At 56.2% G+C, this 57,083-nt stretch carries 52 protein-coding genes and 7 tRNA genes (2 of these 59 only partly in view); 40 read left to right on the top strand and 19 right to left on the bottom strand.

What is annotated here, in order from left to right; translation table 11 throughout:
- Window positions 1-238: the 5' portion of a succinate dehydrogenase cytochrome b556 subunit gene (gene sdhC / locus PGR09_RS02450; protein WP_020079340.1), read on the bottom strand. The gene continues 167 nt to the left of window position 1, outside the view; only the first 238 of its 405 coding nucleotides appear in the window; the start codon lies at window positions 236-238; its stop codon lies beyond the left edge, outside the window.
- Between the two features lie 324 nt (window positions 239-562).
- On the opposite strand from sdhC, the gene PGR09_RS02445 reads away from it, so the two are divergent.
- Together PGR09_RS02445 and gltA are read left to right on the top strand one after the other, a co-directional pair.
- Window positions 563-694, top strand: coding sequence for a hypothetical protein (locus PGR09_RS02445; protein WP_418268990.1), 132 nt, complete (start codon window positions 563-565; stop codon window positions 692-694).
- A gap of 183 nt (window positions 695-877) precedes the next feature.
- On the top strand, window positions 878-2,161 hold the full coding sequence (gene gltA, locus PGR09_RS02440; RefSeq protein WP_015367676.1) for a citrate synthase: 1,284 nt from the start codon (window positions 878-880) through the stop codon (window positions 2,159-2,161).
- 98 nt (window positions 2,162-2,259) lie between these two features.
- Here gltA and nei read toward each other — a convergent pair whose 3' ends face one another.
- From nei to ybgI, 8 genes are all read right to left on the bottom strand, one after another.
- Window positions 2,260-3,051 (bottom strand): endonuclease VIII, encoded by a 792-nt coding sequence (nei, locus tag PGR09_RS02435; RefSeq protein ID WP_430915769.1) that lies wholly within the window; start codon window positions 3,049-3,051, stop codon window positions 2,260-2,262.
- Between the two features lie 15 nt (window positions 3,052-3,066).
- Entirely contained in the window at window positions 3,067-3,711 is a 645-nt protein-coding gene (gene pcp, locus PGR09_RS02430) for a pyroglutamyl-peptidase I (protein ID WP_348876997.1), read from the bottom strand.
- 9 nt (window positions 3,712-3,720) lie between these two features.
- Complete coding sequence (locus PGR09_RS02425) at window positions 3,721-4,716, bottom strand: DUF979 domain-containing protein (RefSeq protein ID WP_047049226.1); 996 nt, start codon at window positions 4,714-4,716, stop codon at window positions 3,721-3,723.
- Window positions 4,713-5,438: a DUF969 domain-containing protein gene (locus PGR09_RS02420; RefSeq protein WP_045393033.1), complete on the bottom strand. Its 726-nt coding sequence runs from the start codon at window positions 5,436-5,438 to the stop codon at window positions 4,713-4,715. The genes PGR09_RS02425 and PGR09_RS02420 overlap by 4 nt, the downstream gene beginning before the upstream one ends.
- 74 nt (window positions 5,439-5,512) lie before the next feature.
- A complete protein-coding gene (gene pxpA / locus PGR09_RS02415; protein WP_015367681.1) occupies window positions 5,513-6,256 on the bottom strand; it encodes a 5-oxoprolinase subunit PxpA in 744 nt (247 codons plus the stop codon).
- A complete protein-coding gene (gene pxpC, locus PGR09_RS02410; RefSeq protein ID WP_213797409.1) occupies window positions 6,246-7,178 on the bottom strand; it encodes a 5-oxoprolinase subunit PxpC in 933 nt (310 codons plus the stop codon). The genes pxpA and pxpC overlap by 11 nt, the downstream gene beginning before the upstream one ends.
- A complete protein-coding gene (pxpB, locus tag PGR09_RS02405; protein ID WP_004176857.1) occupies window positions 7,172-7,828 on the bottom strand; it encodes a 5-oxoprolinase subunit PxpB in 657 nt (218 codons plus the stop codon). The genes pxpC and pxpB overlap by 7 nt, the downstream gene beginning before the upstream one ends.
- 14 nt (window positions 7,829-7,842) lie before the next feature.
- A complete protein-coding gene (ybgI, locus tag PGR09_RS02400; RefSeq protein WP_032707631.1) occupies window positions 7,843-8,586 on the bottom strand; it encodes a radiation resistance protein YbgI in 744 nt (247 codons plus the stop codon).
- Window positions 8,587-8,854: 268 nt separating this feature from the next.
- Between ybgI and dtpD the strand changes: the two genes are divergently transcribed.
- Window positions 8,855-10,333 (top strand): dipeptide permease DtpD, encoded by a 1,479-nt coding sequence (gene dtpD / locus PGR09_RS02395; RefSeq protein WP_430915768.1) that lies wholly within the window; start codon window positions 8,855-8,857, stop codon window positions 10,331-10,333.
- Window positions 10,334-10,336: 3 nt separating this feature from the next.
- On the opposite strand, the gene phrB is transcribed toward dtpD, so the two are convergent.
- The gene (phrB, locus tag PGR09_RS02390) at window positions 10,337-11,746 is read right to left on the bottom strand and encodes a deoxyribodipyrimidine photo-lyase (protein ID WP_320482277.1); all 1,410 of its coding nucleotides are present in this window, start codon (window positions 11,744-11,746) and stop codon (window positions 10,337-10,339) included.
- 178 nt (window positions 11,747-11,924) lie between these two features.
- Window positions 11,925-12,131: a DUF2517 family protein gene (locus tag PGR09_RS02385; protein WP_015367687.1), complete on the bottom strand. Its 207-nt coding sequence runs from the start codon at window positions 12,129-12,131 to the stop codon at window positions 11,925-11,927.
- A 313-nt stretch (window positions 12,132-12,444) separates the two neighbouring features.
- Here PGR09_RS02385 and kdpF point away from each other — a divergent pair, with 313 nt between their 5' ends.
- Genes kdpF through kdpE form a run of 6 tightly spaced genes read left to right on the top strand, consistent with a single transcriptional unit; the run spans window position 12,445 to window position 20,230 of the window.
- The gene (gene kdpF / locus PGR09_RS02380; protein ID WP_020079348.1) at window positions 12,445-12,534 is read left to right on the top strand and encodes a K(+)-transporting ATPase subunit F; all 90 of its coding nucleotides are present in this window, start codon (window positions 12,445-12,447) and stop codon (window positions 12,532-12,534) included.
- Window positions 12,534-14,213: a potassium-transporting ATPase subunit KdpA gene (gene kdpA / locus PGR09_RS02375; protein ID WP_063414724.1), complete on the top strand. Its 1,680-nt coding sequence runs from the start codon at window positions 12,534-12,536 to the stop codon at window positions 14,211-14,213. Before kdpF ends, kdpA begins: the two co-directional genes overlap by 1 nt.
- A 20-nt stretch (window positions 14,214-14,233) precedes the next feature.
- Complete coding sequence (kdpB, locus tag PGR09_RS02370) at window positions 14,234-16,282, top strand: potassium-transporting ATPase subunit KdpB (RefSeq protein ID WP_045381543.1); 2,049 nt, start codon at window positions 14,234-14,236, stop codon at window positions 16,280-16,282.
- A gap of 10 nt (window positions 16,283-16,292) precedes the next feature.
- On the top strand, window positions 16,293-16,865 hold the full coding sequence (kdpC, locus tag PGR09_RS02365) for a potassium-transporting ATPase subunit KdpC (protein ID WP_045393015.1): 573 nt from the start codon (window positions 16,293-16,295) through the stop codon (window positions 16,863-16,865).
- A 3-nt stretch (window positions 16,866-16,868) separates the two neighbouring features.
- Window positions 16,869-19,556 carry a two-component system sensor histidine kinase KdpD gene (kdpD, locus tag PGR09_RS02360; protein ID WP_063447456.1) on the top strand — a complete coding sequence of 896 codons (2,688 nt, stop codon included), beginning with the start codon at window positions 16,869-16,871 and terminating at the stop codon, window positions 19,554-19,556.
- The gene (kdpE, locus tag PGR09_RS02355; RefSeq protein ID WP_047049246.1) at window positions 19,553-20,230 is read left to right on the top strand and encodes a two-component system response regulator KdpE; all 678 of its coding nucleotides are present in this window, start codon (window positions 19,553-19,555) and stop codon (window positions 20,228-20,230) included. The genes kdpD and kdpE overlap by 4 nt, the downstream gene beginning before the upstream one ends.
- Here the strand turns inward: kdpE and PGR09_RS02350 are convergent.
- The 3 genes from PGR09_RS02350 to seqA are packed head-to-tail and all read right to left on the bottom strand — an operon-like array spanning window position 20,212 to window position 22,938.
- Window positions 20,212-20,649 carry a hypothetical protein gene (locus PGR09_RS02350; protein ID WP_049059929.1) on the bottom strand — a complete coding sequence of 146 codons (438 nt, stop codon included), beginning with the start codon at window positions 20,647-20,649 and terminating at the stop codon, window positions 20,212-20,214. The genes kdpE and PGR09_RS02350 overlap by 19 nt on opposite strands.
- A gap of 55 nt (window positions 20,650-20,704) precedes the next feature.
- Window positions 20,705-22,345, bottom strand: a complete 1,641-nt coding sequence (gene pgm, locus PGR09_RS02345; RefSeq protein WP_047049249.1) for a phosphoglucomutase (alpha-D-glucose-1,6-bisphosphate-dependent) — start codon at window positions 22,343-22,345, stop codon at window positions 20,705-20,707.
- Window positions 22,346-22,377: 32 nt separating this feature from the next.
- Window positions 22,378-22,938, bottom strand: a complete 561-nt coding sequence (seqA, locus tag PGR09_RS02340) for a replication initiation negative regulator SeqA (protein ID WP_045393006.1) — start codon at window positions 22,936-22,938, stop codon at window positions 22,378-22,380.
- A gap of 229 nt (window positions 22,939-23,167) precedes the next feature.
- Here seqA and ybfF point away from each other — a divergent pair, with 229 nt between their 5' ends.
- From ybfF to PGR09_RS02300, 8 genes are all read left to right on the top strand, one after another.
- Complete coding sequence (ybfF, locus tag PGR09_RS02335; protein ID WP_045393004.1) at window positions 23,168-23,941, top strand: esterase; 774 nt, start codon at window positions 23,168-23,170, stop codon at window positions 23,939-23,941.
- A gap of 133 nt (window positions 23,942-24,074) precedes the next feature.
- Complete coding sequence (ybfE, locus tag PGR09_RS02330; RefSeq protein WP_015367696.1) at window positions 24,075-24,368, top strand: LexA regulated protein; 294 nt, start codon at window positions 24,075-24,077, stop codon at window positions 24,366-24,368.
- 149 nt (window positions 24,369-24,517) lie between these two features.
- Window positions 24,518-25,048, top strand: a complete 531-nt coding sequence (fldA, locus tag PGR09_RS02325; RefSeq protein WP_015367697.1) for a flavodoxin FldA — start codon at window positions 24,518-24,520, stop codon at window positions 25,046-25,048.
- 292 nt (window positions 25,049-25,340) lie between these two features.
- Complete coding sequence (fur, locus tag PGR09_RS02320; RefSeq protein ID WP_015367698.1) at window positions 25,341-25,793, top strand: ferric iron uptake transcriptional regulator; 453 nt, start codon at window positions 25,341-25,343, stop codon at window positions 25,791-25,793.
- Window positions 25,794-25,905: 112 nt separating this feature from the next.
- Window positions 25,906-26,832 carry a tricarballylate utilization LysR family transcriptional regulator TcuR gene (gene tcuR / locus PGR09_RS02315; RefSeq protein ID WP_045393001.1) on the top strand — a complete coding sequence of 309 codons (927 nt, stop codon included), beginning with the start codon at window positions 25,906-25,908 and terminating at the stop codon, window positions 26,830-26,832.
- A 96-nt stretch (window positions 26,833-26,928) separates the two neighbouring features.
- Complete coding sequence (tcuA, locus tag PGR09_RS02310) at window positions 26,929-28,332, top strand: FAD-dependent tricarballylate dehydrogenase TcuA (RefSeq protein WP_430915767.1); 1,404 nt, start codon at window positions 26,929-26,931, stop codon at window positions 28,330-28,332.
- Complete coding sequence (gene tcuB, locus PGR09_RS02305) at window positions 28,319-29,458, top strand: tricarballylate utilization 4Fe-4S protein TcuB (protein ID WP_047049259.1); 1,140 nt, start codon at window positions 28,319-28,321, stop codon at window positions 29,456-29,458. The genes tcuA and tcuB overlap by 14 nt, the downstream gene beginning before the upstream one ends.
- A 55-nt stretch (window positions 29,459-29,513) precedes the next feature.
- Window positions 29,514-30,809 (top strand): MFS transporter, encoded by a 1,296-nt coding sequence (locus PGR09_RS02300; protein ID WP_047049261.1) that lies wholly within the window; start codon window positions 29,514-29,516, stop codon window positions 30,807-30,809.
- Window positions 30,810-30,861: 52 nt separating this feature from the next.
- Here the strand turns inward: PGR09_RS02300 and chiQ are convergent, their stop codons facing one another.
- From chiQ to nagE, 4 genes are all read right to left on the bottom strand, one after another.
- A complete protein-coding gene (chiQ, locus tag PGR09_RS02295; RefSeq protein ID WP_045392989.1) occupies window positions 30,862-31,194 on the bottom strand; it encodes a ChiQ/YbfN family lipoprotein in 333 nt (110 codons plus the stop codon).
- Window positions 31,195-31,241: 47 nt separating this feature from the next.
- Complete coding sequence (gene chiP, locus PGR09_RS02290; protein ID WP_047077883.1) at window positions 31,242-32,642, bottom strand: chitoporin ChiP; 1,401 nt, start codon at window positions 32,640-32,642, stop codon at window positions 31,242-31,244.
- 434 nt (window positions 32,643-33,076) lie between these two features.
- Window positions 33,077-34,744, bottom strand: coding sequence for a glutamine--tRNA ligase (gene glnS / locus PGR09_RS02285; protein WP_045381516.1), 1,668 nt, complete (start codon window positions 34,742-34,744; stop codon window positions 33,077-33,079).
- Window positions 34,745-34,921: 177 nt separating this feature from the next.
- Window positions 34,922-36,874: a PTS N-acetyl glucosamine transporter subunit IIABC gene (gene nagE, locus PGR09_RS02280; protein WP_047049264.1), complete on the bottom strand. Its 1,953-nt coding sequence runs from the start codon at window positions 36,872-36,874 to the stop codon at window positions 34,922-34,924.
- A gap of 314 nt (window positions 36,875-37,188) precedes the next feature.
- Between nagE and nagB the strand changes: the two genes are divergently transcribed.
- The 12 genes from nagB to PGR09_RS02220 all read left to right on the top strand — a co-directional run bounded on the left by nagB (window position 37,189) and on the right by PGR09_RS02220 (window position 44,209).
- Window positions 37,189-37,989: a glucosamine-6-phosphate deaminase gene (gene nagB / locus PGR09_RS02275; protein WP_015367707.1), complete on the top strand. Its 801-nt coding sequence runs from the start codon at window positions 37,189-37,191 to the stop codon at window positions 37,987-37,989.
- A 102-nt stretch (window positions 37,990-38,091) separates the two neighbouring features.
- Window positions 38,092-39,240, top strand: coding sequence for an N-acetylglucosamine-6-phosphate deacetylase (gene nagA / locus PGR09_RS02270; RefSeq protein WP_015367708.1), 1,149 nt, complete (start codon window positions 38,092-38,094; stop codon window positions 39,238-39,240).
- An 8-nt stretch (window positions 39,241-39,248) separates the two neighbouring features.
- Complete coding sequence (gene nagC, locus PGR09_RS02265; protein WP_015367709.1) at window positions 39,249-40,469, top strand: DNA-binding transcriptional regulator NagC; 1,221 nt, start codon at window positions 39,249-39,251, stop codon at window positions 40,467-40,469.
- A gap of 45 nt (window positions 40,470-40,514) precedes the next feature.
- Complete coding sequence (locus PGR09_RS02260) at window positions 40,515-41,267, top strand: HAD-IIA family hydrolase (RefSeq protein WP_430915766.1); 753 nt, start codon at window positions 40,515-40,517, stop codon at window positions 41,265-41,267.
- Window positions 41,268-41,546: 279 nt separating this feature from the next.
- Window positions 41,547-43,211 (top strand): asparagine synthase B, encoded by a 1,665-nt coding sequence (asnB, locus tag PGR09_RS02255; RefSeq protein WP_015367711.1) that lies wholly within the window; start codon window positions 41,547-41,549, stop codon window positions 43,209-43,211.
- 225 nt (window positions 43,212-43,436) lie between these two features.
- Window positions 43,437-43,513, top strand: a tRNA-Met gene (locus PGR09_RS02250).
- Between the two features lie 8 nt (window positions 43,514-43,521).
- Window positions 43,522-43,606: transfer RNA gene (locus PGR09_RS02245), tRNA-Leu, on the top strand.
- A gap of 23 nt (window positions 43,607-43,629) precedes the next feature.
- A tRNA-Gln gene (locus PGR09_RS02240) sits at window positions 43,630-43,704 on the top strand.
- 36 nt (window positions 43,705-43,740) lie between these two features.
- Window positions 43,741-43,815 (top strand) — tRNA-Gln (locus tag PGR09_RS02235).
- A 23-nt stretch (window positions 43,816-43,838) separates the two neighbouring features.
- Window positions 43,839-43,915, top strand: a tRNA-Met gene (locus tag PGR09_RS02230).
- Window positions 43,916-43,960: 45 nt separating this feature from the next.
- A tRNA-Gln gene (locus PGR09_RS02225) sits at window positions 43,961-44,035 on the top strand.
- A 99-nt stretch (window positions 44,036-44,134) separates the two neighbouring features.
- A tRNA-Gln gene (locus tag PGR09_RS02220) sits at window positions 44,135-44,209 on the top strand.
- Between the two features lie 108 nt (window positions 44,210-44,317).
- Here PGR09_RS02220 and ubiF read toward each other — a convergent pair.
- On the bottom strand, window positions 44,318-45,493 hold the full coding sequence (ubiF, locus tag PGR09_RS02215; protein WP_047049269.1) for a 3-demethoxyubiquinol 3-hydroxylase: 1,176 nt from the start codon (window positions 45,491-45,493) through the stop codon (window positions 44,318-44,320).
- 169 nt (window positions 45,494-45,662) lie between these two features.
- Here ubiF and miaB point away from each other — a divergent pair, with 169 nt between their 5' ends.
- The 11 genes from miaB to PGR09_RS02160 form a co-directional block, all read left to right on the top strand.
- Window positions 45,663-47,087 (top strand): tRNA (N6-isopentenyl adenosine(37)-C2)-methylthiotransferase MiaB, encoded by a 1,425-nt coding sequence (gene miaB, locus PGR09_RS02210; RefSeq protein WP_045381508.1) that lies wholly within the window; start codon window positions 45,663-45,665, stop codon window positions 47,085-47,087.
- Window positions 47,088-47,243: 156 nt separating this feature from the next.
- Entirely contained in the window at window positions 47,244-48,290 is a 1,047-nt protein-coding gene (locus PGR09_RS02205; RefSeq protein WP_045392978.1) for a PhoH family protein, read from the top strand.
- Entirely contained in the window at window positions 48,287-48,760 is a 474-nt protein-coding gene (gene ybeY / locus PGR09_RS02200) for an rRNA maturation RNase YbeY (protein ID WP_042893289.1), read from the top strand. The genes PGR09_RS02205 and ybeY overlap by 4 nt, the downstream gene beginning before the upstream one ends.
- Before the next feature lie 158 nt (window positions 48,761-48,918).
- Complete coding sequence (gene corC / locus PGR09_RS02195) at window positions 48,919-49,797, top strand: CNNM family magnesium/cobalt transport protein CorC (RefSeq protein ID WP_015704743.1); 879 nt, start codon at window positions 48,919-48,921, stop codon at window positions 49,795-49,797.
- 22 nt (window positions 49,798-49,819) lie between these two features.
- Window positions 49,820-51,358 (top strand): apolipoprotein N-acyltransferase, encoded by a 1,539-nt coding sequence (gene lnt / locus PGR09_RS02190; RefSeq protein ID WP_430915765.1) that lies wholly within the window; start codon window positions 49,820-49,822, stop codon window positions 51,356-51,358.
- Between the two features lie 427 nt (window positions 51,359-51,785).
- On the top strand, window positions 51,786-52,697 hold the full coding sequence (locus tag PGR09_RS02185; RefSeq protein WP_015367719.1) for an amino acid ABC transporter substrate-binding protein: 912 nt from the start codon (window positions 51,786-51,788) through the stop codon (window positions 52,695-52,697).
- A 163-nt stretch (window positions 52,698-52,860) separates the two neighbouring features.
- Window positions 52,861-53,601, top strand: coding sequence for an amino acid ABC transporter permease (locus PGR09_RS02180; RefSeq protein WP_045392974.1), 741 nt, complete (start codon window positions 52,861-52,863; stop codon window positions 53,599-53,601).
- Window positions 53,601-54,275, top strand: a complete 675-nt coding sequence (gene gltK / locus PGR09_RS02175) for a glutamate/aspartate ABC transporter permease GltK (protein ID WP_047077889.1) — start codon at window positions 53,601-53,603, stop codon at window positions 54,273-54,275. The genes PGR09_RS02180 and gltK overlap by 1 nt, the downstream gene beginning before the upstream one ends.
- Entirely contained in the window at window positions 54,275-55,000 is a 726-nt protein-coding gene (locus tag PGR09_RS02170) for an amino acid ABC transporter ATP-binding protein (RefSeq protein WP_015367722.1), read from the top strand. The genes gltK and PGR09_RS02170 overlap by 1 nt, the downstream gene beginning before the upstream one ends.
- A gap of 340 nt (window positions 55,001-55,340) precedes the next feature.
- Complete coding sequence (locus PGR09_RS02165) at window positions 55,341-57,014, top strand: ShlB/FhaC/HecB family hemolysin secretion/activation protein (RefSeq protein ID WP_047077890.1); 1,674 nt, start codon at window positions 55,341-55,343, stop codon at window positions 57,012-57,014.
- Window positions 57,015-57,053: 39 nt separating this feature from the next.
- A protein-coding gene (locus PGR09_RS02160; RefSeq protein ID WP_047077891.1) for a filamentous hemagglutinin N-terminal domain-containing protein crosses the window boundary here: on the top strand, window positions 57,054-57,083 show its 5' portion. 1,764 nt of this gene lie beyond the right edge of the window; the window shows 30 of its 1,794 coding nt (coding positions 1-30); it begins with the start codon at window positions 57,054-57,056; its stop codon lies beyond the right edge, outside the window.

The following is a 57,083-nucleotide window of genomic DNA, read 5'->3' as shown; positions in this document are numbered from 1 at the left end:
ACATGATGAACTTCACGAAGAAGCTATTCATGATGGAAGCGGCCGTCAGGAAGCCCTCCGGAGAGGAAAGGCTGGTGCCCAGCAACCAAAGCAGAATACCGACCGCCACAAAAGTGATCACACCGGATACGCGATGGAGAATGGACGCTATCGCCGTGATTGGGAATCGAATCGTTTGTAGATCCAGATTGACAGGTCTTTGTTTTTTCACATTTCTTACCATGAATAACGCCCACATGCTGTTCTTATTGTTTCCTTCCTCCGGTCTGCTTGCGGGTCAGACAGCGTCCTTTCTATAACCAGAAGTCATGTTAAAACCCCTTTCCAGGAGTAAAAGCGTGACCAAACAACGCTGGGTGGCTCGGGATTGCAGGGTGTTCCGGAGACCTGGCGGCAGTATAGGCCGTTCACAAAATCATTACAATTAACCTACATATAGTTTGTCGGGTTTTGTCCGGAACAGTGATCAAGGTCACGATTACAACATTATTTTAAATTTTAATCACCTGATTTGACAAATATTAAACATTCTTGTTACAACCATTACTAGATTAATGCAATAATGCCCAAAAGTTATGGGGTCACTCTTTCACCTGAGAATAAGTTATGTAACAGTGTGATGGTATTGACCGATGTAATCAGGACAGTTATTAGTGGTATACAGGTTTTAATATTCGGGCTGCTAAAACGCTGATTTGCTGCCGTTTCACTCCCGGGCTGAAGACGTACCATCAAGCGCCTGCGCTCTGTACCCTGCAATTTTCGCGACACAGAGCTGTGAGCAACATAACAATCTGGTAACGTAGTCAGGTTCGGGCCGAATGCAAATCCACCACCCGGCAGTCTTAAGCAATAAAAGGCGCTAAGGAGACCATAAATGTCTGATGCTAAAGCAAAAATCACCCTGGGTGGTGACACTGCTATTGAACTTGATGTGCTAAAAGGCACGCTCGGTCAGGATGTTATTGATATTCGTAGTCTTGGTTCAAAAGGTGTCTTCACCTTCGACCCCGGTTTCACTTCAACAGCCTCGTGTGAATCTAAAATTACTTTTATCGACGGCGATGAGGGGATCCTGCTGCACCGCGGTTTCCCGATCGATCAGCTGGCTACCGAGTCAAATTATCTTGAAGTGTGCTACATCCTGTTGAACGGCGAAAAACCGACTCAACAGCAGTACGACGAATTCAAAACTACCGTTACCCGCCACACCATGATCCACGAACAGATTACCCGTCTGTTCCACGCGTTCCGCCGCGACTCTCACCCGATGGCGGTGATGTGCGGTATTACCGGCGCACTGGCGGCGTTCTATCACGACTCCCTGGACGTGAATAATCCGCGCCACCGGGAAATCGCCGCCTATCGTCTGCTGTCCAAAATGCCGACCATGGCAGCGATGTGTTACAAGTATTCTATCGGCCAGCCTTTCGTGTATCCGCGCAACGATCTCTCCTACGCGGGTAACTTCCTGAATATGATGTTCTCCACGCCGTGTGAAACCTACGAGGTTAACCCGGTGCTGGAACGCGCGATGGACCGTATCCTGATCCTGCACGCTGACCACGAACAGAACGCATCAACCTCTACCGTCCGTACCGCAGGCTCTTCCGGCGCTAACCCGTTCGCCTGTATCGCTGCGGGTATCGCCTCCCTGTGGGGACCGGCGCACGGCGGCGCCAACGAAGCCGCACTGAAAATGCTGGAAGAGATCAGCTCCGTTGAACACATTCCGGAATTCGTGCGCCGCGCGAAAGACAAGAATGACTCTTTCCGCCTGATGGGCTTCGGCCATCGCGTGTACAAGAACTACGATCCGCGCGCCACCGTTATGCGTGAAACCTGCCACGAAGTGCTGAAAGAGCTGGGCACCAAGGACGATCTGCTGGAAGTGGCGATGGAACTTGAGCATATCGCGCTCAACGACCCGTACTTCATCGAGAAGAAACTGTATCCGAACGTCGATTTCTACTCCGGCATCATCCTGAAAGCGATGGGTATTCCATCCTCGATGTTTACCGTCATCTTCGCGATGGCGCGCACCGTCGGCTGGATTGCCCACTGGAACGAAATGCACAGCGACGGTATGAAAATTGCCCGTCCGCGTCAGCTGTATACCGGCTACCAGAAGCGCGATTTCAAGTCCGATCTCAAGAAGTAATTTTAACCCTGTCGGGGTTAGCAATAAAAAAATCGGGGATCTTCCCCGATTTTTTTATTTAAACGTGCAAATAAATTTTAATCGCTCAACAACTGGCATTAGTGCTGGCAGCCGGGGCACCAGTAAAAGGGTCGCGATGACAGCATCGTTTTCTCAATGATGCTGCCGCAGCGTTCGCAGGCCTCACCCTCGCGATGAAAGACCTTAAAGCGGAACAGCGCGCCATGATGTTTGTTTTCATCCACCTGGCCGCGGGTACGGTAAGAAAGGCGCGGGATATCCAGCAGCGCGTGCGCCAGCGCATCGAGCTGCGTTTCATTGAGCTCGGCGGCTTTATGCTGCCCGGTCAGCCCCACCTGCCACAGGATCTCTACCCGCAAATAGTTACCAAGCCCGGCGAGAAACGCCTGGTCCAGCAACAGGCCGGAAAACTGGCGATTGCGAAATTTCGCCGATAACAGCCGCTCTCTGACCTGCCCGGCGGTTAACGTCATATCCAGCACATCCGGCCCGACCCGTTGTAAAAACGGATGATGGGCCAGCTGTTGCGCCGTCAATATCTCAATCTCCGAGGCGCTATAGAGCAAAATCGCCTTGCGTGCGGTCTGCAGTCTGACGCGCAGCACGCGGTTCGATTGCGGCTCAACGCCGGCATCCACCACGCGCCAGACGCCATATAGCTGGTTATGGCTATACAGCGTCAATCCGCCGGAGAAGTGGGTTAACAGGGCCTTGCCGCGGGTGGCGATATGGGTCACCCGCTGGCCAATCAACTGGCTTTGATAGGGTTGCAACTGTGGAAAGGCGAACCAGGCTTCGGTTAACGGTTCGCCTTTGATAGCCGCCTCCAGGTTATCCGCCGCACGGCGGATCTCCGGGCCTTCAGGCATAGTATCGTCCTTCTATTAGTGCGTGGCGCCGCCGCCAATTTTGACATCGTCATTCTGTTCAAGAGCGACGGCAATCGCCGTTTCCAGTGCCGCGCGTACCGTCGCGACCGACATACTCGGCTCGCCAGGGTGGGCCGCCGCCTGTTCAGGCAGATACGGAATATGGATAAAACCGCCCTTCTGCCCGCTTTTTCCCTGCAACTGATGCAGCAAACCATACATCACGTGATTGCAGACAAAAGTGCCCGCGGTTTGCGACACCGAGGCCGGGATCCCCTGCTGGCGCAGCGCGCTAACGATCGCTTTGATCGGTAGCGTGCTGAAGCAGGCCGCGGGGCCATCAACGACGATCGGCTCATCGATCGGCTGCTGCCCTTTATTGTCGGGGATCCGCGCATCATCGACGTTGATAGCCACACGTTCGACGGTAATATCGACACGGCCGCCGGCCTGCCCGACGGCAATCGTCAGCTGCGGTTGATAAGTCTCCAGCGCGGCCTTCAGCGCCGTCAGCGCCTCGCCGAACACGCAGGGTAACTGTTTAGCCACCACCTGCTGTCCGCGAATAATCGCGCCATCAAGCTGCTTAACCACTTCCCACGAAGGATTAACCGTTTCGCCGCCGAACGGCTCAAAACCGGTAATTAATACGCCAGCCATCATCCCTCCTTACAGGAACATCAGGAAATAGAGTAAGAATACGTTGACGATCAGCAGCAGGATACCGGTCGGCACCTGGGCTTTAATCACCGCGTTTTTATCCGGCAGTTCAAGCAGCGCCGCCGGTACGATATTAAAGTTCGCCGCCATCGGCGTCATCAGCGTACCGCAGTAGCCGGAAAACATACCAATCGCCGCCATTACCGCCGGATTGCCGCCATGCTGCAGGACTAAAATCGGAATGCCAACCCCGGCGGTCACGATCGGGAAAGCGGCAAAGGCGTTGCCCATCACCATCGTCAACACCGCCATGCCGATGGCGTACACGGCCACGGCGATAAAGCGGTTATCTACCGCCAGATAGTGCTCGGTCAGCCATGAAATGCTGGTTCCGACGCCCGCCGCGGTAAATAGCAGCCCCAGCACCGCGAGGATTTGCGGCAGGATAAAGGCCCAGCCGACGGAATCCAGCAAACGGCGCGCTTCCTGCATCGGCTGCGCCACCGTTTCATGGGTCATACGAATCGCCATCGCCAGGCCAATCAGCGTACCGACGGTCATCGAGAACAGGGTAATCAGCGTCGCGTGGTTGCCCGGCCCGAAGAGCGCCACCTGCCATGAAGGCAGATTGTTAAACAGCAGTACGCCAATGACGGTGACGACCGGGATCGCCAGCGCCGGATAGAAAAGTTTGTTGCCGAGGCGTTTCGCGCTGGCGGTTTTCTCTTCCTGGGTTCGCTGATGGTAGCTGCCGAGGCGCACACCGCCAAAGCCAGCGATCAGCGCCAGTACCACCACCACCCCGCCGACGGCGATATTCACCGTACGCTTATCGCCCACCAGTTGATACGTCCAGTCGCCGAGCAAGAACACCAGCCCGTACAGGCCCCAGAACAGGCCGGTTGTCAGGCGCCGCGGATTGCTTTTGTCGCGCCAGGACATGATAGCCACGACCAGCAGTACCGCGCCGGCCAGCCAATATAAATACGTTTGTTGGAAGTTCATGCCGCACCGCCTTTCGCCTGCCCGGCGTTAACCCGGTCCAGCTCGCGCTGGAGATGGCGATCGAGGCGCCACAGGCGCGCGGCGTGGATCAGGAAGGCGCAGATCGCCGTCGGGATCCCCCACAGGGCAATATGCAACGGCTCGGTCTGGATCCCGCCCGACTCCAGCATAAAGTTGTGCATGAAGATGATCGCGCCAAAGGCGACAAAAATATCTTCACCGAAGAACAGGCCAACGTTGTCGGTCGCCGCCGACATTGCGCGCAGCCGGTAGCGCACATTGCCCGGCAGCGGGCCAAAGCGCTTTTCCGCCGCCCCTTCCGCCATCGGCGCCAGCAGCGGGCGCACCATTTGCGGATGTCCGCCGAGGCTGGTCAAGCCCAGGGCGGCGGTGGCTTCGCGCACGAAAAGATAGACGATCAGCAGTCGTCCGGCAGTCGCGCTATGGATCTTCGCGATCCACGCCTGCGCCCGCTCTTTCAGACCATGGCGCTCCAGCAGCCCGATCACCGCCAGCGGCAACAGCAGAATAAACGGCAGATTACGGGTATTGAGGAAGCCCTCGCCCAGTTTCTCCAGAATAGTGGCTATTGGCATATGCGCCGCCACGCCGGTGACGATCCCGGAGATAATCACCACCAGCACCGGGTTAAAGCGTAATAGAAAACCGACCACAATCACGGCAATGCCGATCAGCGGCCAGAGGGATATCACCTCTTGCATAATAACGTCCTGTTGAGTTGTGAGTGTTGTTAGTTATTTGATTTAATTATTATTAATAATACTAAGGCGGACTATTAATCAATGTCCGCGCTGACGTCGATATTGCGCCCTGCGAAAGCAGCGCGCAAGCGTCGGGCGAAATCGAGCGCATGAGCGCCATCGCCATGCAGGCAGACCGTTTCCGCCTTCACATGCGCCCATTCGCCGCTCAGGCTGCGCACCCGGTTGTGCTGCACCATTTCCAGCGTTTGCGCCAACGCCTGTTCTTCGCTCTCAATCAGCGCGCCCGGCTGGCTGCGCGGCACCAGGCTACCGTCAGCGAGATAACCGCGATCGGCGAAGACTTCCTGGCGCGTCGTCAGCTGATAGCGCTGTCCGGCGCGGATAAGCTCGCTCCCCGCCAGCCCGACCAGTACCAGCCCGGCGTCGGCATCGCGCACCGCGCGAGCGATGGCATCGGCCAGCGGTGGCTCTTTCGCCGCCTGGTTGTACAACATGCCGTGCGGTTTGACGTGCCGCAGCTCGCCGCCCTGGGCATGTACAATCGCCGCCAGCGCGCCAATTTGGTACAGCACCTGGGCGTAGACCGTCTCTGGCGGTAACTGCATCGCGGTGCGGCCGAAATTTTCCCGGTCCGGGAAGCTTGGGTGCGCGCCAATAGCAACGCCGTTTTTCAGCGCCTCGCGCACGCACTGCTGCATGAGCAGCGCATCACCGGCGTGAAAGCCGCAGGCGATATTGGCGGAAGAGACCAGCTGCAGCAGCGCGCTATCGCTGGCGCAGCCTTCGCCGAGGTCGGCATTTAAATCAATTTTCATCGCTTAATCTCCAGGCCAGTTGTTCAAGGTAACGCTGCTGGTCGGCGCGCGCTTTCAGCGCTTCTTCCAGCGAACAGGGGACGAAATGGATCGGCTGACCCAGCGGAATTTGCGCCAGTTGGTACATATCGGCTTCAATAATGCAGGCTATACGCGGATAGCCGCCGGTGGTCTGCGCATCGTTCATCAACACAATCGGCTGGCCGTTATGCGGCACCTGTACCACCCCGGGCAGCAGGCCATGGGAGAGCATTTCCCGGTCGGTTGTGCGTTTGAGCGGCTGGCCCTGCAGGCGGTAGCCCATACGGTTGCTCTGCGGGCTAAGGCGCCACGGCGAACGCCAGAAAGACTCCTGCGACACGCTGTCGAATTCGTGATACTCCGGCCCCGGCAGCGCGCGAATGATATTACCGGTCGGTAGCTGTTTAACGCCGCGCGAGGCGCTAAAGCGGCGGGAGGATTTCCCAATCTTCAATTGATCGCCATCCTGCAACCGGCGCCCTTCGATTCCGCCGATACCGACTTTCAGATCGGTAGAGCGGGAACCTAAAACTTCAGGCACGTCGATACCGCCCGCCACCGCCAGGTAGCTGCGGATCCCATGCTGCGGAGTTTTCAACACCAGCCGCTGCCCGGCCTTCGCTTCCATTCGCCAGCCCAACCAGACCGGCGCGCCGTCGAGCGTCGCTTCACAGGCGGCTCCGGTCAACGCGAACCAGCAATGGCGGGTAAACTGTACATCGACCTGACCCAGCGTAATTTCCAGCGCCGCCGTCTCCGGCGCATTGCCCACCAGCAGATTGGCAATAGTCATTGCCGGTTTATCCAGCGCGCCGCAGCGGCTAATTCCCCACTGGCGCTGGCCTTCCCGGCCGCCATCCTGGACCGAGGTGTACATGCCGGCGCGGATAAATTTCAACATACCCCCTCCTTCTGCGGCACAAAGCGCACGCGATCGCCAGAACGCAGCAGCACCGGCTCTTCACGTTTTGGATCGAATAATGCCAGCGGCGTGCGACCCAGCAGCTGCCAGCCGCCCGGCGTCGCCAGCGGATAAATACCGGTTTGCGATCCGCCGATACCTACCGATCCCGCCGGTACCAGTACGCGCGGCTCGGCGCGACGCGGCATCGCCAGCTGCTCCGGCAGGCCGCCAAAGTACGGAAACCCCGGCTGGAAACCCAGAAACCACACCATGTACTCCACCGAAGAGTGCAGCTCCACCACCTGCTTTTCGCTCAACCCGCTATGGCGCGCGACGTCGCCAAGGTCTGGCCCCGCCTCGCCGCCGTAGATAACCGGGATACTTATCTCACGGGATTCCGGCTCCAGCGCATCGCTCTCTTCCCACCAGCGCTGCAGCTTGTCAATCGCCTCCCACGCCATCTCCTGCGGACGACGCAGCACAACGGTGATGTTGTTCATCCCCGGGATCACTTCAACCACCTCTTCGCGATCGGTCAACCGCTGCGTCAGGCCCCAGATACGTTTTTGGCTCTCCAGGGTCACCGGAGGCTCAAGCTCCAGGACCACCGCCGTTTCACCTAATAGATAACAACGCGCTCGCTGCACTTTTTTCTCTCTCATCAGGCCGGGTTAGGGATATCAATAAAGGTGACGTCCAGGTCGGTATTTTCCGTCAGCCACTCGCTCAGGGCGCGAATACCGCCGCGCTCGGTGGCATGATGGCCGGCGGCATAAAAATGCAACCCCTGCTCACGGGCGGAATGAATCGTCTGCTCAGACACTTCGCCGGTAATAAAGGCATCGACGCCAAAGCGGGCCGCGCTATCGATAAAGCTCTGGCCGCCGCCGGTACACCAGGCGACGCGGGTAACTTTGTCCGGCCCGGTATCGCCGCACCACAGCGGTTTACGCCCTAATCGCGCTTCAATCCACGATGCCAGTTCCAGCCCGGATACCGGCATAGACAGCTCGCCCCACGGCACCAATGGCTCGATTTCCCCCATTACATTAATCCCCAGCAGCTGCGCCAGCTGGGCGTTATTGCCCAGTTCCGGATGCGCATCCAGCGGTAAATGCCAGCCATAAAGGTTGATATCGTTGGCCAGCAGCGTTTTCAGCCGATTGCGCTTCATGCCGCGGATCACCGGCGACTCGCCTTTCCAGAAGTAACCGTGATGCACAATCACCGCATCCGCCTGCAGACGAACGGCTTCATCAAGTAGCGCCTGGCTGGCGGTCACGCCGGTGACGATTTTCCGCACCGTCTCCCGCCCTTCCACCTGCAGGCCGTTCGGGGCGTAATCACTGATGGCCGCGCTATTCAGTTTTTCGTTAATTAATTGTTCCAGTTCGCTATTTTTCATTGCCGCTCCATCAGAAAATCAGTTTGCACAAACCTATAACATAACCACATCCGCCCGAGTCGTCGATAGCGACGCCAAAGGGTCCATTTCAGCCATTCGCGTAATCGCCCAAATTGCCTCTTCCCCTCACCGCGCATTAGTGTATATTTATGCACTTATAAAGCATATTAAATAACCAGAAAGCCATTTAGGCCATGAATAACACCAGACAAACGCTATTCATGCAGAAAGATCGACTTTCGTTTTACGGCCAGGAAATGAACGTTACATGAACAGACAAACTTCACAGCCACGGGCGATTTATTACGTCGTTGCGCTGCAAATTTGGGAATACTTCAGTTTTTACGGCATGCGGGCGCTGTTAATCCTGTACCTCACCAACCAGCTCAAGTACGACGATAACCACGCTTATACCCTTTTTAGCGCCTACTGCTCCCTGGTCTATGTCACCCCTATTCTCGGCGGCTTCCTCGCCGACAAACTGCTCGGCAACCGCATGGCGGTGATGCTCGGGGCGCTACTCATGGCTATCGGTCACCTGGTGCTCGGCGCCAGCGAAGTCGCTCCCACCTTCCTGTATCTGTCGCTGGCGATTATCGTTTGCGGTTACGGACTGTTTAAATCCAACGTTAGCTGCCTGCTTGGCGAACTGTACGAGCCGACCGATCCGCGCCGCGATGGCGGCTTCTCGCTGATGTACGCCGCGGGGAATATTGGTTCGATCATCGCGCCTATCGCCTGCGGCTACGTGCAGGAAGAGTACAGCTGGGCGATGGGCTTTGCGCTGGCGGCAGTCGGTATGATTGCCGGTCTGGTGATCTTCCTCTGCGGCGGTCGCCACTTCCGCCATACCACCGGCGTTAACCGCGAGGCGCTGTGCGCGCGGACCTTCCTCCTGCCGAACTGGGGATGGCTGCTGGTATTGCTGGTGGCGACGCCGCTGTTGATTACCGTGCTGTTCTGGCAGGAGTGGTCGGTGTATGCGCTGATCGTCGCGACGGTGATTGGCCTGGCGGTACTGGCGCGTATTTACCTGCGCGCGGAGAACGACAAACAGCGTAAAGAGCTGCGTCTGATTATCGTCCTCACCGGTTTTAGCCTGCTGTTCTGGGCCTTTGCCCAGCAGGGCGGCAGCTCCATCAGCCTGTATATCGACCGTTTCGTGAACCGCCACGTCATGAGCTATGAAGTACCAACCGCGATGTTCCAGTCGGTTAACGCCTTCGCGGTAATGCTCTGCGGTATGGTGCTGGCATGGCTGGTCAAAGAGAACATCAAGGGCAACCGCACCGTGCGTATCTGGGGGAAATTCGCCCTCGGTCTGGGGCTAATGAGCGCCGGGTTCTGCATTCTGACCTTAAGCGCCCGCTGGTCGGCCGCGTATGGCCACTCCTCCATGCCGCTAATGGTACTGGGGCTGGCGGTGATGGGTTTCGCCGAACTGTTTATCGATCCGGTAGCGATGTCGCAAATCACCCGGATCGAAATCCCCGGCGTCACCGGAGTGCTGACCGGTATCTATATGCTGCTTTCCGGGGCGATCGCCAACTATCTGGCCGGCGTCATCGCCGACCAGACGTCGCAGGCGTCGTTTGATGCCGCCGGCGCGGTTAACTATTCGATTGAAGCCTATATCGACGTCTTCAGCCAGATCACCTGGGGCGCGCTGGCCTGCGTCGGCCTGGTGCTGGTCATCTGGCTGTATCACTCCGTGAAGGTCAAAACCCGCCAACTGGCGGTAGAATAAAAACTATCTGGCGGCTTCCCAGGCCGCCAGCGTCTCCAGCCGCGCCTGCTTATGGTCAACCAGCGGGCGCGGATACTTCAGCGCTACCCCCTGTTTATCCGCCCACAGCCACGGCTGATGCAGCGCTTTCTCTGGTACTTCCGCCAGTTCCGGCAGCCAGCGGCGAATAAACTCGCCCTGCTTATCAAATTTCTCCCCCTGGGTCGTCGGATTGAAAATACGAAAGTAAGGGGCTGCGTCGGTACCGGTCGAGGCCGCCCACTGCCAGCCGCCGTTGTTGGCCGCCAAATCGCCGTCGATCAGTTGGCTCATGAAATAGCGCTCGCCTTGCCGCCAGTCGAGGCGCAGGTCTTTCGCCAGGAAGCTGGCGACAATCATCCGCAGGCGGTTGTGCATCCAGCCGGTGGCGTTAAGCTGCCGCATGGCGGCATCGACGATGGGGAAACCGGTTTGCCCCTGTTGCCAGGCCCGCAGTTCATCCTCATTGCTGCGCCAGGCGACCTTGTCGGTCCAGGCGACAAAGGGCCGGCCTTTACACAGTTTCGGGTAGTAAACCATCAGATGACGATAGAACTCGCGCCAGATAAGCTCGTTCAGCCAGCTTGCGCCCGCTTCGCCATCCAGCGCGCCGGGCTGCTCCCGTAGCAAGCGATGCAGGCACTGGCGCGGCGACAGTACGCCTACCGCGAGACACGGCGATAGCCTGCTGGTTCCTTCTATTGCCGGGAAATCGCGCTGCTGATCGTAATCCGCCGCCGGCTGCTGGCAAAACGCGCGCAATCGAGCGAGCGCTGTTTTTTCATCCGCCGCGAACAGATCGGTGTCAAATGCCGTTTGCGGATAGTTGATTTCAGGCAGCGGCGGCGCCTGACGGGCGGCTGACGGGCGTGGTTTAGGCGCCGCCACGCACTCCGGCAGCCCTTCACGCAGGCGGCGGATAAAGGCATTTTTAAACGGCGTAAAGACTTTATACATCTCGCGGTTGCCGGTCATCACGCTGCCCGGCGGCAACAGCACGCTGTCGTCAAACCCCTGACAGGTAACTTCTGTCAGGCTTTTCTCAACACCGGCGTCGCGCCGGCGCTCATTAAACTCATACTGATAGTTATAAAATAGATGGCTCACCTGGTGCTGTTTACAGAAGCGCGTCAGCAGCTCGATGCTGGCGGCGAAATCGTCCGCTTCTTCTACCAGCAGCGGAATACCGCGTTCCGCTAATGCCGCGTGCAGGCTGCGTAAATGGCTGGCGATAAAGGCCGCCTGGCGCGGCGCCATATGATGCTGGCGCCACTGCTCTGGCGTGGCGATATACAGCGCCAGCACCTGCGCCTGCGGGTCTCGGCAGGCGGCGGCCAGCGCCAGATTATCGTGAAGGCGTAAATCCATGCGAAACCAGACCAGATGGGTGGCCATAAAACTCCTCACTCTCCGTAAGCAAAACTCATCACTCAGGCCGGCAAAATAGCGCGCTGCGGCAAAATAAGCACCTGCCAATTCTGCCACGGCGCGTGAAAGCTAAGTGTAGACAGCAGACGAAAAAAAACCGCCGGTCGTCAACCGGCGGTTTCTATATTCGTCGCAGCAGCGCGGATTAGTAGAAATCGTGCGCGGCTTTTTCCGCCTGCGCCATCCATACCGGCTGCTCACTGGTTTTCGCCCATACGCGATGCAGCCAGCTGTAGTAACGGGCACGATCTTTCCAGAACAGCATCACCGGCAGCGCAGCAACCCCGGCCACGACGGCGAAAGCGCGACGCATCAGGATAATGTGAGCAGGATAAGCTTTGTACAACGCCATAATTTCTCTCCCCTTTGTCAGGCCGGCAAGCAACGCCGGTAAATGTCACAATGTTTGTCTGCACAAATAGTACCGCGCTGGTTGTAATTTTACTACTCATCCGACCACTAAAAAGCACTTATTTATACTTAATTTACATTCATGGCGTAATTGAGTTACAAAAAAGTTAAATTAATACTAATCATTAGTTAAATTGTGCCTTTAGCCATTTTTATACTTTTTTTACACCGCCCGCGGCGATTTTTGCGAAATCTTTGCGCCGAAATTCCTACCCTCTCGGTATATCAATAAGAGACACACCCGGAGGTGGAAAGTGACTACAGGCATCATTGCCGGCGTAACGCTGGTGTTCCTGCTGCTGGCGTATCTGGTCTATGCCCTGATACATGCGGAGGCGTTCTGATGGCCGCGCAAGGGTTCTTACTTATCGCCAGCTTCCTGCTGGTACTGCTGGTGCTGGCGCGGCCACTCGGTTCGCTGCTGGCGAAAATGATCAACGACGTCCCGCTTCCAGGGCTTGCCGGCGTTGAGCGCGGTATCTGGCGGCTGGCGGGGATTCGCAGCCAGGAGATGGACTGGCGGCAGTACCTGATAGCCATTGTGCTGTTTAACGCTATTGGTCTCGCGGCGCTGATGGCGCTGCTAATGTGTCAGGGGTGGCTGCCGTTCAATCCGCAGCACTTCCCCAACCTGTCATGGGATTTAGCGTTGAATACCGCGGTAAGCTTCGTCAGCAACACTAACTGGCAGGCCTACGCCGGGGAAACCACCATGAGCTATCTCAGCCAGATGGCGGGCCTGGCGGTGCAAAACTTCCTGTCGGCCGCGACCGGTATTGCGGTGATCTTCGTACTGACCCGCGCCTGGGCGCGACAAAAAGTCAGCACCCTCGGCAACGCCTGGGTCGACCTGACCCGCATTACGCTATGGCTGCTACTGCCTGTCGCTCTGCTGATCGCGCTGTTCTTTGTGCAACAGGGCGTGCCGCAGAACCTGCAGGCTTATCAGCCATTCACCAGCCTGGAAGGGGTTCGCCAGTGGCTGCCGATGGGGCCAGTCGCCTCGCAGGAAGCAATCAAAATGCTCGGTACCAACGGCGGCGGTTTCTTTAATGCCAACTCATCGCATCCGTTTGAGAACCCGACGGCGTTAACCAACCTGGTGCAGATGCTGGCGATCTTCCTGATCCCGGCGGCGCTGTGTTTTGCCTTTGGCGAAGCGGTCGGCGATCGCCGTCAGGGGCGCGCCATCCTGTGGGCGATGGCGCTGATTTTCGTGGTCTGCGTGGCGGTGGTGATGTGGGCGGAAACCCGCGGAAATCCGCATCTGCTCAGCCTTGGCGCCGACAGCAGCCTGAATATGGAAGGGAAAGAGAGCCGCTTTGGCATTCTCGCCAGCAGCCTGTTTGCGGTAGTCACTACTGCGGCCTCCTGCGGCGCGGTCAACGCGATGCATGATTCCTTCACCGCGCTGGGCGGCATGGTGCCGATGTGGCTGATGCAGATTGGCGAGGTGGTCTTCGGCGGCGTGGGCTCCGGGCTGTACGGCATGCTGCTGTTCGTCATGCTGGCGGTATTTATCGCCGGGCTGATGATTGGCCGCACGCCGGAATATCTCGGCAAGAAAATCGACGTGCGCGAAATGAAAATGATCGCGCTGGCGATTCTGGTGACCCCGACGCTGGTACTGCTCGGCACCGCGCTGGCGATGATGACCGAAGCCGGACGCAGCGCCATGCTGAATCCTGGGCCGCACGGCTTTAGCGAAGTGTTGTACGCGGTCACCTCGGCGGCCAACAACAACGGCAGCGCCTTCGGCGGCTTAAGCGCCGGCACGACCTTCTGGAACCTGCTGCTGGCGTTCTGCATGCTGGTGGGCCGCTTCGGGGTGATCGTCCCGGTGATGGCGATTGCCGGGTCGCTGGTGAATAAGAAAATTCAGCCAGCCAGCTCCGGGACGCTCGCCACCCACGATGCGCTGTTTATCGGCCTGCTGATCGGCACCGTCCTGCTGGTCGGCGCCCTGACCTTTATCCCCGCACTGGCGCTCGGCCCGGTGGCGGAACACTTCTCTTTACTTTAAGCGATGCGGAGCAGCCTGTTATGAGTCGCAAACAATTAGCCCTGCTGGAGCCGACGCTGGTGCGTCAGGCGCTGCTGGATGCGGTGAAAAAACTCAGCCCCTCGGTGCAGTGGCGTAACCCGGTAATGTTTATCGTCTGGATCGGCAGCGTGCTGACCACCCTGCTGGCGATGGCCATGGCCGGGGGGTATCTCGCGGGTCACGCCGGTTTTACCGCCGCCGTCAGCCTGTGGCTATGGTTTACCGTACTGTTCGCCAACTTCGCCGAAGCCATGGCCGAAGGACGTAGCAAAGCGCAGGCCAATAGCCTGAAAGGAGTGAAGAAAACCGCTTTCGCCCGTAAGCTGCGCGCCCCCCAGCACGATGCCCCGATGGATCACGTCCCGGCGGAAGAGTTACGCAAAGGCGATATCGTGCTGGTGGAAGCCGGCGACATTATCCCCTGCGACGGCGAAGTGATCGAAGGCGGCGCTTCGGTAGATGAAAGCGCCATCACCGGGGAATCCGCGCCGGTGATCCGCGAGTCCGGCGGCGATTTCGCCTCGGTCACTGGCGGTACCCGGATCCTTTCTGACTGGCTGGTGATCCGCTGCAGCGTCAACCCTGGTGAAACCTTCCTCGACCGGATGATCGCCATGGTTGAAGGGGCGCAGCGCCGTAAAACGCCGAACGAAATCGCATTGACGATCCTGCTGATCGCCCTGACGCTGGTATTCCTGCTGGCTACCGCCACCATCTGGCCCTTCTCGGCGTGGAGCGGTAATGCGGTTAGCGTTACCGTGCTGGTGGCGCTGCTGGTGTGCCTGATCCCAACCACCATCGGCGGCCTGCTTTCCGCTATCGGCGTCGCCGGGATGAGCAGAATGCTCGGCGCCAACGTTATCGCCACCAGCGGTCGCGCGGTGGAAGCCGCCGGCGATGTCGACGTACTGTTGCTGGATAAAACCGGTACCATCACCCTCGGCAACCGTCAGGCCTCGGCATTCCTGCCGGCGCGCGGCGTCGAAGAGCGCGTGCTGGCCGATGCCGCCCAGCTGTCGTCGCTGGCGGATGAAACGCCGGAAGGCCGCAGCATCGTGGTGCTGGCGAAACAGCGCTTTAATCTGCGCGAACGCGACCTGCAGTCGCTGCACGCCACATTTGTCCCCTTTACCGCCCAGACCCGTATGAGCGGTATCAACATCGACCAACGTATGATCCGCAAAGGGTCGGTAGACGCGATTCGCCGCCATATCGAAGCTAACGGCGGCCACTTCCCGGCCGATGTCGATAAGCAGGTAGAAGAGGTCGCCCGCCAGGGGGCCACGCCGCTAGTCGTCGCGGAAGGCGAGCGCGTACTGGGGATTATTTCGCTTAAAGATATCGTCAAAGGCGGCATTAAAGAGCGTTTCGCCCAGCTGCGCAAAATGGGCATTAAAACGGTGATGATCACCGGTGATAACCGCCTGACCGCCGCCGCCATCGCCGCCGAAGCGGGGGTTGATGATTTTCTGGCCGAAGCGACGCCGGAAGCCAAGCTGGCGCTGATTCGCCAGTATCAGTCGGAAGGACGGCTGGTGGCGATGACCGGCGACGGCACCAACGACGCCCCGGCGCTGGCGCAGGCTGATGTAGCGGTCGCGATGAACTCCGGCACCCAGGCGGCGAAAGAGGCGGGCAATATGGTGGATCTCGACTCAAACCCGACCAAGCTGATTGAAGTGGTGCATATCGGTAAACAGATGCTGATGACCCGTGGGTCGTTAACTACATTCAGTATCGCCAACGACGTCGCCAAGTATTTCGCGATTATTCCGGCCGCCTTCGCCGCCGCCTATCCGCAGCTGGCGATGCTGAACGTGATGCATCTGCACTCGCCCTCTTCGGCGATCATGAGCGCGGTTATTTTCAACGCCCTGATTATCGTCTGCCTGATCCCTTTAGCGCTGAAGGGCGTGAGCTATCGTCCGCTGTCGGCATCGGCGATGCTGCGCCGCAACCTGTGGGTTTACGGCCTCGGCGGCCTGATTGTGCCTTTCGTTGGTATTAAAGCCATCGACCTGTTGCTGACCCTGACCGGTCTGGTGTGAGGAAACTACCATGTCATTGATTCGTCCGGCATTTGTGCTATTTATTCTGTTAACCCTGCTCACTGGCGGCCTGTATCCGTTGCTGACTACCGCCTTAGGGCAGTGGTGGTTCCCGCAGCAGGCTAACGGCTCGCTGATCCAGATCGACGGCGAAGTGCGCGGCTCCGCGCTGATCGGGCAGAACTTTACCGCAGCCGGTTATTTCCACGGCCGCCCTTCCGCGACGGCCGAGGTGGCGGATAATCCGCTGGCCTCTGGCGGCAGTAATCTGGCGGTCAGCAATCCGGCGCTGGATAAAGCGATTAGCGAACGGGTACAGGCGTTACGCGCCGCGAACCCGCAAGCGAACCCAACGGTGCCGGTCGAGTTGGTTACCGCATCGGCCAGCGGGCTGGATAACAACCTGACCCCTGCCGCGGCGCTGTGGCAGGTACCGCGCGTCGCTAAAGCGCGCAATCTCAGCGACGCGCAGGTGAAACAGCTAGTGGATCAGGCGACGCAAAAACCGTTGCTCAGTTTTCTCGGTCAACCTGTGGTAAATATACTGCAACTGAATATGGCGCTGGATGCCCTAAAGGATTAATCAATGAGTGACGAGCCGCTGCGTCCGGACCCTGACCGTCTGCTGCAACAAACCGCTGCGCCGCATCGCGGCAAGCTGAAGGTGTTTTTCGGCGCCTGCGCCGGGGTGGGCAAAACCTGGGCAATGCTGGCGGAAGCGCAGCGGCTGCGCGCTCAGGGGCTGGATATTCTGATCGGCGTGGCGGAAACCCACGGCCGCAAAGATACCGCCGCCATGCTGGAGGGGCTCAGCACCCTCCCGCAAAAACGCATTTCCCATCGCGGACGCTACGTCCATGAATTTGACCTTGATGCCGCGCTGGCCCGCCGTCCGGCGCTGATCCTGGTGGACGAACTGGCGCACAGCAACGCGCCGGGTTCGCGCCACCCGAAACGCTGGCAGGACGTCGAAGAGCTGCTCGAAGCCGGTATCGACGTCTTCACCACCGTCAACGTCCAGCATCTTGAAAGCCTCAATGACGTGGTCAGCGGTATTACCGGCGTGCAGGTGCGCGAGACCGTCCCCGACCCCTTCTTCGACGCCGCCGATGATGTAGTTCTGGTGGATTTACCGCCGGACGATCTGCGCCAGCGCCTGAATGAGGGCAAGGTGTACATTGGCGGCCAGGCCGAACGCGCCATCGAAAACTTCTTCCGCAAAGGTAATTTGATCGCCCTGCGCGAGCTGGCGCTGCGCCGTACCGCCGACCGGGTAGACGAACAAATGCGCGCCTGGCGCGACCGCCAGGGGCAGGAAAAAGTCTGGCACACCCGCGACGCCATTCTGCTGTGCATCGGCCACAACACCGGCAGCGAAAAACTGGTTCGCGCCGCCGCCCGGCTGGCGGCCAGGCTCGGCAGCGTCTGGCACGCGGTATACGTGGAAACCCCCTCGCTGCACCGTCTACCGGAGGCCAAACGGCGGGCGATCCTCGCGGCGCTGAAGCTGGCGCAAGAGTTAGGCGCCGAAACCGCCACCCTCTCCGATCCATCGGAAGAAAAAGCGGTACTGCATTACGCTCGCGAACATAACCTCGGCAAAATTGTGATTGGTCGCCAGGGGGAGCGACGCTGGTGGGAACGAGCCGGATTTGCCGACCGTCTGGCGCGCCGCGCCCCGGACCTCGATCTGGTGGTGATCGCGCTGGATGAAAAACCGGCTTCTCTGCCCGCCCGCGCGAACGACAACCGCACGGCGATCGATAAGTGGCGCCAGCAGTTGAAGGGCTGTCTGCTGGCCGTGGCGCTGTGCGCCATTATCACCGTGGTTGCCATGCAGTGGCTGATGGCCTTTGAGGCCGCCAACCTGGTGATGCTGTATCTACTGGGTGTGGTGATAATCGCTCTGCTGTATGGCCGCTGGCCATCGGTGCTGGCGACCTTTATCAACGTCATTAGCTTCGATCTCTTTTTTGTCGCTCCGCGCGGTACGCTGGCGGTTTCCGACGTCCAGTATCTGCTGACGTTCGGCGTGATGCTGACCGTTGGTCTGGTGATCGGCAATCTGACCGCCGGGATGCGTTACCAGGCGCGGGTGGCGCGTTATCGCGAGCGACGTACCCGGCATCTGTATGAAATGTCGAAAGCGCTGGCGGTCGGACGCAGCCGCGAAGATATCGCCGCCACCAGCGAACGCTTTATTACTTCCACTTTTCAGGCCCGCAGCCAACTACTGCTGCCGGATGAGAACGGGCAGCTGCAGCCGATGACCCAGCAATCCGGCGTTTTCTCGTGGGATGATGCGATTGCCCGCTGGAGTTTTGATAAAGGCCAGCCAGCCGGGGCCGGCACCGACACTCTCCCCGGCGTACCGTATCAAATTCTGCCGCTACAAAGCGCCGCCCGCACCTGGGGGCTGCTGCTGGTCGAACCGGAAAATCTGCGTCAGCTGATGATCCCGGAACAACAGCGACTGCTGGAAACCTTTACCCTGCTGGTGGCCAGCGCCCTTGAGCGCCTGACCCTGACCGCCAGCGAAGAGCAAGCGCGCTTGACCAGCGAACGCGAAAGCCTGCGCAACTCACTGCTGGCCGCCCTCTCTCACGATCTGCGGACGCCGCTGACGGTCCTGTTCGGCCAGGCGGAGATCCTCACTCTCGATCTGGCCAGTGAAGGTTCGAAGCACGCGCCGCAGGCCAACGAAATTCGCCAGCACGTGCTCAACACCACCCGGCTGGTGAATAATCTACTGGATATGGCGCGTATCCAGTCCGGCGGTTTTAATCTGCACAAAGAGTGGTTAACCCTCGAAGAGGTTGTTGGCAGCGCCCTGCGTATGCTGGAGCCTGGGCTTGGCGGCCAGCGCATCCAGCTGACGCTGCCGGACCCGCTGCTGCTGGTCCACGTTGACGGCCCGCTGTTTGAACGGGTGCTGATTAATCTGCTGGAGAACGCGCATAAATACGCCGGCGCGCAGGCGCAGATTGGCATTCACGCCGAAGCGGATAGGCAGCAGTTAATCATTGAAGTCTGGGATAATGGTCCGGGGATCCCGGCAGGCCAGGAACAGGCTATCTTTGATAAATTCGCCCGTGGTAATAAAGAGTCTGCTATCCCCGGCGTCGGCCTGGGGCTGGCCATTTGCCAGGCCATTGTCGAGGTGCACGACGGTAGCATTACCGCCAGCAACCGTCCGGAGGGCGGCGCCTGTTTCCGTGTTACACTGCCGCGAGAAGCGCCCCCAGAACTGGAAGAGTTAACCGAGGAATTGTGATTAACGTTTTAATCATCGAAGACGAACACGCTATCCGCCGCTTTCTGCGCACCGCGCTGGAAGCTGACGGCATGCGCGTATTTGAAGCCGAAACCCTGCAGCGCGGGCTAATCGAAGCCGCCACCCGCAAACCGGATTTAGCGATCCTCGATCTTGGCCTGCCAGACGGGGATGGTAATGATTTTATCCGCGAAGTCCGCCAGTGGAGCCAAATGCCGATTATCGTGCTGTCGGCGCGCAGCGAAGAGCATGACAAAATCGCCGCCCTTGACGCCGGCGCCGATGACTACCTCAGTAAACCGTTCGGCATCGGTGAACTGCAGGCGCGGCTACGCGTCGCGCTGCGCCGTCACGGCAGCGCGCAGGCCGATGAGCCGGTGGTGCGTTTTGCCGATATTAGCGTCGATATCCCCGCCCGCCGTATCGTGCGCGGCAGTGAAGAAATTCACCTGACGCCCATCGAGTTTCGCCTGCTGGCGGCGCTGCTGAACAATCCGGGCAAAGTGCTCACCCAGCGCCAGCTTCTGAATCAGGTATGGGGGCCTAACGCCGTCGAACACAGTCACTATTTGCGGATTTATATGGGGCACTTACGGCAAAAGCTGGAGGTTGACCCGGCGCGGCCGCAGCACCTGCTGACCGAAACCGGGATTGGCTATCGCTTTATGCCCTGAAATTCGCCTCTGCAGTACCAGAGAGTGGCGATTTTCAGCCCTTCAGAGAGCAGCAGGAAGCCTGACAGGATCGCTAAATTCCTGACGCCGGCGGCTTGAATCAGCCACAGACCCAGCGACAGCGAAGGCTGCATAAATACCAGCCTGAGCGGCGCCTGCCCCCAGGCCAACCACAGCGCATAGCGGCTCTGACGGAAAAATAGGATCATCGACAGCGGAATGCTGATAATCAGCAGAACATTCAGCGGGTACAGCCAGGCCGCCGCTGCGCCGTAAGTGTGCAGCAGCTGAAGATACGCCAGTAGATCGTCGTAGAAAGGAAGACGGCGGTGGGAAATATTCCACCATAAGAATTGCAGGACGAAAAAGAGATCCATCCACGCCCAGAACAAAAAAAGGGACTTCCGTTGTAATTTCATCGCATTCCTTGCGAAAAAAATCAGGCCCGCAGGGGGCCTGATGCTGATAGGACAATCAGGCGTTTTTCAGCACTTCGCTGACAATCTCTACCGCTTCTTTTTCAATTAGCTTGCGATGCTCTTCGCCAAGGAAGCTCTCGCAGTAGATTTTGTAGGCGTCCTCGGTGCCTGACGGACGGGCCGCAAACCAGCCGTTGTCGGTCATCACTTTCAGCCCGCCGATAGAAGCGCCGTTGCCCGGCGCCGCGGTCAGACGCGCGGTGATCGGATCGCCCGCCAGCGTATCGGCGCTCACCATTTCCGGCGAAAGCTTAGACAGCGCCGCTTTCTGCGCGGAAGTGGCGGAGGCCTGCAGACGGTTGTAGCTCGGGGCGCCAAAGCGTTGCGCCAGCTCGTTATAGTGCTCCTGCGGGTTCTTACCGGTGACCGCGGTGATTTCCGCCGCCAGCAGGCACATGATGATACCGTCTTTATCGGTGGACCACGGCGTGCCGTCGAAACGCAGGAACGATGCCCCGGCGCTCTCTTCACCACCGAAGCCGAAGCTGCCGTCGAACAGACCGTCAACAAACCACTTGAAGCCTACCGGCACTTCCACCAGCTTACGGCCCAGATCGTTAACCACGCGGTCAATCATCGCCGAAGAAACCAGCGTTTTACCAACCGCAACATCTTTGCCCCACTGTGGGCGATGCTGGAACAGGTAGTTGATAGCCACCGCCAGATAGTGGTTCGGGTTCATCAGCCCAGCCGGAGTCACGATACCGTGACGGTCGTAATCCGGATCGTTGGCGAAGGCCAGATCGAACTTATCGCGCAGCGCCAACAGACCCGCCATTGCACACTCGGAGGAGCAGTCCATACGGATCGCGCCATCTTTATCAAGGTGCATAAAGCGGAACGTCTGATCGACCTGATCGTTAACGATGGTCAGATCCAGCTTGTAGTGCTCGCCGATACGTTTCCAGTATTCGATACCCGAGCCGCCCAACGGATCGACGCCCAGTTTAAGGCCCGCTTTCTGGATAGCCGCCATATCGACGATATCCGCCAGCCCTTCAATAAACGGCTGCACCAGGTCCTGCTCTTTTACGTGGCCGGACGCCAGCGCGGCGTCGAGAGAGATACGCTTCACACCCTGCAGACCGGCGGCCAGCAGTTCATTAGCGCGGTTCTCCACTACTTTCGTCACGTTGGTATCAGCCGGGCCGCCGTTTGGCGGGTTGTATTTGATACCGCCATCTTCCGGCGGGTTGTGCGATGGCGTGATCACAATACCATCCGCCAGCGGGCCGCCTTTTTTGTTATGCACCAGAATCGCGTTGGAGACCGCCGGCGTCGGAGTGAAACCGTTGTTTTCCTGAACGATCACATCAACACCGTTCGCCGCCAGCACTTCCAGCACGGAAATGAATGCCGGTTCGGATAAAGCGTGGGTATCCTTACCCACGTAGCACGGGCCGGTGATGCCGTTTTTCGCGCGGTTTTCCGCAATCGCCTGCGCAATCGCCAGAATATGCTGCTCATTGAAATTGTGGCGCCCTGCGCTACCGCGATGGCCGGAGGTGCCGAACTTAACCGCATGCTCCGCATTACCCGCTTCCGGCTTCAGCACATAGTACTGAGCGGTCAGCTGGGCGACGTTAATCAAATCACTCTGTTGTGCCGGCTGACCCGCACGTTTATCGATTGCCATTGCCTGATCCTTCTGGTGCAAAGTTTAATTAACTAGATCGTGCCGCAAACCTTTTCAATCAGCTCCGCAGGGAACTGCATTGATTGCATGATATGTTCGATCATGCTGCATTTACGGCCGGTATTAGTATTGGTGATAACCCACCACGGCGTACCAGGAACCTGTTTCGGTTTGGTCTGATTACCGCTTTTCAGCAGCGTCCGTGAATCTTCGGCGAAGTATACGCGGGTGCGCCCGTGCAGAGATTCAGTGGCTTCTGAAAAAGCCTTACTGTCTAACGAGTAAAGCGTAGTCAATACCAGCATGAAGCGGTTAACCGCGCGCTTTTGTTCAGCGTATTCGTCAGATAACAGCAGTTCGCGCATGGCGCGGACTTTATCTTTAACCGGGTTGGCCGGCTTCGCTTCGACGACTGGCGCCGCCGCAGGAGCAGCCGCCGGCGCGGCTTTCGCCGCAGGCGCGCCAGATGCAGGTTGAGAAACGGCGGTAAATTTCAGCATGCGCCGTAAAATGTCGGATGCGCTCTCGCCGATATGCAGAGTGTGGCTGGCAATATAGCGGTAGAGCTCATCATCAACTTCGATTGTTTTCATCTTAATCCAGTGCGATTTCTTTGTTTCTGAATACAAGTCGTCGGGATTAACTATCCTTTGTCTTTCACACTACTGCGCAAAAGGCATCAGATAGAGGACAAATCCCAACCGCGAATAGCGTCAAACCAGGATGGCGGTAAAACTCAGAATGCTTCCGGGTCTTGCAGCCTAATGGCAGAATGTCCAACATAATACCCTAACCCGACGGAGCGAAAAAAAGAACTTTGCCATGAAATTAAATAGCCGAGCGCAATCTGCACAAAACCCGCACAATAAATCCCCAATCGTCCTGGTACACGGCCTGTTCGGCAGCCTGGACAACCTTGGGATCCTCGCCCGCGATCTGGTCGCCGACTACGATATATTGCAGGTCGATATGCGCAACCACGGCTTATCGCCGCGTTCGCCGGAGATGACCTACCGCGCGATGGCGCAGGATCTGTTGGATACTCTTGACGATCATCAGATAGAGAAAGCGACCTTTATCGGCCATTCAATGGGCGGCAAAGCGGTGATGGCGCTGACCGCGCTGGCGCCGGATCGCATCGCCGGGCTGGTGGCGATTGATATTGCGCCGGTGGCTTATCACGTCCGCCGTCATGATGAGATCTTCGCGGCGATTAACGCCGTCAGCGAATCCGCCGCCAGCACCCGCCAGCAGGCGGCGCAGGTGATGCGCGAGCATATAAATGAAGAAGGCGTCATTCAGTTTCTGCTGAAATCCTTTGTCGACGGCGCGTGGCGCTTCAACGTGCCGGCGCTGTGGGATCAATACCCGCATATTGTCGGCTGGGAAACGGTGCCAGCCTGGCCGCACCCGGCGCAATTTATTCCCGGCGGCAACTCCCCTTATGTTACCGATGAATACCGCGACGCGCTGCTGGCGCAGTTCCCGCAGGCCCGCGCTCACGTCATTGCCGGCGCCGGACACTGGGTGCATGCGGAAAAACCCGAGGCGGTTTTACGCGCAATTCGCCGTTATCTGAGCACAATTGAAGCCTGAGTGGCTAAAAAACGCCCGACCGCGCGGCATAATGCCCGCGGTCGTTGGCGCAGCGGTTCGCCTGATGTATTATGGCGCGCTATCTGCGCCGGCTATAGCCCGGCAGCTTGTTTCCCCGAAGTCACTCTGAATCATGGCAAAAGAACAAACGGACCGAACGACATTAGATTTGTTCGCAAATGAGCGTCGCCCGGGTAGACCGAAAACCAATCCGCTTTCGCGCGATGAACAACTGCGCATCAACAAACGCAATCAGCTCAAACGCGATAAAGTTCGCGGCTTGAAGCGCGTTGAGTTGAAGCTCAACGCCGATGCGGTCGACGCGCTTAATGAGCTGGCGGAAGCCCGCAACATGAGCCGCAGCGATCTTATCGAAGAGATGCTGATGCACCAACTGGCCTGCCTGCGTAACCAGGGCGAAGTCTGAAAAACGCAAAAAAATCGCTTTCATGTAGCAGAGTGTGCACCAGGACGTTATTGCTGTTTCCGCGCCCTTCCCTGTTCTGCTATGATTGCCGTTAACTGTAGGCATAATGCCACTACCACATCATTAAGTTTCAAGAGGTTATTTTACTCATGGCAATCATCGGCATCTTTTTTGGCAGCGACACCGGCAACACCGAAAATATTGCAAAAATGATCCAAAAGCAGCTCGGTAAAGACGTTGCTGAAGTTCACGACATTGCCAAGAGCAGCAAAGAAGATCTGGAAAGCCACGATATTCTGCTGCTCGGCATCCCAACCTGGTACTACGGCGAAGCGCAGTGCGACTGGGACGACTTCTTCCCGACGCTGGAAGAGATCGACTTCAACGGTAAGCTGGTAGCCGTGTTTGGCTGCGGCGACCAGGAAGATTACGCAGAATACTTCTGCGATGCGCTGGGCACCATTCGTGACATCATTGAACCACGCGGCGCAACCATCGTTGGCCACTGGCCGACCGCGGGCTACCACTTTGAAGCTTCTAAAGGCCTGGCAGACGACGATCACTTCGTAGGTCTGGCGATTGATGAAGACCGTCAGCCGGAACTGACCAACGAGCGCGTTGAGAAGTGGGTGAAGCAGATTTCCGAAGAGCTGCATCTGGAAGAAATCAAAAACGCCTAAGAATCAAACAGCGCAGCTATTAAGCTGCGCTGAATTAATAGATAAAAGCAATCAAACTAATAGCTACAAGTTTTTAACTTTTCATCACATATCTGTACAATGTCCTCTGATTCCACGAGGTCACGTGACACAGTTTGTAGCTGGTAATTCGTTTTTGACAGCTTACAAGGCGCGATGGTTGCAGTTTTCATTTCAGAGTTGCAGCTCTATAATGAGACGCATTACATCGGGTGATTCTCTGTATTGCTTCCCTTTGAAGGAAGCCGATCTTTAGCAACAGGACAGATTCCGCATGACTGACAACAATATCGCATTAAAGAAGGCTGGCCTGAAAGTCACACTTCCCCGACTGAAAATTCTGGAAGTGTTGCAGGAACCGGATAACCATCACGTCAGTGCGGAAGATTTATATAAACGCCTGATCGATATGGGTGAAGAGATTGGTCTGGCTACCGTTTACCGCGTGCTGAACCAGTTCGACGATGCAGGCATCGTGACTCGTCACAACTTCGAAGGCGGTAAATCCGTATTCGAGCTGACTCAGCAGCACCACCACGATCACCTGATTTGCCTCGATTGCGGCAAAGTGATCGAGTTCAGCGATGATTCTATCGAATCCCGCCAACGTGAAATTGCTGCGCAACACGGCATCCGCTTAACCAACCACAGCCTGTACCTGTACGGCCACTGTGCGGAAGGCGACTGCCGCGAAGATGAACATGCCCACGATGCGGTGAATAAATAATTTCCCGTCTCGTTTGTCGTAAAAAGCCAACCTCAAGGTTGGCTTTTTTATGGGCGAAATCCACCGGCATGCGTATTCTGTCAGTGCATAACGCCTTGTACGGAGAGTCAATATGGAGCTGCGCCAGCTACGCTATTTTGTCCGCATTGTGGAAACCGGCAGTATGGGCCGCGCCGCGCTCGATCTGAATATTGGCGTTTCTGCGCTCAGCCAGCAAATGGCGCGTCTGGAAAATGAACTCGCTATCCGCCTGCTGCAACGGACTTCGCGCGGCGTAATGCCCACCAGCGCCGGCCTCGCATTTTACTCGCAGGCGCAACTGGCGCTGCGTCATGCTGACGATGCTATTCTCGCCGCGCGCGAGGCGCGCCTTTCCGGTCACGTCAGCGTCGGTATGGCGCCGAGCACCGCTTCTGTACTGGGCGTACCTTTTATCAACGCCATGCGCGAAAGCTACGCCGATGTCCGCCTGCACCTGGTGGAGAGCCTCTCCGGCAATCTGGAACGGATGATCAACACCCGCCAGCTCGATTTAGCCATCGTTTTCCAGAAAGAGAAGATCCTGCGCTGGAGCGCCCGACCCATTCTTGAGGAACGTCTGTTCCTGATTGGCGCCCATGACGTGCTGGCGCCGCTGCCCGGCGATAGCATCTCCCCGAACCAACTGGCCGCCATCCCGCTGATTATGCCAAGCCAGGGGCATGGCCTGCGCGGCAGGCTGGACGCTATTTGCCAGGAGCACGCCATCAACGTTGACGTGGTGGCTGAAATCGATGGCCTGGCCCTGCTGATGCGCGCCGTTCGTGACGGGCTCGGCGCCACGCTGCAGCCGGGCGCAGCGATTTCTCATCTCGACAGCCAGGCGCTAAGAGTGATCGGCGTCGATAATCCGGTACTTAGCCGACCGAATTTTCTGGTCAGTCTTTCCGATGACGAACTCACCCCGGCAGGCCTTGCGGCACGGGTAATGCTGGCAAAAGTCATGCGCCAGCTAGTTGAATCCGGCAACTGGCCGGGCGCCAGTCTTTACACACACTAAACCCCCCTTTAGCTTTACGCCATAGCGCCTGCCGCCCCTGCACCTTACATTTCCATTACAAATTTAACAATTAGTCAAAGCGTAATGGAGCCGATAATGGTGGATGTACTGGTGATTGGCGGCGGCAACGCCGCGTTATGCGCCGCCTTAACCGCCCGGGAAGCAGGCGCATCCGTACTGCTGCTGGAAGCCGCGCCGCGGGAATGGCGGGGCGGTAACTCTCAGCACACGCGTAATCTGCGTTGTATGCACGATGCGCCGCAGGATGTCTTAGTCGACAGCTATCCGGAAGAAGAATACTGGCAGGATCTGCTGCGCGTTACCGACGGCAATACCAACGAAGCGCTGGCCCGTCTGGTGATCCGCACCTCGTCGCACTGTCGGGACTGGATGCGCCGCCATGGCGTTAACTTTCAACCGCCGTTATCCGGCGCCCTGCACGTCGCCCGCACTAACGCCTTTTTTATGGGCGGCGGCAAAGCCCTAGTCAATGCCTATTACCGCAGCGCCGAACAGATGGGCGTACAGATCCGCTATAACACCCCGGTACAGGCGCTTGAATTACGTGATGGCGAATTCGTCGCCGCGCTGGCAGGCACTGAGCGGATCGCCGCTAAAACCTGCGTGCTCGCCGCCGGCGGTTTTGAATCTAACCGCGAGTGGCTGCGCGAAGCCTGGGGGCAAAATGAGCGCGGCGAATGGCCTGCAGACAACTTTCTCATCCGCGGCACCCGTTTTAATCAGGGAGTGCTGCTCAAATTTATGATCGATGCCGGGGCCGATATCATCGGCGATCCTTCACAGTCGCACTGCGTCGCCATTGACGCCCGGGCGCCGCTCTATGACGGCGGCATCTGTACCCGCGTCGACTGCGTGTCGCTGGGGGTGGTGGTGAACCGCGATGCCGAGCGCTTTTATGATGAAGGGGAAGATTTCTGGCCCAAACGTTACGCCATCTGGGGCCGTCTGGTCGCCCACCAGCCGGGGCAAATCGGCTATTCGATCATCGACAGCAAAGCCGTTGGACAATTTATGCCGCCGGTATTTCCGGGCGCCCAGGCCAATACCATCGCAGAACTGGCGCGCCAATTGGGGCTGGACGGCGAACGTTTGTCACAGACCATCGCCAGCTACAATGCCGCCTGTACGCCAGGCCAGTTCGACCATACCCGTCTTGATAACTGCACCACCTCCGGCCTGACGCCGCCGAAGACCCACTGGGCGCGGCCTATCGATACGCCGCCTTATTATGGTTATGCCCTGCGTCCAGGGATCACCTTCACCTACCTCGGGCTGTACGTCAATCAACACGCCGCCGTCCACTTTGCCGGTAAGCCGAGCCGCAACCTGTTTGTCGCCGGCGAAATGATGGCCGGCAACGTACTGGGCAAAGGCTATACCGCCGGCGTAGGCATGTCGATTGGCACCACATTCGGCCGCATTGCCGGTCAGCAAGCCGTCCTGGCGGCACAGCAGGAGAAACATCATGAAGTCGCTTGAAAAGCTGATCATCGAAGCGCAAATCATCACCGAGCCGGAAGCGGAAGTCGAACGGGTGATGCAGGTCTGTAACGCCTGCCGCTATTGCGAAGGCTTTTGCGCCGTATTTCCGGCCATGACCCAGCGTCTGGAATTTGGCAAGGCGGATATTAACTATCTGGCGAACCTGTGCCACAACTGCGGCGCCTGCCTGCACGCCTGCCAGTATGCCCCGCCGCACGAGTTTGCGATTAATGTTCCCAAAGCGATGGCGGAAGTGCGGCTGGAAACCTATCAACATTACGCCCGGCCCGCCGCTTTCGGCAGTTTATATCGCCGTGCGGGGATCGCCACGGTGCTGGCGCTGGTCGCGGGTCTTGTCCTGTTTCTACTGTTGGCGATGGGGCTCAAAGGCTCTCTGTTGCACCCGCCGCTGGCCGGTGATTTCTACCAGATTTTCCCGCATAACCTGCTGGCGTGGATGTTCGGTTCGGTTTTCATTGCGGCCATCGGTTTACTGATGAGCGGGGTGATTCGTTTCTGGCGCGAGATCTCGCCGGGCCAACCGCAGGCTGGCGATCTCGCCAGGGCCTCACATGATGCGCTGACGTTGAAATATCTCGACGGCGGACACGGTAAAGGCTGTAACGAGGCCGATGACGCCTTCACCCTGATGCGCCGCCGTTTTCACCACTTCACTTTCTACGGTTTCATGCTCTGTTTCGCCGCCACGGTTGTGGCCACGGGCTATCACTATCTCGCCGGTTGGGAGGCGCCCTACCCGTTCTTTAGCGTACCGGTACTGCTGGGCACGCTCGGCGGCATCGGGCTGCTGGTAGGCCCTGCGGGTTTGCTATGGCTGAATCTGCGCCGCTCGCCGCTGCACGGCGACGCGCGACAAAAACCGATGGATCGCGCTTTTATCCTGCTGTTGCTACTGACCAGTTTTACCGGGCTCGCGCTACTGGCGGGTCGGGACACCTCGTGGATGGGCATTCTGCTCGCTATCCATCTCGGGGTGGTGATGGCGCTGTTTTTAACGCTGCCTTACGGAAAATTTGCCCACGGATTTTATCGCTGTGCGGCGTTACTCAAGTGGGCGATTGAGAAGCGGCGCGGAAAACAGGCGGCAGTCGCAGGCGACTAACCCGCTCCCTCTTACCTCTATAACAACAAGATAAAGACAATGGAGAGCAAACCCTATGACCCAACCAACCTCGCGCGCCGGTACCTTCGGCGCAATTCTCCGCGTAACCAGCGGTAATTTTCTCGAGCAATTCGACTTCTTTCTGTTTGGTTTCTACGCCACCTATATCGCCAGAACCTTCTTTCCGGCAGAGAGCGAGTTCGCGGCGTTGATGCTCACCTTTGCCGTGTTTGGCTCCGGCTTCCTGATGCGCCCCATCGGCGCGGTGGTATTAGGGGCTTATATTGACAGGATCGGTCGCCGCAAAGGGCTGATGGTCACCCTGGCGATTATGGGCTGTGGCACGTTACTGATTGCGCTGGTGCCGGGCTACCAAACCATCGGCGTGCTGGCGCCGGTGCTGGTCTTAATTGGCCGTTTGCTGCAAGGATTCTCGGCCGGGGTCGAGCTCGGCGGTGTGTCGGTCTACCTGTCGGAAATCGCCAAACCGGGGAAAAAAGGGTTCTATACCAGTTGGCAGTCCGCCAGCCAACAGGTGGCCATCGTCATGGCGGCGCTGATTGGCTACGCGCTGAACGAAACGCTGGGTCACGACGAGATTGCAGAATGGGGCTGGCGCATCCCCTTCTTTATCGGCTGCCTGATTATCCCGCTGATTTTCGTACTCCGGCGTTCGCTGCAGGAGACCGAAGCGTTTCTGCAGCGTAAGCATCGTCCCGATACGAAAGAGATACTGACCACTATTGTTAAAAACTGGCGCATCATCAGCGCGGGCACCTTACTGGTGGCGATGACCACCACCACCTTTTATTTTATTACCGTCTATACCCCAACCTACGGCAGAGCGGTACTGCATCTGAGCGCGCGCGACAGCTTGCTGGTCACGATGCTGGTCGGTATTTCTAACTTTATCTGGTTACCGATTGGCGGGGCGCTCTCAGACAAGATAGGCCGCCGCCCGGTGCTGATGGGAATTACCATCCTGGCGCTGTTGACCACCTGGCCGGTGATGCAATGGCTCACCGCCGCGCCGGATTTCACCCGCATGACGCTGGTGCTGCTGTGGTTCTCGTTCTTTTTCGGTATGTATAACGGCGCGATGGTGGCGGCGCTAACGGAAGTGATGCCCGTTTACGTCCGCACCGTGGGCTTTTCGCTGGCATTTAGCCTCGCCACCGCTATCTTTGGCGGGCTGACGCCGGCTATTTCCACCGCGCTGGTCGAAATCACCGGTGATAAAAGCGCGCCGGGCTGGTGGCTGATGTGCGCGGCGCTATGCGGATTCGCCGCCACCGCCATGCTGTTCATGCGTCTAAGCCGCGGCTATCAGCCGGCGGAAATACCGCGTTAAAATAGCCACGGGCGGAGTGTGCGCTCCGCCCGTTTTCGCTTAACCGTCTGCTTTACTTAGTGGTGTTATTACTGCGGATCTCCTGCCAGATTTTATCGCAGCGCGCTTTGACCGCCTGGTCATTACCGGTGCGCGTCGCCTGAATACAGGCCTGATAATCCAGCACTCTGACGCTTTCCTGCGTCGCAAACTGCTGATGCGGTTTCTCTTGTTTCAATACGTTCAGTACGCTCTGACAGGCTTCGATCTTGTCCGGATTACCTTCCGCCGTGTTGATACAGGCGCTATAGGCATCTTTCAATTTGGAATCTTCTTTCGGCGCTGGCGACTGCGCGCAGGCGACCAGACCCGATGCCATGATGGCGATGAGCAGCAGTTTTTTCATAGTTATTCTCCCGGAGGGGCGGCAGGCTCACGCCCGCCGCGCAGGCATCAGAAAATGGTGAACGGCGCGATAACCATAAACTTCACGTCACGCTCATCCTGGAAGATGTTGCCGTAACCGCCGCTCCAGCTTGGGATGTCGGAGTGGTTGTCGTATTGCGTGAAGTGCAGTTTGAACATCGTTCCTTTCGCGCGGCCTTCCTGCAGGGTGTAGATGGCATCCAGGCTGTAGGCGGATTCTTTCAGACGATAGTTAGGATCGTAGTAAGCATCCGGGGATGCCATTCTGCCTGGCTTCGCATCCCAGGCGTAAACATAGGACGCGCCAAACGCCCAGCCCGGCATATCCCAGTTCTTCATGTCGTACATCGCGCCGAAGAACACCGCTTTCTCGCCGTTGGCGTTAAAGTCAGAGCGGTTATCCCACCAGATATCGAGACGACCGTTAGAGGAGGCATAGGTTGGCGTCATACGCTGCAGGAAGTAGCCCTGCTGGCCATCGGCTTTCACCCAGGTCCCTTCCAGACGCAGATCCAGCACATCGGCCGCTTTATAGCCGAAAGTGATCGCCTGCAGCCACGCGGTGCCGTCGTAGATATCGTTGACGCCGCCGTTGCTGACTTTATCGCGGGTACCGTAGAACTGATAGCTGGTGCTCAACGGTGAACCCGCGATATCAAATTTGTAGCTGGCTTTAGCAAAGTACTGATCGATATAGCCCTGGGCCTGACCAAATGCGGCTTCCAGCACCAGATCGTTTTTAAAATCGTACTTCGCGCCAACAGAGTGCAGATAGTCAACTTTGGTTTTCTTATCGTTCTGGTAAAAATCATCCATCTCGATATGCCACGGCGCTTTATATTCGTTTGTCCACATATAGGAGAAACTCAGCGCGCCGTTATCGCCGTAGTCGAAGTTCGCCCCGGCTTCAGCCCCCTGATAGGTACCCGGCATAAAGCTCCAGTGCGGCGCCAGCAGCGTTTGTCCGGTCGGCTGAATGTAGCCCGCGCGCGCCCACGCCGGGCCGAATTTAAATTTAGCCGCCGCTTTATACAGGCTTATCCCGCTCTTATCGCCGGTATAATCTTCGCTGTAGGCACGGTTGCTGGAGGAGAAAGCAATTTCGTTCGGGTGGCCGCTGTCGCCGTTTTCCGCCATTTCAATCGCGGTGAAGGCAGCAATATCCAGACCAAACATGTCGGCCGCGTAGCCGGACTGGAAATCCAGGTTGGCGTTCCAGGTAGAATGAGAAAGGTTAGTTTCGTATTTGTCGGTTTCTACGTTTTTACGGTCGCGCTCACGCTGCCAGTAATAGATACCGCCGGTTAAGGTAGAATCATCGATAAAACCTGCTGCGCTGGCCTGTGGGGCCACAACCCAACCCGACATCGCGGTGACGGCGGCAATAGCCAGCGCCAGCGTACTACGTTTGCCACTAAACGTACGCATGTGCATATCCTCTTTGACGTTTTAAAATTGCGATTGCCAAAGGCAGCTCGCTAAAAAAATAAAAAAATTTGAAAAGCGGTGCGGTTAAAAGGCCGCGAAACCACTATGGATAGACTATTTTTCGTGACGCGAATTATCAATCTCTTTCGCAGAGCAAAGCTTAAGATTATGACAAAGCGCACATAATTTATGTCGTTTTGTTACAAACTTACTTCTCAGTATTTTTAACGATAAGTCATGGTTATATCGAAAAAAAACTGATAATTGATGAAAGCTGAAACGGTTAAATGTAAATATGCAGGCAGGAAGAGATGGGTAATTATTACTGCGTTTTAATAAGATTAATTCGCATCGAAAAAATATCAGTTTTTAATCCACTGATTCTGCAATAAAAAAACGCCGCAGGGTGCGGCGTTTCATGAATACGGCGAGCATTACTCGCCGATTTTAGCCCAGGTGTCACGCAGGCCAACGGTGCGGTTGAAGACCAGATGGCTCTCGGTGGCATAGCGGCTGTCGAGGCAGAAGTAACCTTCGCGCTCGAACTGGTATGCTTTACCCGCCTGCGCTTTCGACAGGCTCGGTTCCGCAAAACCTTGCTTAATGACCAGCGATTCCGGGTTCATTACCGCCAGGAAGTCATCCGCCGCGCCCGGGTTCGGTACGCTGAACAGACGATCGTAAAGGCGGATTTCAACCGGCAGCGCGTGCGCCGCGCTCACCCAGTGGATAACGCCTTTAACCTTGCGGCCATCGGCCGGGTCTTTGCTCAGGGTATCGGCATCGTAAGTACAGAAGATGGTAGTGATATTACCTTCTGCATCTTTCTCAACGCGTTCCGCTTTAATCACGTAGGCGTTGCGCAGACGCACTTCTTTACCCAGCACCAGACGCTTGTACTGTTTGTTGGCTTCTTCACGGAAGTCCGCGCGATCGATCCAGATCTCAGCGCTGAACGGAACCTCGCGGCTGCCCATTTCCGGCTTGTTCGGATGGTTCGGCATCGCCACCATTTCACTTGCGCCCTGCGGATAGTTTTCGATAACCAGTTTAACCGGATCGATCACCGCCATCGCGCGCGGGGCGTTTTCGTTCAGATCTTCACGAATGCACGACTCCAGCGACGCCATCTCAATGGTGTTGTCCTGCTTGGTCACGCCGATGCGTTTGCAGAACTCGCGGATGGATTCAGCGGTATAACCACGACGGCGCAGACCGGAAATGGTCGGCATACGCGGGTCATCCCAGCCTTCAACGTGCTTCTCGGTCACCAGCTGATTCAGCTTACGCTTGGACATCACGGTGTATTCGAGATTCAGGCGCGAGAATTCATACTGACGCGGATGCACCGGAATACTGATGTTGTCGAGCACCCAGTCGTACAGACGACGGTTGTCCTGGAACTCCAGGGTACACAGCGAGTGGGTGATACCTTCCAGCGCATCGCTGATGCAGTGGGTGAAGTCGTACATCGGGTAGATGCACCACTTGTTGCCGGTCTGATGGTGTTCCGCAAATTTAATGCGATACAGCACCGGGTCACGCATCACGATGAACGGCGACGCCATGTCGATCTTGGCGCGCAGGCAGGCTTTGCCCTCTTCGAAGCCGCCGGTGCGCATTTTTTCGAACAGCGCGAGGTTCTCTTCCACGCTACGATCGCGGTATGGGCTGTTTTTACCCGGCTCTTTCAGAGTACCGCGGTATTCGCGGATCTCGTCGGCGGACAGCTCGTCAACGTAAGCCAAACCTTTGTTGATCAGCTCAACCGCATACTGATGCAGCTGATCGAAGTAATCAGAGGAGTAGCAGACATCGCCGGACCAGTGGAAACCTAACCACTGCACGTCGTTTTTAATCGACTCTACGTATTCGATATCTTCTTTAACCGGGTTGGTGTCATCGAAACGCAGATTACATTGACCTTGATAATCCTGGGCGATGCCGAAGTTCAGGCAAATGGATTTTGCATGGCCAATGTGCAGATAGCCGTTCGGTTCCGGCGGGAAGCGGGTATGAACGGTGGTGTGCTTACCGGTAGCCAGATCTTCATCGATGATCTGACGGATAAAGTTAGTCGGGCGGGCTTCTGCCTCACTCATCACGGGTTCCTCAAAGCGTAAACAACGTATAACGGCACATGATCTTACAAGCAGGACGCAGAGACAACTATTAGTTACGCAAAATACGTATCTGTTGTTGGATATGGGGGTATTTGCTGCAAAAAAAAGCGGCGCAGGTTTCGCTGCGCCGCTGAGGCAAAACTCTACTCAGGAGCCTTACTTGCCTTTAATCTCGAACAACGGCGTTTGGCCGGCGACAACGTTACCCGTTGCCTGAATCACCAGCGCGCTGTAATCATCGCTGTTGCTGCAGACGACCGGACTAATCATCGAGCGAGCGTTGGCGTTGAGGAACGCCAGATCCATTTCCAGAATCGGCTCGCCGGCTTTCACCTGTGCGCCCTCTTCAACCAGACGTTTAAAGCCTTTCCCTTCCAGCGCGACGGTATCGATGCCCATATGGACGACGATTTCCGCACCGTTATCGGTTTCCAGGCAGAACGCGTGGTTGGTGTTGAAGATTTTCACCACCGTACCGGCCGCCGGCGCGACAACGATGTTATCGGTCGGTTTCACCGCGACACCGTCACCGACGGCTTTGCTGGCGAAGGCTTCATCCGGTACCTGCTCAAGCGCCACCACTTCGCCGGTAATCGGGGAAACCAGCGCTTCGACGGTTTTAGCGTTGGCAACCGCCTGCGGTTTGGCCACAGGCGCGGCGGCTGGCGCGCTGTCAGTCGAGGCAGCCGCTGCGGCAACCGGGCCACGCGCCACCACTTTCTTCATCGCGTCGCCCACGGATTCCGCTTTCGCGCCAACGATGACCTGGATGGTCTGTTTGTTCAGTTTCACCACGCCGGAGGCGCCGAGACGTTTACAGGCGGCATCGTTGACTTTCGCCGAGTCGCCGACGGTCAGACGCAGACGGGTGATACAGGCATCAATAGCTTTCAGGTTATCGGTACCGCCTACGGCTGCGATGTAGTTGGTCGCCAGCTGAGTCAGACCTTCTTCGGTGTTGCTGTTAGCTTCTTCAGTCACGACGTCGTCGGTTTTATCTTCACGACCCGGCGTTTTCAGGTTGAACATGCGGATAACCGCGCTGAACAACAGGAAGTAAACGAAGAAGAACACCACGCCCATCACCAACAGCATCCAGACGTTTTTGCTGGCTGCCGGCAGGCTGTACATCAACACGTAGTCGATAGCGCCCGCGGAGAAGGAGAAGCCCGCATGGATACCCAGCGCCGTTGCGATGAACAGGCTGATACCGGTCAGGATTGCGTGCAGGAGGTACAGCAATGGCGCCAGGAACATGAACAGGAATTCCAGCGGCTCGGTCACACCGGTCAGGAACGCGGTGATGGCGACGGACAGCAGCATACCGCCGACCATCGGACGACGCTCTTTCGGCGCAGCCAGATACATCGCCAGCGCCGCGCCCGGCAGACCGAACATCATGATCGGGAAGAAGCCGGACATGAACATCCCCGCGGTGCCGTCACCGGCGTAGAAGCGGTTGATGTCGCCGTGGAAGACCGCGCCCGCGGCGTTGGTGAACTCGCCAATCTGGAACCAGGCAATGGTGTTCAGCACCTGATGCAGACCGGTTGGGATCAGCAGACGGTTGATGAAACCGAAGATACCGGAGCCCAGCGCGCCCGCAGAGACGATCCATTCGCCGCCCGCATGAATAGCGTGCTGTACCGGCGGCCAGACATAGCCGAAGATAGCAGCCAGCACCAGACAGAAGAAGCCGGTAGCGATCGGTACGAAGCGTTTGCCGCCGAAGAAGCTCAGGAAGTCTGGCAGTTTAATGCCGGCCCAGCGGTTATAAACAGCACCCGCGACCAGACCGGTAATGATACCCGCCAGCACGCCCATGTTAATTTCCGGGTTAATGGTGACCATCGCTTTGGTCATCACGAAATAACCTACCGCGCCGGCCAGCGCCGCAGAACCCGCATTATCCTTGGACCAGCTTGATGCCACGCCGATGGCGAAGATCAACGCTAAGTTGTCAAAGATTGCCCCACCCGCTTGCGCGATGAAGGGTACGTTCAGCAGATCTGGTTGCCCGAATCGCAGCAGCAATGCCGCGACCGGCAGCACTGCGATAGGGAGCTGTAAAGCCCTACCCAGCCGCTGAAAGAAACCTAAAATATTCATCTTATTCCCCCTATGAGACCCCGATGAGGCTCATTTCAAAGCCACTTTTTTATTGTGTAACAAGGTCGGATTTATCACTTACCGGCAAAGTGTGTGAAAAATTAATTCGTATCGCAAATTAAACGGGTATTTTTTGTGACTATAATCACCAAATATCGTATTCACCCCTCCCTTTGACTGGCTAACATCGAAAACTTATTTTATCATTCAAAAAATCAACACGGATTGACCCCGGTCGGCGCAGTTGCTGCAATACTCTTCATAGTATGCTGGCGCCAATCCGCCAGGTTCTAATTTAACTATAGAGGTGAAGAATGAGACTGATCCCCCTGGTAACAGCTGAACAAGTAGGTAAATGGGCTGCCCGTCATATCGTTAACCGCATTAACGCGTTCAAACCGACCGCGGACCGTCCGTTCGTACTGGGTCTGCCTACCGGTGGTACGCCTCTTACCGCTTACAAAGCGCTGGTTGAAATGCATAAAGCAGGCCAGGTTAGCTTCAAGCACGTTGTTACCTTCAACATGGATGAGTATGTTGGCCTGCCGAAAGAGCATCCGGAAAGCTATCATAGCTTCATGCACCGCAATTTCTTTGACCATGTTGATATTCCGGCTGAAAATATCAACCTGCTGAATGGTAATGCGCCGGATATCGATGCAGAATGCCGTCGTTATGAAGAAAAAATTCGCTCCTACGGTAAAATCCACCTGTTCATGGGCGGCGTAGGTAACGATGGTCATATCGCGTTTAACGAACCGGCCTCTTCTCTGGCATCCCGTACCCGTATTAAAACCCTGACCCATGACACCCGCGTGGCCAACTCTCGTTTCTTCGATGGCGACGTGGATCTGGTGCCGAAATATGCGCTGACCGTGGGCGTGGGTACCCTGCTGGATGCGGAAGAAGTGATGATTCTGGTGCTGGGCCATCAGAAAGCGCTGGCGCTGCAGGCGGCGGTAGAAGGTAACGTCAACCACATGTGGACCATCACCTGTCTGCAGCTGCATCCGAAAGCGGTTGTGGTCTGCGACGAGCCGTCCACGATGGAACTGAAAGTGAAGACCCTGAAATATTTCAACGAATTAGAAGCTGAAAATATTAAAGGTCTGTAATGTAGTCCGTCCCGCGCCCTGGCGTGGGACCATCTTTTTCTTTGTATGCAACGCCAGAACAATGCGAGTTGAGCTGGTGGGGCGTATATACCGGGGGTCGTAATGTATGCATTAACCCAGGGCCGGGTTTACACCGGTCATGAAATTCTCGATGACCATGCGGTTGTTATCGCCAATGGCCGTATCGAACGTCTCTGTCCGCTGGCTGATTTGCCGTCTGAAATTGAGCAACGCTCGGTCAACGGCGCGATTATTGCCCCCGGTTTCATCGACGTCCAGCTGAACGGCTGCGGCGGCGTGCAGTTCAACGATAGTCCGGATGCGGTCACCGTCGAAACGCTGGAAATTATGCAGAAAGCGAACGAACGTTCCGGCTGCACCAACTTCCTGCCGACGCTGATTACTTCCAGCGATGATCTGATGAAGCAAGGCATCCGCGTGATGCGCGAATACCTGCAAAAACACCCCAACCAGGCGCTGGGTCTGCATCTGGAAGGACCGTGGCTGAATATCGTCAAGAAAGGCACCCATAACCCGGACTACGTGCGTAAACCGGACGCCGCGCTGGTTGATTTCCTGTGCGACAACGCCGACGTTATCACCAAAGTGACGCTGGCCCCTGAGCGCGTCGAGCCGGAAGTGATCCGTAAACTGGTCGCCGCCGGCATCGTGGTTTCGGCAGGCCACTCTAACGCTACGCTGAAAGAAGCGAAAATCGGTTTCCGCGCCGGTATCACTTTTGCGACGCACCTTTATAATGCCATGCCGTATATTACCGGCCGTGAACCGGGCCTGGCCGGCGCCATTTTCGACGAGCCGGATGTCTACTGCGGTATCATCGTTGACGGCATGCACGTCGACTACGCCAACGTGCGTAACGCGAAACGGCTGAAAGGCGATAAACTATGCCTGGTGACCGACGCCACTGCGCCGGCAGGGGCTAATATTGACCAGTTCATTTTTGCTGGTAAAACAATATACTACCGTAATGGTCTGTGCGTGGATGAAAACGGCACTCTCAGCGGTTCTTCGCTGACCATGATTGAAGGGGTACGTAACCTCGTTGAACATTGCGGCGTGGCGCTGGATGAAGTGTTGCGTATGGCGACGCTCTACCCGGCGCGCGCGATTGGCGTGGACAAGCAGCTCGGTAGCATTGCGCCGGGTATGGTCGCTAACCTGACCGCTTTCAGCCGCGATTATAAAATCATCAAGACCATCGTTAATGGTAACGAGGTCGTCACTGAGTAAGTAAAAGTATGACAGCAGGCGGACAAGCTCAAATTGGTAACGTCGATCTGGTAAAACAGCTGAACAGCGCGGCCGTCTATCGGCTGATTGACCAACATGGTCCCATCTCGCGCATTCAGATAGCGGAACAAAGTCAGCTTGCCCCTGCCAGCGTAACCAAAATTACGCGTCAGCTTATTGAGCGCGGCCTGATCAAAGAAGTCGATCAGCAGGCCTCCACCGGGGGGCGCCGCGCCATCTCTATCATCGCGGAAACCCGCAATTTCAACGCTATCGGCGTGCGGCTAGGCCGCTATGACGCCACCCTGACCCTTTATGATTTAAGCAGTAAAACGCTGGAAGAAGAGCACTTCCCGCTACCGGAGCGTACCCAGGAAACGCTCGAGCACGCGCTGCTGAATATCATCGCCACCTTTATTGAAAATTGTCAGCGCAAAATCCGCGAGCTTATCGCCATTTCGGTCATTTTGCCGGGGCTGGTCGACCCTGAAAGCGGCGTTATCCGCTATATGCCGCATATTCAGGTGGAGAACTGGGGGCTGGTCGAAGCGCTGGAAAAACGCTTTAACGTCACCTGTTTTGTCGGCCACGATATCCGCAGCCTGGCGCTGGCCGAGCACTATTTTGGCGCAAGCCAGGATTGCGAAGACTCTATTCTGGTGCGCGTACACCGCGGTACCGGCGCGGGCATTATTTCCAACGGGCGTATTTTTATCGGCCGTAACGGCAACGTTGGCGAAATTGGCCATATCCAGGTCGACCCGTTAGGCGAGCGCTGTCACTGCGGCAACTTCGGCTGTCTGGAAACCGTCGCCGCGAACGCCGCTATTGAGCACCGTGTCCGCCATCTGCTTGAGCAGGGCTATCAAAGCCGTATCACGCTTGATGACTGCAATATCAAAACTATCTGCAAAGCGGCAAATAAAGGCGATGCGCTGGCCTGCGAAGTGGTCGAATACGTTGGCCGTCATCTGGGCAAAACCATCGCCATCGCTATCAACCTGTTTAACCCGCAAAAAGTGGTGATTGCCGGTGAAATCGTCGAGGCGGAAAAGGTGCTGCTACCGGCCATTGAAAGCTGTATCAACGGCCAGGCGTTGAAAGCGTTTCGCCACAATCTGCCGGTGGTACGCTCGACGCTCGATCACCGCTCAGCCATCGGCGCCTTTGCGCTGGTCAAGCGCGCGATGCTCAACGGCATCCTGTTACAGCATTTGCTGGAAAGTTAATCCAGCTTTATAGTTTCGCCTTTCGTTAATGATGTTGGACTGTTCATGACCATTCAAAACGTAATTTGTGATATCGACGGCGTGCTGATGCACGATAACGTGGCTGTTCCCGGCGCCGCTGAATTTATCAAGCGCATCCTGGATAAAGGTATGCCGCTGGTGATGCTGACCAACTATCCTTCGCAAACCGGACAGGACCTGGCCAACCGCTTCGCCACCGCCGGTATCGAAATGCCGGATACCGCGTTCTACACTTCCGCCATGGCCACCGCCGATTTCCTGCGTCGCCAGGAAGGTAAGAAGGCCTACGTGGTTGGCGAAGGCGCGCTCATCCACGAATTGTATAAGGCTGGCTTCACCATCACCGACGTTAATCCTGATTTCGTCATCGTTGGCGAGACCCGCTCCTTTAACTGGGAAATGATGCATAAAGCGGCTTTCTTTGTCGCCAACGGCGCGCGCTTTATCGCCACCAACCCGGATACTCACGGTCGCGGCTACTACCCTGCTTGCGGCGCGCTCTGTGCGGGGATTGAAAAAATCTCCGGCCGGAAACCGTTTTATGTCGGTAAGCCGAGCCCGTGGATTATCCGTTCCGCGCTCAACAAAATGCAGGCCCACTCCGAGCAAACGGTGATCGTCGGCGATAACCTGCGTACCGATATCCTCGCTGGTTTCCAGGCGGGCCTTGAGACCATTCTGGTGCTCTCCGGAGTCTCCACGCTGGACGATATCGATAGCATGCCGTTCCGCCCGTCGTGGATTTATCCGTCGGTCGCCGAAATCGACGTTTTTTGAGCCGAAACCACGTCCCAGGACGTGGTTTTTTATTTATAGCGCCGCTAAAAATAGATTCATCTAATGAAAATGGCTTATTGCTAAACATTCATCAATAAAGCTGCGCTAAACATACGCATTTTTCAACATTCAACAATCAGTATTGCACTTTTTACTTTTCCGCCGGTAAATCTCTTGCGCCCCACTCTCCTTTACGGCATTTTCTTTAACACGCACTAAGACCTTGCAAGAGACGAGGTCTGCACAACATCACCACATGACAGGGTAACGGAGAAGGCTATGTGTTCTATTTTTGGCGTACTGGATATTAAAACTGACGCAGGCGAACTGCGTAAAAAGGCACTGGAACTTTCCCGCCTGATGCGCCACCGCGGACCGGACTGGTCCGGCGTTTATGCCAGCGATAAAGCGATTCTCGCCCACGAACGTCTGTCGATCGTCGACGTCAACGCCGGGGCCCAGCCGCTCTATAACCAACAAAAAACCCATGCGCTGGCGGTCAACGGTGAAATCTACAACCACCAGGCGCTGCGCGCCGAATATGGCGACCGCTACCAGTTCCAGACCGGTTCCGACTGTGAAGTGATCCTCGCGCTGTACCAGGAAAAAGGGCCGGAGTTCCTCGATGAACTGCAGGGAATGTTTGCCTTCGCGCTGTATGACAGCGAGAAAGACGCTTACCTGATTGGCCGCGACCATATCGGTATTATCCCGCTGTATATGGGCCACGACGAACACGGCAACTTCTACGTAGCCTCCGAAATGAAAGCGCTGGTGCCGGTTTGCCGCACGATTAAAGAGTTCCCTGCAGGTAGCTACCTGTGGAGCCAGGATGGTGAAATTCGCCAGTACTATCAGCGCGACTGGTTCGACTACGACGCGGTAAAAGACAACGTCACGGATAAAAACGAACTGCGTCAGGCGCTGGAAGAGTCGGTGAAAAGCCACCTGATGTCCGATGTCCCTTACGGCGTGCTGCTTTCCGGCGGCCTGGACTCTTCGGTGATTTCGGCCATTACCAAAAAATACGCCGCACGCCGCGTTGAAGATCAGGAGCGCAGCGAAGCCTGGTGGCCGCAGCTGCACTCATTCGCGGTCGGCCTCGAAGGCTCCCCTGACCTCAAAGCGGCACAGGAAGTCGCAAACCACCTCGGCACCGTGCATCACGAAATTCACTTTACGGTGCAGGAAGGGCTGGATGCGATCCGCGATGTTATCTATCACATCGAAACGTATGACGTGACCACCATTCGCGCCTCGACGCCGATGTACCTGATGTCGCGTAAAATTAAAGCCATGGGCATCAAAATGGTGCTCTCCGGCGAAGGCTCCGATGAAGTATTCGGCGGGTATCTCTACTTCCACAAAGCGCCGAATGCCAAAGAACTGCATGAAGAAACGGTGCGTAAACTGCAGGCGCTGCACATGTTTGACTGCGCCCGCGCCAACAAAGCGATGTCCGCCTGGGGGGTAGAGGCCCGCGTACCGTTCCTCGATAAGAAATTCCTCGATGTGGCGATGCGCATCAACCCGCAGGATAAAATGTGCGGCAACGGCAAAATGGAAAAACATATTTTGCGCGAATGCTTTGAGTCCTATCTGCCGGCCAGCGTCGCCTGGCGCCAGAAAGAGCAGTTCTCCGACGGCGTAGGCTATAGCTGGATTGATACGCTGAAAGAGGTGGCGGCAAAACAGATTAGCGACCAGCAGCTGGAGACGGCGAGCTTCCGCTTCCCGTACAACACGCCGACCTCTAAAGAAGGCTATCTGTACCGCGAAATCTTCGAAGAGCTGTTCCCGCTGCCAAGCGCGGCGGAATGCGTCCCCGGCGGCCCGTCCGTCGCCTGCTCTTCGGCGAAAGCCATCGAGTGGGATGAAGCGTTCAAAACCATGAACGATCCATCAGGACGCGCGGTCGGCGTCCACCAGTCGGCTTATAAGTAAGCCATTCCGGCGAATAACGGATCCTACGGGGTCCGTTTTTTTATGCCGAATTTGGCAAATAAAAACGATAAATAATCAATTCTTGCCGATTATTGCAGCATGCTGTTCGCAACCTAACCAAACAGTCACATTACGACGATTTTCCTTGAAAAAGTGGTTGACGCTCGCAGGCCCAATACGCATAATGCGCCCCGCAACGCCGATAAGGTAACGCGAAGAAAAGATGGCTACGTAGCTCAGCTGGTTAGAGCACATCACTCATAATGATGGGGTCACAGGTTCGAATCCCGTCGTAGCCACCATCTTTTTTGCGGGAGTGGCGAAATTGGTAGACGCACCAGATTTAGGTTCTGGCGCCGCAAGGTGTGCGAGTTCAAGTCTCGCCTCCCGCACCATTCACTAAAAAGCGTTGCACGGATGGGGTATCGCCAAGCGGTAAGGCACCGGTTTTTGATACCGGCATTCCCTGGTTCGAATCCAGGTACCCCAGCCATATTTCTTCGATATTTGCGGTTAGCCGCGACGGTATTGGGGTATCGCCAAGCGGTAAGGCACCGGTTTTTGATACCGGCATTCCCTGGTTCGAATCCAGGTACCCCAGCCATCGAAGAAACAGCATGACAATTTGGCTACGTAGCTCAGCTGGTTAGAGCACATCACTCATAATGATGGGGTCACAGGTTCGAATCCCGTCGTAGCCACCATATTCAGGACTATCGGTTAACATCGGTAAATCCGTAAAAATTTGTTGGGGTATCGCCAAGCGGTAAGGCACCGGATTCTGATTCCGGCATTCCGAGGTTCGAATCCTCGTACCCCAGCCAAATTCAAAAGACGTTCCTCTGTGAACGCAACCTGTTGGGGTATCGCCAGGCTGTAAGGCCACCGGGCTGAGTCCGGCACACGAAACACCAGCAGACAATTGGGGTATCGCCAAGCGGTAAGGCACCGGATTCTGATTCCGGCATTCCGAGGTTCGAATCCTCGTACCCCAGCCACTTATTAGTAAAAAAGCTCACTTCGGTGAGCTTTTTTGCTTTCTGCTGATGGCTATTTCCCCGCCGGGGACTGCAAAACCTGCCCGCAGTCCCATGGGTATAGACTTACTACAATCCTAATGCATACTTCAATGCCTGGCGTTTCAATACTCCGGCACGTTCGGCTGCCATCAGGCCAATATTACGCAGCACGCGTACCGGCGCTAAATCGTTGCTGAAGCCCGCATAGAACAGATCCATGCCGGATTGCATAATAAAGTTATCCGCCCGGCGCCGCGCCTGATAGCGCTTCAGCACCGGCAAACTGGACCAGGCCTCACCGCGCCCGCGGGCTTCCGCCAAAATATCCAGCAGCGCGTCCACGTCGCGATAGCCAAGGTTGACCCCCTGCCCCGCCAACGGATGAATGGTATGCGCCGCATCCCCAACCAACGCCAGTCCCGGTTGCACGTACTGCAACGCATGACGGCGGGTTAACGGGAAGGCGCCGGCGCTCATTGGCGTCACGCTGCCCAGACGTTTTGGGAAATGCGCGGTAATTTCCTGCTGCAGTTGGGCCATCGACATCGCCTGCAGCTGGCGGATGCGCGCCGGGGTGTCGTACCACACCAGCGACGCCCAGTTATCAAATAGCGGCAGGAACGCGCGCGGCCCGCTGGGGGTAAACTGTTGCCAGGTACTATCGCCGGGATCGTCGGCGCACTGCACGCTAATTAACATACAGGATTGCTGATATTGCCACGCCTGCACGCCAATGCCGGCCAGCTCGCGCACCTGCGAATTCGCGCCGTCGGCGCCGATCGCCAGTTGCGCCGCGCAAACGCTCTCATCGCTCAGGCGCAGCGAAACGCCCTGCGGCTCACGATTAAGCTCGCTTAACGTCACGCCAACCCGCAAGGTCACCTGCGGATGGGCTTCGAGCGCCTGCCACAGCGCCAGCTGTAGCACGTTATTTTCCACCATATAGCCAAGCTCAGGCAGCTTCAGTTCGGCGGCATTAAAGTCAACGTGCGCGCTTTCCCACTCCCAGGTTTCAAGACGCCGATAAGCATGCGCGCGCATAGCGCGCACCGCCTCCCAGACGCCGAGGCTTTTGAGCAGGCCGACCGACGACGCGCTGATCGCCGAAATACGCACATCTGGCGCCGCAGCGGCATCAAAGGCCGGAGGCGCGTGTTTTTCTATCACCGCTACCGAAAACCCGTGTTGCGCCAGCCCCAGCGCCAGCGCGCCGCCGACCATTCCGCCGCCGACGATGGCGATATCTGTTGCATGAATTGTCATGGCAATTATCCTTAAAGCTGATTTCCTTAAGTTTACCGGATTTTTTGCGCCTTGCGGGGATCGTGGTCGCACTGGTCAGGTGGCAACCAAAGCATTACAATGCGTACCCTGCAAACGAATTCTAATTCTTAACTTATACCCGTCTTTATAATTGAGCATGAGCAAGTCGATGACAAAAAAACTCCATATTAAAACCTGGGGCTGTCAGATGAACGAATACGATTCATCCAAGATGGCCGATCTGCTGGATGCCACCCATGGGTATCAACTCACAGAAGTGGCCGAAGAAGCGGACGTGCTGCTGCTCAACACCTGCTCAATTCGCGAGAAGGCGCAGGAAAAAGTGTTCCATCAGCTTGGCCGCTGGAAACTGCTAAAAGAGAAAAAACCCGGCGTCATTATCGGCGTCGGCGGCTGTGTCGCCTCCCAGGAAGGCAAGCTGATTCGCCAGCGCGCCCATTACGTTGACATTATTTTTGGCCCACAGACGCTGCACCGCCTGCCGGAGATGATCGACGCGGTGCGCAACAACCATAAACCGGTTATCGACGTGAGCTTCCCGGAAATCGAAAAATTCGACCGTCTGCCGGAACCGCGCGCCGAGGGGCCGACCGCCTTCGTTTCCATCATGGAAGGCTGCAACAAATATTGTACTTACTGCGTGGTGCCCTATACCCGCGGTGAAGAAGTGAGCCGTCCGTGCGACGATATTCTGTTTGAAATCGCCCAACTGGCGGCGCAAGGGGTGCGTGAAGTGAACCTGCTGGGGCAGAACGTTAACGCCTGGCGCGGTGAAAACTACGACGGCACGACCGGCAACTTTGCCGATCTGCTGCGTCTGGTCGCCGCCATCGACGGTATCGATCGTATTCGCTTCACCACCAGCCACCCGATTGAGTTCACTGACGATATCATCGAGGTCTATCGCGATACTCCTGAACTGGTGAGCTTCCTGCATTTACCGGTACAGGCCGGTTCCGATCGCGTACTGAACCTGATGGGCCGTACCCACACCGTGCTGGAATATAAAGCGATTATCCGCAAGCTGCGCGAAGCGCGCCCGGATATCCAGATTAGCTCCGATTTTATCGTCGGCTTCCCTGGCGAAACGACGGAAGACTTCGAAAAAACTATGAAGCTGATTGCCGAGGTTAACTTTGACGTCAGCTACAGCTTTATCTTCTCTGCCCGCCCGGGCACCCCGGCGGCGGATATGGTCGACGATGTTTCTGAAGCCGATAAAAAACAGCGCCTGTACATTCTGCAGGAGCGTATTAATCAGCAGGCGATGGCGTGGAGCCGCCGCATGCTCGGCACCACCCAGCGTATTCTGGTAGAAGGCACGTCGCGTAAGAGCCTGATGGAGCTCTCCGGGCGCACCGAGAACAACCGCGTGGTGAACTTCGAAGGCACGCCGGATATGGTCGGTAAATTCGTCGACGTGGAAATCGTCGATGTCTACACTAACTCATTACGCGGCAAAATCGTCCGCACCGAAGACGAGATGGGGCTACGCGTCGTGGAGTCGCCGGAGTCGGTCATTGCGCGTACGCGTAAAGAAAACGATCTGGGCGTCGGCATCTATCAGCCGTAATCCCCGCAGGCCTGTCGGTTCCGGCAGGCCTTGCATTTCCCCTCCTCGCCCCTATATCTACAGCAATGCTTGCGCCATATTCCCGTGACGTGAATAATTTCCTTATTGGCCGGATGACGAACGCCCTCCGGCAACACGCGTAATAAGAGGAACAGTTTGAACATAGAAACCCGTGAAATTACCCTGGAGCCAGCGGACAATACCCGCCTGTTAGCGCTGTGCGGCCCGTTTGACGACAACATCAAACAGCTGGAGCGCCGGTTGGGGATTGAGATCAACCGCCGCGACAATCATTTTAAACTGACCGGCCGCGCGATCTGCGTGCACGCCGCGGCCGATATTCTGACAAGCCTGTATGTCGATACCGCGCCAATGCGCGGCCAGATTCAGGATATTGAACCGGAACAAATTCATCTGGCTATTAAAGAAGCTCGGGTGCTCGAACAGAGCGCCGAGAGCGTGCCGGAATACGGTAAGGCCATCAATATCAAAACCAAACGCGGGGTTATCAAACCGCGTACGCCAAACCAGGCGCAGTACATCGCCAACATCCTCGACCACGACATTACCTTTGGCGTCGGGCCGGCGGGTACCGGTAAAACCTACCTCGCGGTTGCCGCGGCGGTCGATGCTCTGGAACGCCAGGAGATTCGGCGTATTCTGCTGACTCGTCCTGCGGTCGAAGCGGGCGAGAAGCTTGGCTTCCTGCCGGGCGACTTAAGCCAGAAGGTTGACCCCTATTTGCGCCCGCTGTATGACGCGCTGTTCGAGATGCTCGGCTTTGAGAAAGTCGAGAAGCTGATTGAGCGCAACGTGATTGAAGTTGCGCCGCTGGCCTATATGCGCGGGCGTACGCTGAATGACGCCTTTATCATTCTCGACGAAAGCCAGAACACCACCATCGAACAGATGAAGATGTTCCTGACCCGTATCGGCTTTAACTCGAAAGCGGTTATCACCGGCGACGTTACCCAGATTGACCTGCCGCGTAATACCAAATCAGGCCTGCGTCACGCCGTTGAAGTGCTGGCGGAAGTCGATGAAATCAGCTTCAACTTCTTCCACAGCGAAGATGTGGTTCGCCATCCGGTGGTCGCCCGCATCGTCAATGCCTATGAGGCATGGGAAGAAGCCGAACAAAAACGTAAAGCAGAACTGGCCGCCGAGCGCAAACGCGAAGCCCAGGAACAGGAGCAAAAATGAGTCAGGTGATTCTCGATTTACAGCTGGCCTGCGAAGACACCAGCGGTCTACCGGACGAAGCCCTCTTTCAACGCTGGGTGGATGCCGTCATCCCGCAATTCCAGGAAGAGTCAGAGTTAACGATTCGCCTGGTGGATGTCGCCGAAAGCCACGAGCTGAACCTGACCTATCGCGGCAAGGATAAGCCGACTAACGTCCTCTCCTTCCCTTTCGAAGCCCCGCCGGGCATTGAGATGCCGCTGCTCGGCGATCTGATCATCTGCCGCCAGGTGGTTGAACAGGAAGCCAAAGAGCAGGAAAAACCGCTGGAGGCCCACTGGGCGCACATGGTCGTGCACGGTAGCCTGCACCTGCTGGGCTACGATCATATCGAAGACGACGAAGCGGAAGAAATGGAAGGCCTCGAAACAGAGATAATGCTTGCTCTGGGCTATGAGGATCCGTACATTGCCGAGAAGATTGCTGAATAGTAACTTGCCGGATGACGGCGCGAGCGCCTTATCCGGCCTACATTCATGCGTATCGAAGGCCTGACAGGCGTAGCGCCATCAGGCTAAACATGCCGTACGACGCTGAGTTTACGCGCGACGAGCGACAATTAAATCAACACGAGAACCCATACGACGCCATGAGCGACGACAATTCACACAGTAGTGACACAGTAAACAGCAAAAAGGGATTTTTCTCCCTCTTACTCAGCCAACTTTTTCACGGTGAACCGAAAAACCGTGATGAATTATTGGCGCTGATCCGTGACTCCGGGCAGAACGAGCTTATCGATGAAGATACGCGCGACATGCTCGAAGGGGTAATGGATATCGCCGACCAGCGCGTCCGCGATATTATGATCCCGCGCTCGCAAATGATTACCCTGAAACGCAACCAGACGCTGGACGAGTGCCTCGATGTGATCATCGAATCCGCCCACTCGCGTTTCCCGGTCATTAGCGAAGATAAAGATCACATTGAAGGGATTCTGATGGCTAAGGATCTGCTGCCGTTTATGCGCAGCGACGCCGAAGCTTTCAGCATGGAAAAAGTGTTACGCCCGGCGGTTGTCGTGCCTGAAAGCAAGCGGGTCGACCGCATGCTGAAAGAGTTCCGCTCGCAACGTTATCATATGGCAATCGTCATCGACGAGTTCGGCGGCGTCTCCGGCCTGGTGACGATTGAAGACATCCTTGAGCTTATCGTCGGCGAAATCGAGGACGAGTATGACGAAGAGGAAGATATCGATTTCCGTCAGCTAAGCCGTCATACCTGGACGGTACGCGCGCTGGCATCGATTGAAGACTTCAATAAAGCCTACGGCACCCACTTCAGCGATGAAGAGGTCGATACCATCGGCGGGCTGGTGATGCAGGCCTTTGGTCATCTGCCGGCCCGCGGCGAGTCGATTGACATTGATGGTTACCAATTCAAGGTCGCAATGGCTGACAGCAGACGTATTATTCAGGTCCATGTAAAGCTTCCTGATGATGCGCCGCAGCCGAAGCTGGAAGACTAATTTAACGGGACGATTAACCTAAATGGTATTTGCCTCTTTACTTGAACGCCAGCGCGTACGTCTGCTGCTGGCGCTGTTATTCGGAGCCAGCGGAACGCTGGCTTTTTCACCTTACGACTTCTGGCCGGCGGCCATCGTCTCGCTATTTGGTCTGCAGGCGCTCACTCTTAACCGTCGCCCGCTACAGAGCGCCTGGATTGGCTACTTCTGGGGGCTTGGGCTATTCGGCACCGGCATCAACTGGGTTTACGTTAGCATCGCGCAGTTCGGCGGCATGCCGGGCCCGGTTAACGTTTTCCTCGTTGCCCTCCTGGCGGCCTATCTATCGCTGTATACCGGCCTTTTCGCCGGGATCCTCGCGAAACTGTGGCCGAAAACCAACTGGATCCGTCTGGCCATCGCCGCGCCTGCGGTCTGGCAAATTACCGAATTTCTCCGCGGCTGGGTATTGACCGGTTTCCCGTGGCTACAGTTCGGCTATAGCCAGATTGACGGCCCGCTGAAAGGTCTGGCGCCAGTGATGGGCGTTGAGGCGATAAACTTTCTGTTAATGGTGGTCAGCGGTCTGCTGGCGCTGGCTATTGTGCAACGCAGCTGGAAACCGCTGCTGATCGCCGCGGTGCTGTTTGCCCTGCCCTTCCCGCTGCGTTACATTCAGTGGTACCAGTTGCTGCCGGCACGCGCGACGGAAGTCTCGCTGGTGCAGGGCGATATCCCGCAGGCGATGAAATGGGATGAAAACCAGCTGGTTAATACCCTGAAAACCTACCTCGATCTCACCCAGCCGCATATGGGTAAATCGCAGCTGATTATCTGGCCGGAATCTGCGATCCCGGATCTGGAAATCAATCAGCAGCATTTCCTCAGCATGGTTGATGACCTGATGCGGGCCAAAAATAGCTCGCTGATTACCGGTATTGTCGATGCGCGGCTCAATAAACAAAACCGCTACGATACCTACAACACCATCATTACGCTGGGTAAAGATAATCCGTACAGCTACGACTCGACCAACCGCTACAACAAGAACCATCTGGTGCCGTTCGGCGAATTTGTGCCGCTGGAGTCGATTTTACGCCCGCTGGCGCCGTTCTTCGATTTGCCGATGTCCTCGTTCAGCCGCGGTCCTTACGTGCAGCCGCAGCTGGTAGCGCATAACCTGAAACTCACGGCGGCAATTTGCTACGAAATTATTCTCGGCGAACAGGTCCGCGATAATTTCCGCCCGGATACCGATTACCTGCTGACCATCTCCAACGATGCGTGGTTTGGTAAATCGATCGGCCCGTGGCAGCACTTCCAGATGGCGCGGATGCGCGCGCTGGAGCTGGCGCGCCCGCTGCTGCGCAGCACCAACAATGGTATTACCGCCGTTATCGGCCCGCGTGGTGAAATTCAGGACATGATCCCGCAGTTTACCCGCGCGGTGTTGAGCACTAAGGTCACGCCAACCACCGGCCTGACGCCGTATGCCCGTACCGGCAACTGGCCGCTGTGGGCGTTAACCGCCCTCTTCGGCTTTGCCGCGCTGGTGATGAGCCTGCGCCAGCGTCGTCGCTAACCTTCTCCGCCGGGCTGCCGCCCGGCCAACTCCCGGCGGCGTTTGTCGCCGGTGACTCTTCCCAGCTTTACGCTCCCTTGCGCCAATCTGGCACGCCCATTGCTTAATTTCCCCCTGTAGACGATTTTGACCGCGGTTGCACCGGGGTTGCACCGAAAGCGTTCGCACTTCGCGCCATGTTGGTGCAACAAACCATTTTTGCCCATAAATGGTGCGGAGTGCTTCGCAAAAATAAACAATAACGCATCAAAATCTTTACATTAAGCCAAACTAAATGCTAACAAGCTCATACAAATACTGCACTTTAAGATTGCAGACGATTCCCGAAAGCGCCGCCTTACGGCAGAGCTAACGGGAATAACAACACATACACACAATCACAATGGGTATCACTAGCGTCCCTGGCGTTAAGGATAAGGAGTTGGATATGCAATTACGTAAACTGGCCGCCGCAATGCTGGTCATGGGAGTGACCGCCGGTCTGGCGCACGCTGAAGATGCCGCCCCGGCCGCAGGTCAGAGCACGCTGGATAAAATCGCTAAAAATGGGGTGATCGTCGTCGGCCACCGCGAATCTTCCGTACCATTCTCCTACTACGATAACCAACAGAAAGTGGTGGGTTACTCTCAGGATTACTCCAACGCTATCGTTGAAGCCATCAAGAAAAAACTGAACAAACCCGATCTGCAGGTGAAGCTGATTCCGGTCACCTCGCAGAACCGTATCCCGCTGCTGCAGAACGGCACCTATGATTTCGAGTGCGGCTCCACCACCAACAACCTGGAGCGCCAGAAACAGGCCGCCTTCTCTGACACGATCTTCGTCGTCGGCACCCGTCTGCTGGTGAAAAAAGGCGGCCCGATTAAAGACTTCCCGGATCTGAAAGACAAAGCGGTGGTCGTCACCTCCGGTACCACCTCGGAAGTCCTGCTGCATAAGCTCAACGACGAGAAGAAAATGAACATGCGCATCATCAGCGCGAAAGATCACGGTGACTCCTTCCGTACTCTGGAAAGCGGCCGCGCGGTGGCCTTTATGATGGATGATGCCCTGCTGGCCGGCGAGCGCGCAAAAGCGAAGAAACCGGATAACTGGGAAATCGTCGGTACGCCGCAATCGAAAGAGGCCTATGGCTGCATGCTGCGTAAAGACGACGCGTCGTTCAAAACGCTGGTCGATGACACCGTCGCCCAGGCGCAGACCTCCGGCGAAGCGGCAAAATGGTTCGACACCTGGTTCAAGAACCCGATTCCGCCGAAAAATCTGAACCTGAACTTCGAACTGTCCGACGACATGAAGGCGCTGTTCAAATCACCGAATGATAAAGCTCTTAACTAATTAAAAAAACAGGGGCTCGACAAAGTAGCCCTCCCGATTGTTGCCTTCGCACGGACAGACTATACGGCGGCTGGTCGTTCCCCAGCCGCCGCGAATACCGAAACAAGCAGGGCAACAATCTTCGAGGGTAGCGCTGCTACCCTTTTTTTTCTGGAGTTTATTTATGTCAATAGACTGGAACTGGGGAATATTCCTGCAACCCGCCCCGTTCGGCAACACCACTTACTTAGGCTGGTTATGGAGCGGCTTTCAGGTTACCGTCGCACTGTCGATTAGCGCCTGGATTATCGCTTTCCTTGTCGGCTCGCTGTTCGGCATTCTGCGTACCGTCCCTAACCGCTGGTTAGCCGGGATTGGTACCTGTTACGTCGAACTGTTTCGTAACGTTCCACTGATCGTGCAGTTCTTTACCTGGTACCTTGTTATTCCGGAATTTCTGCCGGAAAACGTCGGTATGTGGTTTAAATCCGAGCTGGATCCCAATATTCAGTTCTTTGTCTCCTCAATGCTGTGCCTCGGGCTGTTTACCGCCGCCCGCGTCTGCGAGCAGGTCCGCGCCGCGATACAGTCCCTTCCACGCGGGCAAAAAAATGCCGGCCTGGCGATGGGCCTGACCCTGCCGCAAACCTATCGCTACGTGCTGCTGCCGAACGCTTATCGCGTTATCGTGCCGCCGATGACCTCGGAAATGATGAACCTGGTAAAAAACTCGGCCATCGCTTCCACCATCGGCCTGGCGGATATGGCGGCGCAGGCCGGCAAGTTACTGGATTACTCTGCCCACGCCTGGGAATCGTTTACCGCGATCACCCTCGCCTATGTCTTCATCAACGCCGTCATTATGCTGGTGATGTACGTGGTTGAACGTAAAGTTCGTCTGCCGGGCAATATGGGAGGCAAATAATGTACGATTTTGACTGGAGTTCAATTGTTCCTTCCATGCCCTACCTGCTGGCAGGATTGGTCATTACGCTGAAAATCACCGTCACGGCGATTATTTTCGGTATCGTTTGGGGCACCATTCTGGCGGTGATGCGCCTGTCAAGCTTCCTGCCGCTGGCGTGGTTTGCCAAAACTTACGTTAACGTTTTCCGCTCGATTCCGCTGGTGATGGTGCTGCTGTGGTTCTATCTGATCGTTCCCGGATTCCTGCAAAACGTGCTGGGGCTGTCGCCGAAAACCGATATTCGCCTGATTTCGGCAATGGTGGCATTTTCGATGTTTGAAGCGGCCTACTATTCGGAAATTATTCGCGCCGGTATCCAGAGCATTTCCCGCGGTCAATCAAGCGCCGCGCTGGCGCTGGGGATGACCCACTGGCAATCGATGAAGCTGGTGATCCTGCCGCAGGCCTTCCGCGCGATGGTCCCGCTGCTATTAACCCAGGGGATTGTGCTGTTCCAGGATACCTCACTGGTGTATGTCCTGAGTCTGGCCGATTTCTTCCGTACCGCCTCTACTATTGGCGAGCGCGACGGAACCCAGGTGGAAATGATCCTGTTCGCAGGCGCCGTTTATTTTATATTTAGTCTCAGCGCATCGCTGTTGGTCAGCTGGTTGAAGAAAAGGACTGTGTAATGATTACCCTGAAAAATATTTCAAAATGGTATGGTCACTTTCAGGTGCTGACCGATTGCTCCACCGAAGTGAAAAAAGGCGAAGTCGTCGTGGTCTGCGGGCCGTCTGGCTCCGGTAAATCGACGCTGATTAAAACCGTTAACGGCCTGGAGCCGGTCCAGCAAGGCGAAATTATCGTTGATGGCACCCAGGTTAACGATAAGAAAACCAATCTTGCTAAATTGCGTTCCCGCGTCGGCATGGTATTCCAGCACTTTGAACTGTTCCCGCATCTGTCGATCATCGACAATCTGACGCTGGCGCAAATTAAGGTTCTTAATCGCGATAAAGAATCTTCCCGTAAAAAGGGTCTCAAATTATTGGAGCGCGTGGGCCTGGCGGCGCATGCGGAAAAATATCCGGCGCAGCTCTCCGGCGGTCAGCAGCAGCGTGTCGCGATCGCCCGCGCGCTGTGTATGGATCCGATTGCGATGCTGTTCGATGAGCCGACCTCAGCGCTTGACCCGGAGATGATCAACGAAGTGCTGGATGTCATGGTCGAACTGGCTAACGAAGGCATGACCATGATGGTAGTGACGCACGAAATGGGCTTTGCCCGTAAAGTAGCCAACCGGGTCATCTTTATGGATGAAGGTAAAATTGTCGAAGATGTCGATAAAGAAGCCTTCTTCGCCAACCCGCAATCAGAACGCGCGAAAGATTTCCTCGCCAAAATCCTGCACTAAAATCCCAGCGCGCACCTCATGTGCGCGCCTTCTTTCCCCCTGCAATATTGCACACATATATTAGTGGTTTATTTTAAGACTATCTCTATTAAGTCAGGAAATGAATCAGCCGCCGCGCCCAATAATTCACATTCTAAATTAGTTTAATTCATATAAAATTCAGTTTCCTTCGCATAGCTAAGCGTTACCGCCACAGCTAACATACCCCCCGTTAAAAACGGCTTCAGGGAAAATTTCTCTACATAACATTACGCTTAAATAAAAATAATTTTTCTAAAGATGCACCTGCGCGCTTAAAAACACGACACACACATTCAATGAAACAAATGGATCTTGCTTCATGTTTAATAAACACAACCTGATTCACGCCCTGCTAATTTTATTTTTATGTCAACAGCAGGCCATTGCCAGCACCATTGCCTCGGCCACAACGAATCAAAATGAGCAGGATAAAGCGCGTCAGGCGGCGCTAACGCCACAGCACCAGGGCACTCAAGCTTCGCAAATTAATACCGACAGACAAACGCTAACGTTTCCCGAGGAAAAAAACTGTCGGTTAATCAACACCATTCGTATCAATTCCGCCGAGCCGGGGCTGACACATAAGCTACTGGATAATCTCACGTCTCAAGCTCTGCATCGTTGCCTTGGGATTAACGGCATTCAGTACCTCGCCATGGCATTACAAAATGAGTTAATCGCCCGCGGTTATATCACTTCATTAGTGACTATCCCGGAACAGTCATTGACGCAAGGGACACTAAAGCTCGAGCTGGCGTATGGCAGAATCGGTGAAATACTCTGGTCAACGACAAGTGAGCAAACCACCAGTATCTGGAACAATATCCCCGCGCGTGAGGGAGATATTCTGCGCCTCTCTGACCTGGAACAGGGGATGGAAAACCTGCTTCGCCTGCCGGGAAGTTCAGCGAATATGCAAATCTTGCCGGGACAGCGGGAGGCGGAAAGCAATCTGATGCTTACTCGTCGTCTGGATAAAAAGTGGCAGGTCGGTGCCTGGGTTGATGATGCTGGCAGCCGCGCCAGCGGCCGCTATCAGGCCGGCGGCGCGCTCTATTTGTATGATGTCACCACGCTCAACGATATTTTCTATGTCTCCGGCGGCGGCGATATTGAATTTAATCAGCATAATGACGGCAACCAGAATGGCAGTCTTTATTACTCGATCCCCTTCGGCTACTGGTCATTAAGTCTTTACGGTTCGCAGAGTCAATATAGACAGCTGTTCAAAGGCGCCTGGTCGCAAACGGACTATAAAAGTAAAAACCGCTACTACAGCGCTACGCTGTCGCGACTCCTGTCGCATACTCGTCAGCAACAGACATCGCTGGATTTACGCATCGCAAAAAGCGCTTCACGCTACTACTTTGGCGGTGAGGAGCTCGGGGTGGTGCGCAAACAAAACCCGACATGGGAGCTGACGCTACGCCAGCAACGTTATTTCGATAAAAAAGTCGTCGCCGCCAGTCTGGGGCTACAACGCCGCCTTCCATGGCTAAGCTCCGTCGCTACGCCAGAAGAAAAAGCAGGCCTGTTCAGCAAGCGTTCACGCGTCGTGCACGCCGACTTGCAGGCTTTGATGAAATTCGATTTAACCGGCGACAAATTTAGTTATGCACCGCATTTTAATGCGCAATACAGCCCGGATATTCTCTCTTCGGATAACCAATTTAATATTGGCAACCGCTGGACGGTCCGCGGATTTGATGGTGAATATACTCTCTCAGGCAATCAGGGCTGGTACTGGAGTAATGATTTTATCTGGGATATTGCCGGCCCGGAACAGCAATTTTATTTAGGATTAGATATTGGTCGTATTATTGGCAGCGAACAATATCGGCAAGGGAAAGTGATTTCAGGTGCGGTTAGCGGATTACGTGGCAAGCTGCTTTCCACGCAATATGATCTTTTTATCGGTACGCCGCTAAGTAAGCCGGATAACTTTCAGAGCGACTCGATCAATATGGGCTTCGCATTGAAATGGAAGTATTAAAACCAACGTATTACCAATCATATTTAAAGGAATGAATTCATGTTTAAGTTTAAATTAACCTATGTTGCT

Source organism: Klebsiella sp. 141251, from assembly GCF_050600725.1.
Taxonomy (GTDB): Bacteria; Pseudomonadota; Gammaproteobacteria; order Enterobacterales; family Enterobacteriaceae; genus Klebsiella; species Klebsiella aerogenes.
Note: the sequence above shows the minus strand (reverse complement) of the source record. Positions and strands in the feature narration are given on the sequence as shown.

What these genes read in the sequence shown, in the direction of transcription:
- PGR09_RS02445 (WP_418268990.1), top strand. Translation starts at nt 563, where the DNA reads ATGCCCAAAAGTTATGGGGTCACTCTTTCACCTGAGAATAAGTTATGT.
- gltA (WP_015367676.1), top strand. Translation starts at nt 878, where the DNA reads ATGTCTGATGCTAAAGCAAAAATCACCCTGGGTGGTGACACTGCTATT.
- nei (WP_430915769.1), bottom strand. Translation starts at nt 3,051, where the DNA reads ATGCCTGAAGGCCCGGAGATCCGCCGTGCGGCGGATAACCTGGAGGCG.
- pcp (WP_348876997.1), bottom strand. Translation starts at nt 3,711, where the DNA reads ATGGCTGGCGTATTAATTACCGGTTTTGAGCCGTTCGGCGGCGAAACG.
- PGR09_RS02425 (WP_047049226.1), bottom strand. Translation starts at nt 4,716, where the DNA reads ATGAACTTCCAACAAACGTATTTATATTGGCTGGCCGGCGCGGTACTG.
- PGR09_RS02420 (WP_045393033.1), bottom strand. Translation starts at nt 5,438, where the DNA reads ATGCAAGAGGTGATATCCCTCTGGCCGCTGATCGGCATTGCCGTGATT.
- pxpA (WP_015367681.1), bottom strand. Translation starts at nt 6,256, where the DNA reads ATGAAAATTGATTTAAATGCCGACCTCGGCGAAGGCTGCGCCAGCGAT.
- pxpC (WP_213797409.1), bottom strand. Translation starts at nt 7,178, where the DNA reads ATGTTGAAATTTATCCGCGCCGGCATGTACACCTCGGTCCAGGATGGC.
- ybgI (WP_032707631.1), bottom strand. Translation starts at nt 8,586, where the DNA reads ATGAAAAATAGCGAACTGGAACAATTAATTAACGAAAAACTGAATAGC.
- dtpD (WP_430915768.1), top strand. Translation starts at nt 8,855, where the DNA reads ATGAACAGACAAACTTCACAGCCACGGGCGATTTATTACGTCGTTGCG.
- phrB (WP_320482277.1), bottom strand. Translation starts at nt 11,746, where the DNA reads ATGGCCACCCATCTGGTCTGGTTTCGCATGGATTTACGCCTTCACGAT.
- PGR09_RS02385 (WP_015367687.1), bottom strand. Translation starts at nt 12,131, where the DNA reads ATGGCGTTGTACAAAGCTTATCCTGCTCACATTATCCTGATGCGTCGC.
- kdpA (WP_063414724.1), top strand. Translation starts at nt 12,534, where the DNA reads ATGGCCGCGCAAGGGTTCTTACTTATCGCCAGCTTCCTGCTGGTACTG.
- kdpB (WP_045381543.1), top strand. Translation starts at nt 14,234, where the DNA reads ATGAGTCGCAAACAATTAGCCCTGCTGGAGCCGACGCTGGTGCGTCAG.
- kdpC (WP_045393015.1), top strand. Translation starts at nt 16,293, where the DNA reads ATGTCATTGATTCGTCCGGCATTTGTGCTATTTATTCTGTTAACCCTG.
- kdpD (WP_063447456.1), top strand. Translation starts at nt 16,869, where the DNA reads ATGAGTGACGAGCCGCTGCGTCCGGACCCTGACCGTCTGCTGCAACAA.
- PGR09_RS02350 (WP_049059929.1), bottom strand. Translation starts at nt 20,649, where the DNA reads ATGAAATTACAACGGAAGTCCCTTTTTTTGTTCTGGGCGTGGATGGAT.
- pgm (WP_047049249.1), bottom strand. Translation starts at nt 22,345, where the DNA reads ATGGCAATCGATAAACGTGCGGGTCAGCCGGCACAACAGAGTGATTTG.
- seqA (WP_045393006.1), bottom strand. Translation starts at nt 22,938, where the DNA reads ATGAAAACAATCGAAGTTGATGATGAGCTCTACCGCTATATTGCCAGC.
- ybfF (WP_045393004.1), top strand. Translation starts at nt 23,168, where the DNA reads ATGAAATTAAATAGCCGAGCGCAATCTGCACAAAACCCGCACAATAAA.
- ybfE (WP_015367696.1), top strand. Translation starts at nt 24,075, where the DNA reads ATGGCAAAAGAACAAACGGACCGAACGACATTAGATTTGTTCGCAAAT.
- fldA (WP_015367697.1), top strand. Translation starts at nt 24,518, where the DNA reads ATGGCAATCATCGGCATCTTTTTTGGCAGCGACACCGGCAACACCGAA.
- fur (WP_015367698.1), top strand. Translation starts at nt 25,341, where the DNA reads ATGACTGACAACAATATCGCATTAAAGAAGGCTGGCCTGAAAGTCACA.
- tcuR (WP_045393001.1), top strand. Translation starts at nt 25,906, where the DNA reads ATGGAGCTGCGCCAGCTACGCTATTTTGTCCGCATTGTGGAAACCGGC.
- tcuA (WP_430915767.1), top strand. Translation starts at nt 26,929, where the DNA reads ATGGTGGATGTACTGGTGATTGGCGGCGGCAACGCCGCGTTATGCGCC.
- tcuB (WP_047049259.1), top strand. Translation starts at nt 28,319, where the DNA reads ATGAAGTCGCTTGAAAAGCTGATCATCGAAGCGCAAATCATCACCGAG.
- PGR09_RS02300 (WP_047049261.1), top strand. Translation starts at nt 29,514, where the DNA reads ATGACCCAACCAACCTCGCGCGCCGGTACCTTCGGCGCAATTCTCCGC.
- chiQ (WP_045392989.1), bottom strand. Translation starts at nt 31,194, where the DNA reads ATGAAAAAACTGCTGCTCATCGCCATCATGGCATCGGGTCTGGTCGCC.
- chiP (WP_047077883.1), bottom strand. Translation starts at nt 32,642, where the DNA reads ATGCGTACGTTTAGTGGCAAACGTAGTACGCTGGCGCTGGCTATTGCC.
- glnS (WP_045381516.1), bottom strand. Translation starts at nt 34,744, where the DNA reads ATGAGTGAGGCAGAAGCCCGCCCGACTAACTTTATCCGTCAGATCATC.
- nagE (WP_047049264.1), bottom strand. Translation starts at nt 36,874, where the DNA reads ATGAATATTTTAGGTTTCTTTCAGCGGCTGGGTAGGGCTTTACAGCTC.
- nagB (WP_015367707.1), top strand. Translation starts at nt 37,189, where the DNA reads ATGAGACTGATCCCCCTGGTAACAGCTGAACAAGTAGGTAAATGGGCT.
- nagA (WP_015367708.1), top strand. Translation starts at nt 38,092, where the DNA reads ATGTATGCATTAACCCAGGGCCGGGTTTACACCGGTCATGAAATTCTC.
- nagC (WP_015367709.1), top strand. Translation starts at nt 39,249, where the DNA reads ATGACAGCAGGCGGACAAGCTCAAATTGGTAACGTCGATCTGGTAAAA.
- PGR09_RS02260 (WP_430915766.1), top strand. Translation starts at nt 40,515, where the DNA reads ATGACCATTCAAAACGTAATTTGTGATATCGACGGCGTGCTGATGCAC.
- asnB (WP_015367711.1), top strand. Translation starts at nt 41,547, where the DNA reads ATGTGTTCTATTTTTGGCGTACTGGATATTAAAACTGACGCAGGCGAA.
- ubiF (WP_047049269.1), bottom strand. Translation starts at nt 45,493, where the DNA reads ATGACAATTCATGCAACAGATATCGCCATCGTCGGCGGCGGAATGGTC.
- miaB (WP_045381508.1), top strand. Translation starts at nt 45,663, where the DNA reads ATGACAAAAAAACTCCATATTAAAACCTGGGGCTGTCAGATGAACGAA.
- ybeY (WP_042893289.1), top strand. Translation starts at nt 48,287, where the DNA reads ATGAGTCAGGTGATTCTCGATTTACAGCTGGCCTGCGAAGACACCAGC.
- corC (WP_015704743.1), top strand. Translation starts at nt 48,919, where the DNA reads ATGAGCGACGACAATTCACACAGTAGTGACACAGTAAACAGCAAAAAG.
- lnt (WP_430915765.1), top strand. Translation starts at nt 49,820, where the DNA reads ATGGTATTTGCCTCTTTACTTGAACGCCAGCGCGTACGTCTGCTGCTG.
- PGR09_RS02185 (WP_015367719.1), top strand. Translation starts at nt 51,786, where the DNA reads ATGCAATTACGTAAACTGGCCGCCGCAATGCTGGTCATGGGAGTGACC.
- PGR09_RS02180 (WP_045392974.1), top strand. Translation starts at nt 52,861, where the DNA reads ATGTCAATAGACTGGAACTGGGGAATATTCCTGCAACCCGCCCCGTTC.
- gltK (WP_047077889.1), top strand. Translation starts at nt 53,601, where the DNA reads ATGTACGATTTTGACTGGAGTTCAATTGTTCCTTCCATGCCCTACCTG.
- PGR09_RS02170 (WP_015367722.1), top strand. Translation starts at nt 54,275, where the DNA reads ATGATTACCCTGAAAAATATTTCAAAATGGTATGGTCACTTTCAGGTG.
- PGR09_RS02165 (WP_047077890.1), top strand. Translation starts at nt 55,341, where the DNA reads ATGTTTAATAAACACAACCTGATTCACGCCCTGCTAATTTTATTTTTA.